The 57,671-nt window shown below is 52.7% G+C and carries 46 protein-coding genes, 1 tRNA gene and 1 riboswitch (2 of these 48 only partly in view); of the genes, 34 read left to right on the top strand and 13 right to left on the bottom strand.

Annotated features, from left to right (window positions below; all coding sequences use genetic code 11):
* The 5 genes from nadC to FJM65_RS05545 form a co-directional block, all read left to right on the top strand.
* Positions 1-471: the 3' portion of a carboxylating nicotinate-nucleotide diphosphorylase gene (gene nadC / locus FJM65_RS05565; protein ID WP_140620262.1), read on the top strand. 387 nt of this gene lie to the left of the window's left edge; 471 of the gene's 858 nt are visible here — the last part of the coding sequence; its start codon lies beyond the left edge, outside the window; it ends in the stop codon at positions 469-471.
* Positions 472-579: 108 nt separating this feature from the next.
* Positions 580-1,167: a hypothetical protein gene (locus FJM65_RS05560; RefSeq protein WP_239022844.1), complete on the top strand. Its 588-nt coding sequence runs from the start codon at positions 580-582 to the stop codon at positions 1,165-1,167.
* 107 nt (positions 1,168-1,274) lie between these two features.
* The gene (locus FJM65_RS05555; RefSeq protein WP_140620260.1) at positions 1,275-1,583 is read left to right on the top strand and encodes a hypothetical protein; all 309 of its coding nucleotides are present in this window, start codon (positions 1,275-1,277) and stop codon (positions 1,581-1,583) included.
* Positions 1,584-1,720: 137 nt separating this feature from the next.
* Positions 1,721-2,464, top strand: a complete 744-nt coding sequence (locus FJM65_RS05550) for a class I SAM-dependent methyltransferase (RefSeq protein ID WP_140620258.1) — start codon at positions 1,721-1,723, stop codon at positions 2,462-2,464.
* Positions 2,465-2,473: 9 nt separating this feature from the next.
* Positions 2,474-3,220 carry a ZIP family metal transporter gene (locus FJM65_RS05545; RefSeq protein WP_140620256.1) on the top strand — a complete coding sequence of 249 codons (747 nt, stop codon included), beginning with the start codon at positions 2,474-2,476 and terminating at the stop codon, positions 3,218-3,220.
* A gap of 293 nt (positions 3,221-3,513) precedes the next feature.
* On the opposite strand, the gene FJM65_RS05540 is transcribed toward FJM65_RS05545, so the two are convergent.
* From FJM65_RS05540 to FJM65_RS05525, 4 genes are all read right to left on the bottom strand, one after another.
* Positions 3,514-3,861 (bottom strand): hypothetical protein, encoded by a 348-nt coding sequence (locus FJM65_RS05540; protein ID WP_140620254.1) that lies wholly within the window; start codon positions 3,859-3,861, stop codon positions 3,514-3,516.
* 161 nt (positions 3,862-4,022) lie between these two features.
* The gene (locus tag FJM65_RS05535; RefSeq protein ID WP_140620252.1) at positions 4,023-4,460 is read right to left on the bottom strand and encodes a septal ring lytic transglycosylase RlpA family protein; all 438 of its coding nucleotides are present in this window, start codon (positions 4,458-4,460) and stop codon (positions 4,023-4,025) included.
* Between the two features lie 325 nt (positions 4,461-4,785).
* Positions 4,786-5,538, bottom strand: coding sequence for a hypothetical protein (locus tag FJM65_RS05530; protein ID WP_140620250.1), 753 nt, complete (start codon positions 5,536-5,538; stop codon positions 4,786-4,788).
* A 28-nt stretch (positions 5,539-5,566) separates the two neighbouring features.
* Positions 5,567-5,872, bottom strand: coding sequence for a hypothetical protein (locus tag FJM65_RS05525; RefSeq protein ID WP_140620248.1), 306 nt, complete (start codon positions 5,870-5,872; stop codon positions 5,567-5,569).
* A 367-nt stretch (positions 5,873-6,239) separates the two neighbouring features.
* Between FJM65_RS05525 and FJM65_RS05520 the strand changes: the two genes are divergently transcribed.
* The 3 genes from FJM65_RS05520 (at position 6,240) to FJM65_RS05510 (ending at position 7,116) form a co-directional block, all read left to right on the top strand.
* Positions 6,240-6,443: a hypothetical protein gene (locus tag FJM65_RS05520; RefSeq protein ID WP_239022843.1), complete on the top strand. Its 204-nt coding sequence runs from the start codon at positions 6,240-6,242 to the stop codon at positions 6,441-6,443.
* An 85-nt stretch (positions 6,444-6,528) separates the two neighbouring features.
* Complete coding sequence (locus FJM65_RS05515; RefSeq protein ID WP_140620244.1) at positions 6,529-6,708, top strand: hypothetical protein; 180 nt, start codon at positions 6,529-6,531, stop codon at positions 6,706-6,708.
* Between the two features lie 141 nt (positions 6,709-6,849).
* Positions 6,850-7,116 (top strand): hypothetical protein, encoded by a 267-nt coding sequence (locus tag FJM65_RS05510; protein ID WP_140620242.1) that lies wholly within the window; start codon positions 6,850-6,852, stop codon positions 7,114-7,116.
* Positions 7,117-7,171: 55 nt separating this feature from the next.
* On the opposite strand, the gene FJM65_RS05505 is transcribed toward FJM65_RS05510, so the two are convergent.
* The gene (locus FJM65_RS05505) at positions 7,172-7,504 is read right to left on the bottom strand and encodes an Hsp20/alpha crystallin family protein (RefSeq protein ID WP_239022842.1); all 333 of its coding nucleotides are present in this window, start codon (positions 7,502-7,504) and stop codon (positions 7,172-7,174) included.
* Between the two features lie 588 nt (positions 7,505-8,092).
* Between FJM65_RS05505 and FJM65_RS05500 the strand changes: the two genes are divergently transcribed.
* The 4 genes from FJM65_RS05500 to FJM65_RS05485 all read left to right on the top strand — a co-directional run bounded on the left by FJM65_RS05500 (position 8,093) and on the right by FJM65_RS05485 (position 11,965).
* A complete protein-coding gene (locus tag FJM65_RS05500) occupies positions 8,093-9,730 on the top strand; it encodes a T9SS type A sorting domain-containing protein (RefSeq protein ID WP_181163650.1) in 1,638 nt (545 codons plus the stop codon).
* A gap of 264 nt (positions 9,731-9,994) precedes the next feature.
* Positions 9,995-10,417 carry a SpoIIAA family protein gene (locus tag FJM65_RS05495; RefSeq protein WP_140620234.1) on the top strand — a complete coding sequence of 141 codons (423 nt, stop codon included), beginning with the start codon at positions 9,995-9,997 and terminating at the stop codon, positions 10,415-10,417.
* A 243-nt stretch (positions 10,418-10,660) separates the two neighbouring features.
* Positions 10,661-10,936 (top strand): hypothetical protein, encoded by a 276-nt coding sequence (locus FJM65_RS05490; RefSeq protein WP_239022841.1) that lies wholly within the window; start codon positions 10,661-10,663, stop codon positions 10,934-10,936.
* 399 nt (positions 10,937-11,335) lie between these two features.
* A complete protein-coding gene (locus tag FJM65_RS05485) occupies positions 11,336-11,965 on the top strand; it encodes an OmpA family protein (protein WP_181163649.1) in 630 nt (209 codons plus the stop codon).
* A gap of 167 nt (positions 11,966-12,132) precedes the next feature.
* Here the strand turns inward: FJM65_RS05485 and FJM65_RS05480 are convergent, their stop codons facing one another.
* The 4 genes from FJM65_RS05480 to FJM65_RS05465 all read right to left on the bottom strand — a co-directional run bounded on the left by FJM65_RS05480 (position 12,133) and on the right by FJM65_RS05465 (position 17,541).
* The gene (locus tag FJM65_RS05480) at positions 12,133-12,747 is read right to left on the bottom strand and encodes a transposase (protein ID WP_140620228.1); all 615 of its coding nucleotides are present in this window, start codon (positions 12,745-12,747) and stop codon (positions 12,133-12,135) included.
* A gap of 237 nt (positions 12,748-12,984) precedes the next feature.
* Positions 12,985-13,497, bottom strand: a complete 513-nt coding sequence (locus tag FJM65_RS05475) for a hypothetical protein (RefSeq protein WP_181163648.1) — start codon at positions 13,495-13,497, stop codon at positions 12,985-12,987.
* 345 nt (positions 13,498-13,842) lie between these two features.
* Entirely contained in the window at positions 13,843-16,227 is a 2,385-nt protein-coding gene (locus FJM65_RS05470; protein ID WP_140620224.1) for a ribonucleoside-diphosphate reductase subunit alpha, read from the bottom strand.
* A 354-nt stretch (positions 16,228-16,581) separates the two neighbouring features.
* A complete protein-coding gene (locus tag FJM65_RS05465; RefSeq protein WP_140620222.1) occupies positions 16,582-17,541 on the bottom strand; it encodes a ribonucleoside-diphosphate reductase small subunit in 960 nt (319 codons plus the stop codon).
* A gap of 645 nt (positions 17,542-18,186) precedes the next feature.
* On the opposite strand from FJM65_RS05465, the gene rplU reads away from it, so the two are divergent.
* The 5 genes from rplU (at position 18,187) to lhgO (ending at position 25,624) form a co-directional block, all read left to right on the top strand.
* Positions 18,187-18,495 (top strand): 50S ribosomal protein L21, encoded by a 309-nt coding sequence (rplU, locus tag FJM65_RS05460; protein ID WP_140620221.1) that lies wholly within the window; start codon positions 18,187-18,189, stop codon positions 18,493-18,495.
* Between the two features lie 70 nt (positions 18,496-18,565).
* Positions 18,566-18,835 (top strand): 50S ribosomal protein L27, encoded by a 270-nt coding sequence (gene rpmA / locus FJM65_RS05455; RefSeq protein WP_140620218.1) that lies wholly within the window; start codon positions 18,566-18,568, stop codon positions 18,833-18,835.
* Positions 18,836-19,083: 248 nt separating this feature from the next.
* A riboswitch (SAM riboswitch) is annotated at positions 19,084-19,188 on the top strand.
* A 51-nt stretch (positions 19,189-19,239) separates the two neighbouring features.
* Entirely contained in the window at positions 19,240-22,965 is a 3,726-nt protein-coding gene (gene metH / locus FJM65_RS05450; RefSeq protein WP_239022840.1) for a methionine synthase, read from the top strand.
* A gap of 297 nt (positions 22,966-23,262) precedes the next feature.
* Positions 23,263-24,219, top strand: coding sequence for a methylenetetrahydrofolate reductase [NAD(P)H] (gene metF / locus FJM65_RS05445; RefSeq protein ID WP_140620213.1), 957 nt, complete (start codon positions 23,263-23,265; stop codon positions 24,217-24,219).
* Positions 24,220-24,397: 178 nt separating this feature from the next.
* Positions 24,398-25,624, top strand: a complete 1,227-nt coding sequence (gene lhgO, locus FJM65_RS05440) for an L-2-hydroxyglutarate oxidase (protein ID WP_140620561.1) — start codon at positions 24,398-24,400, stop codon at positions 25,622-25,624.
* Between the two features lie 4 nt (positions 25,625-25,628).
* Here the strand turns inward: lhgO and FJM65_RS05435 are convergent, their stop codons facing one another.
* From FJM65_RS05435 to hemW, 3 genes are all read right to left on the bottom strand, one after another.
* Positions 25,629-26,429, bottom strand: a complete 801-nt coding sequence (locus FJM65_RS05435) for a cyclase family protein (RefSeq protein ID WP_317131334.1) — start codon at positions 26,427-26,429, stop codon at positions 25,629-25,631.
* Between the two features lie 74 nt (positions 26,430-26,503).
* Positions 26,504-26,911, bottom strand: coding sequence for a hypothetical protein (locus tag FJM65_RS05430; protein ID WP_239022839.1), 408 nt, complete (start codon positions 26,909-26,911; stop codon positions 26,504-26,506).
* A gap of 86 nt (positions 26,912-26,997) precedes the next feature.
* Positions 26,998-28,167 (bottom strand): radical SAM family heme chaperone HemW, encoded by a 1,170-nt coding sequence (hemW, locus tag FJM65_RS05425; protein WP_140620208.1) that lies wholly within the window; start codon positions 28,165-28,167, stop codon positions 26,998-27,000.
* Between the two features lie 170 nt (positions 28,168-28,337).
* On the opposite strand from hemW, the gene FJM65_RS05420 reads away from it, so the two are divergent.
* The 12 genes from FJM65_RS05420 (at position 28,338) to FJM65_RS05365 (ending at position 51,663) form a co-directional block, all read left to right on the top strand.
* Positions 28,338-30,164, top strand: coding sequence for a BamA/TamA family outer membrane protein (locus FJM65_RS05420; protein ID WP_239022838.1), 1,827 nt, complete (start codon positions 28,338-28,340; stop codon positions 30,162-30,164).
* Between the two features lie 84 nt (positions 30,165-30,248).
* Positions 30,249-30,321 (top strand) — tRNA-Met (locus tag FJM65_RS05415).
* Positions 30,322-30,879: 558 nt separating this feature from the next.
* The gene (locus FJM65_RS05410) at positions 30,880-31,707 is read left to right on the top strand and encodes a hypothetical protein (RefSeq protein WP_140620206.1); all 828 of its coding nucleotides are present in this window, start codon (positions 30,880-30,882) and stop codon (positions 31,705-31,707) included.
* A gap of 384 nt (positions 31,708-32,091) precedes the next feature.
* Positions 32,092-32,994, top strand: coding sequence for a DUF2167 domain-containing protein (locus FJM65_RS05405; protein WP_219855953.1), 903 nt, complete (start codon positions 32,092-32,094; stop codon positions 32,992-32,994).
* Between the two features lie 363 nt (positions 32,995-33,357).
* Complete coding sequence (locus FJM65_RS05400; RefSeq protein WP_140620204.1) at positions 33,358-37,038, top strand: Ig-like domain-containing protein; 3,681 nt, start codon at positions 33,358-33,360, stop codon at positions 37,036-37,038.
* A 3-nt stretch (positions 37,039-37,041) separates the two neighbouring features.
* Complete coding sequence (locus FJM65_RS05395; RefSeq protein ID WP_140620202.1) at positions 37,042-38,001, top strand: PorP/SprF family type IX secretion system membrane protein; 960 nt, start codon at positions 37,042-37,044, stop codon at positions 37,999-38,001.
* Positions 38,002-38,526: 525 nt separating this feature from the next.
* A complete protein-coding gene (locus FJM65_RS05390; protein ID WP_140620200.1) occupies positions 38,527-43,527 on the top strand; it encodes an ice-binding family protein in 5,001 nt (1,666 codons plus the stop codon).
* A 4-nt stretch (positions 43,528-43,531) separates the two neighbouring features.
* Positions 43,532-44,500: a PorP/SprF family type IX secretion system membrane protein gene (locus FJM65_RS05385; protein ID WP_239022837.1), complete on the top strand. Its 969-nt coding sequence runs from the start codon at positions 43,532-43,534 to the stop codon at positions 44,498-44,500.
* A 17-nt stretch (positions 44,501-44,517) separates the two neighbouring features.
* A complete protein-coding gene (locus tag FJM65_RS05380) occupies positions 44,518-46,512 on the top strand; it encodes an OmpA family protein (RefSeq protein WP_239022836.1) in 1,995 nt (664 codons plus the stop codon).
* 438 nt (positions 46,513-46,950) lie between these two features.
* Positions 46,951-47,343 carry a BlaI/MecI/CopY family transcriptional regulator gene (locus FJM65_RS05375; RefSeq protein ID WP_140620197.1) on the top strand — a complete coding sequence of 131 codons (393 nt, stop codon included), beginning with the start codon at positions 46,951-46,953 and terminating at the stop codon, positions 47,341-47,343.
* A complete protein-coding gene (locus tag FJM65_RS05370; protein ID WP_140620195.1) occupies positions 47,340-49,316 on the top strand; it encodes a M56 family metallopeptidase in 1,977 nt (658 codons plus the stop codon). The genes FJM65_RS05375 and FJM65_RS05370 overlap by 4 nt, the downstream gene beginning before the upstream one ends.
* A 199-nt stretch (positions 49,317-49,515) precedes the next feature.
* Entirely contained in the window at positions 49,516-51,663 is a 2,148-nt protein-coding gene (locus FJM65_RS05365) for an IPT/TIG domain-containing protein (RefSeq protein ID WP_140620193.1), read from the top strand.
* Positions 51,664-51,737: 74 nt separating this feature from the next.
* Here the strand turns inward: FJM65_RS05365 and FJM65_RS05360 are convergent, their stop codons facing one another.
* Positions 51,738-52,199, bottom strand: a complete 462-nt coding sequence (locus FJM65_RS05360) for an Hsp20/alpha crystallin family protein (RefSeq protein WP_140620191.1) — start codon at positions 52,197-52,199, stop codon at positions 51,738-51,740.
* A gap of 598 nt (positions 52,200-52,797) precedes the next feature.
* Here FJM65_RS05360 and FJM65_RS05355 point away from each other — a divergent pair.
* The 5 genes from FJM65_RS05355 to FJM65_RS05335 all read left to right on the top strand — a co-directional run.
* Positions 52,798-53,727, top strand: a complete 930-nt coding sequence (locus FJM65_RS05355) for a DUF3667 domain-containing protein (protein WP_140620189.1) — start codon at positions 52,798-52,800, stop codon at positions 53,725-53,727.
* 21 nt (positions 53,728-53,748) lie between these two features.
* Positions 53,749-55,119 (top strand): dGTP triphosphohydrolase, encoded by a 1,371-nt coding sequence (gene dgt / locus FJM65_RS05350; protein ID WP_140620187.1) that lies wholly within the window; start codon positions 53,749-53,751, stop codon positions 55,117-55,119.
* Between the two features lie 52 nt (positions 55,120-55,171).
* Positions 55,172-55,756 carry a CDP-alcohol phosphatidyltransferase family protein gene (locus tag FJM65_RS05345; RefSeq protein WP_140620185.1) on the top strand — a complete coding sequence of 195 codons (585 nt, stop codon included), beginning with the start codon at positions 55,172-55,174 and terminating at the stop codon, positions 55,754-55,756.
* A gap of 189 nt (positions 55,757-55,945) precedes the next feature.
* Entirely contained in the window at positions 55,946-57,280 is a 1,335-nt protein-coding gene (locus FJM65_RS05340) for a M16 family metallopeptidase (protein WP_140620183.1), read from the top strand.
* Positions 57,281-57,382: 102 nt separating this feature from the next.
* On the top strand, positions 57,383-57,671 hold the beginning of the coding sequence (locus tag FJM65_RS05335; RefSeq protein ID WP_140620181.1) for a M16 family metallopeptidase. The gene runs 1,799 nt beyond the window's last position; the window shows 289 of its 2,088 coding nt (coding positions 1-289); the start codon lies at positions 57,383-57,385; its stop codon lies off the right edge, out of view.

The following is a 57,671-nucleotide window of genomic DNA, read 5'->3' as shown; positions in this document are numbered from 1 at the left end:
GCCAAGCTGCTGGACACTCGCAAAACCACTCCTAACTTTCGCATCATGGAGAAGTGGGCCGTGCTGATTGGCGGCGGACAGAACCACCGCTTCGGCCTGTACGACATGATCATGCTGAAGGACAACCACGTGGACTATGCCGGCGGCGTGCGAGAGGCCATCACTGCTACGCAAAAGTACCTGCAGGAGAAAGGCAAGGACCTGAGGATTGAGGTGGAGACACGAAACCTGCAGGAAGTGCAGGAGGCGCTGGAAACAGGCGGCATCCACCGCATTATGCTGGATAACATGAGCACCGACACCATGCGCGAGGCCGTGGCCATGATCGGAGGCAAGTATGAAGTGGAGGCTTCTGGCGGCATAACCGAGGAAACCATACGTGCCGTGGCCGAGTGCGGCGTAGACTTTATTTCGGTGGGGGCGCTAACGCACTCCAACAGAAGTATAGATTTGAGCCTGAAGGCTTTTTAACGATACCGCGCCCGCTGTTTTGCGGGGCCTTATACTTGATTTTTGCTCTGCAGGCTTGGCCGGAGGGGCTGGAAAAGAAGAAGACAGAGATTTTATACTATAACATTTATGCACCAACCAAACCAAAGAGGTCGCCGGATGGCGCAGGGCACAAACCCGCTGGCAATCCGTACTAAGAAGTACCAGTTAGACAAAAACGATTATACCCGCATGGCCCTGGGCCAAGTGTGGAGCAAAAGCTGGTGGCAGGCGCTTATTCCGCTGGTGCTCTTCCTGCTGCCGGCGGTGTTCAGCTTCTCGTGGTGGTGGGTGGCCGGCGCCATCATCGTTACTTTGCTGTTTGTGCTGCTGCGCTCGGCGCAGGTGATGAGCGTGACGCAGGTGGAGCAGGGAAGCCCGCTGTTTGAGAAACTGACCTACGAAATTGACCCGCGCCAGATCCTGCTGAAGCGCAACGAGCGCGAGGGCATGACCCTGACCTGGGATATGATCGAACGTGCCCAGAAGAAAGACAGCGGCTATATGCTGTGGCTGCAGCCGCCAAACGACGCGCAGCTGCCAAGCGGCTGGAAAGGCTGGGTGGCCCGTACCTTTCAGGTACCGGTGTTTATCCACATGCCGTTCCGCATCTTTAACAGCCCCAACGACCTGAAGCTGATGGAGAGCTACCTGCGCCGCAAAAACCTGTTGGCATAGCTTAGCCTAAACCTATTGCGGCACTCAGCCCGTAAATTTTATTTATACAACGCCCTGCTGCTTTGAATGGCGAGGCAGATAATAGAGAAGTATAAAAACGTATAATAATGAATAAGAACGTAATAGCAGTATTTGCCGCAACCTGCGGAATGTTTATGGTGTCCTGCGGTACCCCATCAGACCTGAGACCAGGTGAGAAAGTGTCTACAGAGACTGTAGAGCCAGGCCAGCGCAAAACTTTTAATGTATCAGATGCCGGCACCTTAGAGGAAACTGCCTCAGGCAATGTGCAGGAGCATGTGGAGCACGGAGAGGTTCTGCCTAACCATGATCCGGGCGCTCACTCGCTGCAGAAGGGAGACAGCACAAACGAGGAAGCCGAGACAAACACAGAAGCCGGCGCCGTTAACCGATAGCCGACGCTTATTGCCGATGCCTGCCGCTGCTGGTGCAACAGCTGCGGCAGGCTTTTTTTTTGCCCTGTGGCGATCTGGCTCAATTTCGCTTATCAGGCTTTTGTATATTTGCAACTTAATTGCTTTTAGCAATGCGCATGGCAGACCAACAGGATGCAGCAGCGTGGTTTAGTACCTGGTTTAATTCGCCATACTACCACATCCTTTACCAGAACCGCGACGTGCAGGAGGCACAGCGCTTTATGGATCGGCTTTTAGTGTACCTGCACCCCAAGCCAGACGCCAAGATCCTGGATTTGGCCTGCGGCAAGGGGCGCCATGCCTTGTACCTGAACCAGCAAGGCTACGATGTTACCGGCATAGACCTTTCGGAGAAAAGCATACAGCATGCCCGCCAGTTTGAGAACGAGCGCCTGCATTTTGTGCGCCATGACATGCGGGAGGAGTTCCAGCCTGAAGCCTTCGATTTCATCCTGAACCTGTTCACCAGCTTTGGCTATTTCGAGAGCGAAACTGAGAATGCCGTTGCCCTGTGTGCCACCGCCCAAAGCCTGAGGCACGGCGGCAAGCTGGTAATTGATTTTATGAACACAGATAAGGTGATAAGCAACCTGGTGGCGAAGGAGGAGAAAGAGGTGCAGGGGATAAACTTTAAGATTACCCGCGGCGTAGAGAAAGGCTTTATCATAAAGCGCATCGGGTTCCGCGACAAAGGCCGCGACTACTGCTTTGAGGAGCGGGTGCGTGCGTTGCGGCGGGATGATTTTATGGATTACTTCGGAATGGCAAAACTGCGCCTGATAGACATATTCGGCGACTATAAACTCAACCCATACGAACCGGCCTCCAGCGATAGAATGGTTTTTGTGCTAAAAAAATAACAGCCCGGAATGATCGTAGCTATACTTGTACTTTTCCTGACGGTAGTGCTCTCCGGCTTTTTGGTAAAGGTGTTTCCGCCAAATAAAACTAAGTGGCTGAAAATTGCGCTTGCCTTCAGTGGCGCATACCTGTTCTCCATCACGATCGTGCACCTGCTGCCCGATGCGCTGCTAAACAGTAGCGTTAACGCTTATAGGGTTGGCTATTGGGTGCTGGCAGGCTTTTTTCTGCAACTGGTGCTGGAGCTGTTCTCGCATGGCGTGGAGCACGGGCACATGCACCATCACCACGGCCGCACCGACTCCATTCCTTTTCTGCTGCTGGGCTCGCTGTTTGTGCATGCCTTTTTGGAGGGCAGTATACTGGTGGAGCGCGGGCACAGCCACGGGCATGAGCATGCCGCCGGCAATTTTTACGTGGTGCTGCTGGGCATCGCCTTACACCACGTGCCGGCAGCGTTTGCGCTTATGTCGGTGCTGCTGTCGCGGCTGGAGAATTTCCGGAAAGCTTTTCTGTGGTTGCTTGTATTTGCGCTAGGCTCGCCGCTGGGTATATTGGTAAGCAATACGCTGCTGCATGAAGAAGCCGCGGGCGGGATGGTTTTCACGGCGCTGACGGGCCTGGTAGCGGGTAACTTCCTGCATATCTCTACAACCATCCTTTTCGAAACCAGCCCCGACCACCACTTTAATCGCACAAAGCTGGTGGCTACCTTGCTTGGCCTTGTGCTGGCGCTGGTAAGCGACTTCATCTAAACCACAGCCCCGGAAAAAGAAAAGGCCGAAGTATACACTCCGGCCAAACTCACCTTTATAAGACAGCTCTTTACTGCTGTAGTAATCAACTCGATTGTTAGACTGTAACTTTAAGCCGGGGTTTAAAGAGATAAAATAAATTTCTGGCTTCACCTGCTGCGGGAGGAGGATAGAAGGCTCTCGTCTTCACAGTGCCTTTGCATAGGCAACAAAGAAGTAAGAACGTGGCAAGTCAGGTATAAACCAGGCGAAGAAGGCCAAGCCTTTAGAGAAAAAGCAGGAAAAGAAAGGAATTACATTACTGTGGACAGCAGCGTTGCCACAAGCGCTTTTAAAGTATGCATTACCATGCCGGAGCCTGAGGAAGTGTCTGTCTCCTCTTCTTCTGAGGTAAAAGCGTTGCGGAGATATTCAAGCGGGCTTTCCAGCACTTCGGCATCCAACACAGACTTTTGATCTGGTTTGGTAGCGGTAGCCTGAGGCTTTGCTTGATCGCCTTTCTGCGCGGGCTGCGCTTGCGCTACCTGTTGGGTAGTGGCAGCAGTGCTTGACTTGGCAAGAGTGCCATTGCTGTTCTCGGCATAAGCCTGAGGCAGAGGCGCGGCAAAAACGCTAAGCAGCAGCACAGCTGCTACAGGCACAAAAGCATTATTTTTTAACCAAGCCTTAACCATGCACAAATCTAAGTATAAATCAGGCAAATATCAAGAATATGCTAGGATGTTTTAGTTAAAAGTCTATAACAGGTGGCGTATGTATCTTGTTGGTTGTGTGAGCATTTGGTTTATGCAGCCACAGGCGCCTATTTGCCTTGTCCAGGTTTTACTACCTTCAGGCGCACAGGGGCAACTCCTGACTTTATCATGCCCACACGGCGGGCTGCCGCCTCCGACAAATCCACGATCCTGCCGCGTACAAAAGGGCCACGGTCCGTAATCTCGACCTTCACTGTTTTGTTGGTGTTCAGGTTAGTTACTTTTACATGCGTGCCGAACGGGAGGGTTTTATGGGCAGCCGTTAGCTTGCCACGGCGGTAGCGCTCCCCGTTGGCCATTTTGCGCCCCTGAAACTTTCGGGCATAGTAGGAAGCCTTGCCTTCTTCGGTATATCCCTTTTGCCCAAAACGGGGAGCAGAAGCAACGCATGAGCTGAGGCAAACAGCCAAGGTGGCAACAACCAGTAAGGCCTTGGCGGTGCGTACAAGTATAGAAACGGAAGAAGCGCGGAGTGGTGTAAGCATGAAATGTAAGGTAATCGGTGTTTTAACGGCTGCCTGCCGCACAAATTGCCTTGCTCAAAGCTTATGTCTCAGCAGGGAGCAGTTGGTGACGGCGGCGGTAGGAAATTTTTACAGGCTCAGCTGGCGGATAAACCAGGGCACCTGCTCAAATCTACAAAAAACACGGCAGGAAATCACGCTAAAGGATAAAGCAGTACGCGTTGGGGCGGGGAATTAAGCCTATACGGTGGTGTAAAGTATAAATGGCTACAGCCTGCGCAGCGGCATAGGAACCCTGTGCAGAGGCTGAAAAAAAGGCCGGAGCAATACTGCCCCGGCCTTTGCTTTATTGCTTCAGTTGGTAATTGTATACTTCCATGGCTTGGGTAAGCTTATCCTTCTGGAAGAGGTTGACCACCAACTGGGCGCCCAAAATGCCAGCCCCCGCATAGATAAGCGGCGACACGTTTAGCTGGGTGGTGCCGTTCACCTCCTGAGAATCACTGAAAGACTTAACGGCCCCGGCTACCAGTAAACCTGCCCCCACCACCGAAACGCCGGTGTTAATGAGCTTGTCTTTTTTGTAGCGGCGCAGCAGGGCCATACTGGAGGCATTGTCAGCCAGGGCTGTTTCCAAGTTGTCGTAGTTCATCACATAAAGCGGCCCCTGGTCTTTAGAGAAAAAGTAAATGCGCTTGCGGCTGGTGCGGGGCATGCCATAGCCGTAGCCATACGGGGAGTAGCCATAGCCACCACCGTCGTAATAGGTGCGGGTGGTGTAGAACTTGTCGATGCGGGGGCCGTCTGTCACGCGCTTTGCAAAGGAGTCGTAGCGGTTGCCGGCTTCCACGCGGGCAAAAAAGCCGTCCTCATTCTGGAACACGTTCACCATGCTCGGGTTTATCTTCAGGGAGTCGTTCACCAGGAAGTGGCTGGACTTGAAGAGCGGCGACTTATACTGCAGCCGGTTGGCATAGATGACGCGGCCATCCTGCATTTGTAAAAAGAAGCGGCCCTGGCCAATGCCGGTCTGCCCGAAGGTTGCGTAGCCCATCAGCAGGCAAACCGCCAGCGATAATAGGTTCTTTATCTTTGTCATTCCTAAATGTATAAAATATCGGGTTCTGCTAAAACAGGAAAAAGAGCATTATAACCATGCCCGTCAGCGCCAGGTATACCCAGCGCATCAGGTACGGGCGGTGCTTGCCCGGCACCGTGTTGCTGATTACCATTACCGCAACGAGCACGCAAAGCAGGTACAGAAGTATAAACGTAACTGCCTTTACCCAGTTGGGCACAATGGTATTTTCTGGCTGCATCTGGTTGCTCAAGCCCATGCCCGACAGGAGCCACTGCAGCCCGAAGAACACCACAAGCTCAAATGCGATAAAGTATGGGAGCCAACTTAGCCAATGGCGCTTGCCGTCGCTCATGGTTTCTCAGGTTTTAAATTGCTAAAGTATAAAGTGCCGCTGTAAAGATAGCAGAAGCTGCTGTTGCTCGTATATGCGTGGGCGCAGGTATTTTAGTTTTATGGTACTATATTGGTATATATTCTTTAATCTATGTTGGCCTGATCTTTGCACTGGAATTAGGCAGAACCCGTAGCTGTTTTTTTTCTATGTTAAAACGCTGTAGCAGTCAAATTCTTGCCTCAGTGGTTTAAATGGCTGTTTATCAGGTATGTTGTTTTAGAAAGAATCTAATTGCACCTTCAAGGATTTTGAAACAAAAAATAGGGGTTCTGCCGTTAAAGTACCAGGAGATTGTAGGGATATGAAGCTATTACGAAATATAACGTTGGATAATTATAAATTTTATGCGGGTGGTAAAACCAGAAAGATCTTTAGTGTAGCCTACGAAGACCTTACCACGCTGATTTATTATCGCGATAACGATAGTAAGTTTAAGCTGGTTGTGGCCAAAAAAGACGACCCGCCTATTATCATAGAAAAAGGCATAACGAGGGCTGAGGCCTTCCGATTGATGAACACCCGTCCGTAACCCGGACGGGTTTTTTTATCTCCTTGTAACTACTTTCTGGCACAACACTACCCTTGCACTTCCCCTTTCTCCGTATGCTTTGGGTATGGGTTCCTTTAACAAATACTACCGCATTGCGCTGTTTGGCGCCGCAGTAAGTCTTGCGCTGCAGCTGGTGCTGTTCTTTTCTGTTGATCCTTTCCTGGCCTCTGTTATCTCGCCGCTTTATCCTGTGTGGCTCATCCTGTTTGTGGTGGGCTGGCGAAAAGAGCTCCCCAGGCGCTAACCCATGCGCTGTGCAGGTTGCACTGAGCCATGCCAAAGTATAGGTAAAGTAAAGAATCTGCGCTTTGGAAACGGTAGTTTGCGTGCGGCGGGCACTTTTTGAGGCGTTTCATACTTATGTAGGTATAGCCAAAGTATAAGTATGGATAGAACTCAGGAAAACATAATGGCCGATGAGAACTATGTACAGCACATGTTCTTGCAAGTAGAGAACAGCGACATGAACTGTGTGCTCAATATTGCCGGCCATCCCTACCGCCTGCGCGAGTTGATTTTTTTGATGGTTGAGAGAGGGTGCCGCGTAAAGCAGACCGATTCAGATGGCTTTAATGCGTTTGAGTACGACCAGGAGACCGTAGAAGTGCACGATTACCTTACTTCTATCATCAAAGCAAAATTTGTGAAGTAGCCGCTAGGTGTGCGTGAAAATAAAAAAGGCTACCGTTTCGGTAGCCTTTCGTGCTTTATAGCTTTTTGATCTCTATTTCCCGGGGTTGCTGCGTGCCCTCAAAGTATGGGAGCTTCACCTGTAACTGGCCGTCCTCATGCACCGCCTCAATGCGGCTCAGGTCTACCTGCGGTGGAAGTATAAAAGTTCTGTTGAACATCGGGGCAGCCATCTCAGGGTTATCCGGGTGGTGCAGCACCGAGAACAAGGTAAGCTGGTTATTGTGCAGTACTACTTTAAAAAGCTCCGAGCTTACGCCGGCAGCCCATACGTTAATTACAGCGCCTTTTTTATACTTCTTGATATCTACGTAAGTCTCACTGATACCACCACCTAAGGTGTTCAGCAAATCAATTTGGTGTGCTATATTCTTTAAAAACTCTTTATCCTTTATCAATTTCATCTCTTTCTCCTTCTTAGTTTTTACACAAGGTGTATTGCAAAAGCGGTGCCATGTGTGTTTGGGGGTTTTGTGGAATGTTTAGGGGTGGTTTGTAAGACAAAATGGCTTAAATAGCTATTGTTTTAGTAATTTTAAATGCCACGATGTCATTGTTTCGGGGCACTCTGTTCTATGAACACAGCTGGCTATAAATGTTGGCCTGGCCCCGCCACATGCGCTCCCGACCTTTGTGTTAATATCATCTCTGCTTCATAGTTATTCCCAAATATGGAAATATAGTTAGCCTATTTTATTTGTATTCCTTATTTGGGAACAGGCGTAATTAAAACTAAAAATCGTTAAAATAATTTATCCTTTGCTTTGTATAATAATGCTAATGCCGTATCGTTATAACAGCTTGTGTAGTAATAATTTGCTTGTGCGCCCGTGAAGATCCTATGGCCTTTGTTATATTCTTTTAGAAGGCCATTTACGCGTTTGTAAGGCTGGCATACTTTTTCATTAACAATGCATGAACGACACAATGCACTTGTAATGAAACAACTTTACACCCTTATTCTTACCCTTATACTTTTCACACTTTCGGCGCAGGCACAAGAGGTGCTTCTAAAGGAAGATTTTACAAACGCTAGCCAGACAAACCTCACGCCCGCAGTGAGTGGCAACTGGACCGTAACGGGTGGGGCAATTTATACCCGCTCGCTTTCAGGCAACGAAGCTCAGGTTACAACTAAATTAAATGTTAACGGCAACTTTAGTAAGCTGGACGCAGATATTCGAATAAAATGGGCTGGCACGCGCAGTGCCAATGGCGGTGGAAGTCAGAGTTTTAATAGCCCAATATATCTGTGCTACCAGATCGGGTCTAACCCTGTGCAAAAGGTACCGGTAGATGCCGCAATCACGGTAGGAACAGCCGTGCAAAACAGGGTAGTTATCCCTCTATCGAACAATTATGATAACGTAAAGATCTATTTCGAAACTACTCTGAATAAGAATTACAGCTACTCTATAGATGACCTGGAGATAGTGGCCTTGCCAAACATGTTTAAGTGGAGCTCCAGGCCCGATGGTGAGCAGCCTTTTGTTGTCGCAGCCCCAGGCACCACAAGCCCATACCTGCTGAACGATGTGCCTATGTATTGGTCTATGACCAAAGGCGCGGGCGTGACTGTAGAGGCAGCCACTGTGAACAACACCCAGTTTCCCCGTTCGGGCAACAGCTTCTCTATTGTGCAGACGGGAGCCTCCGCTACAGAGGGTACCAACGTTAAAATCAAATTTGGAGAACTGCTGACAGACGTGTCGTTTATGCTCCTGGATATAGACAAAACAACCGCTACGAGTCAGTTTACAGATAAACTGGTGGTGACAGGGATAAACAGTGCCGGCAATGTGGTACTTGCCAGCCAGAGCTTTGTGAAAAATGCCGCTTATGCTCAGTTTGATGCTAAAAGTAGCACCTTCACCGGGGTGGCCGATGTAGACAATAGCCTGGAGTTAGGTAACGTGACGGTGGTTTTTACAGAAGCAGTAAAAGAAATCAACATCAGCTACTATAACCTGGGTGCTGACAGAGGAAGGCAAGGAATCGGGTTTGGCAACTTCAATGGCTATCGCACCATTGGCGCGCTGCCTGTGGAGCTGATGTTCTTTAGAGGTGCCATGCAAAGCGGCAATGCCAAATTAAGCTGGGCTACGGCACAGGAAGTGAACAACGATAAATTTGTTGTGGAGCGCAGCCAGGATGGCAAGAATTACAGCGCGATTGGCGAGGTGAAGGGCAATGGCAACAGCATCACACGCATTAACTACAGCTTTACCGACACGAACCCCGCCGAAGGTATAAACTACTACCGCCTGCGCCAGATAGATTTTGACGGCGCTGAAGAGATGTCTAACATCGTGGCGGTTCAGTACAAAGGGCAGCAGGTGTTTCAGGGCAACCTGGCAAAAGTATACCCCACCCTTGCAACTGATGAAGTGAACGTAAAACTGGCGCTTGATGCTGCCCAGATAACCGTGCTAGATGTGTCGGGCCGGCAGGTGGCGCAGTACAGCAGCACAGGCAGAGAGCTTACAATACCAGTGTCGCAGCTGCAGCGCGGCGTTTACCTGGTAAAGGTTTCCGGAAACAGCCAACAGCAGACCCTGCGCTTCGTGAAGCAGTAAATATCAGTTAAAGTATAGTTTCGTTCTTTACGAAGCCCCGCGCCAACTTCTGGTGCCGGGGCTTCGCTTTTTTGTACTATAATGGTGCCGTAGCAAGGTTTCAGGTCATGGGCGGGAGTAAACAAGGTGAGTCTTCGGGCTGATTTAGCACAAAAATAAAGGTGGCGGCGGAGGAGTTTTCCGAGCCTGCAGAAGCCATATCCAGAACTATTCGGTTGATGTACGTATAGTAGCTTATTACCTTAGTGCAAATTTTCTATTAGTATGATTTTTACTTATTTCCAGAGCCACGCCGTTACACTTACCTACGATGATGAGCTGCAATTGGGGACAGCCACCTGGAACGGTTTCTTAAGCAGTGATGATTTCAGAGCGGCTGTAGAAGTTTGCCTTCGCCTGGTAGAGGAGCACAAGCCACTGCGCTGGCTAGGAGACAACCGGAAGTTGCGGGCGATTCGGCAGGCGGACCAAGAGTGGTTCTCTGAGCACGTACTGCCCCATTTGGCCGCCAGTAGCATTTGCCGACACGCCACGGTTGTTTCGGAAGATATGTTTAACAGGATGGCTGTGGAGCAGCTTATCAAGCGCGCCAATAGCCTTGGCGACATGGTGATCAAAGAGTTTGATAACGCCGACGATGCCTTGGCTTGGCTAAAAGATCCTGTTGTGGCGAAGGGTCAACTGTAGTATCGGCTTAAAATAACGAGAGTAGAATGAGATGCATAAAGCTTCGGCTTTCTTGCACAGCACAGCGCTTATCTTTACTTTTAAAATCCCGTTTGATGATGGGCGTTTTAACTAATGAAGCTGTACTTTAAGAATAACTTTCTGGTTTTATCCTACAACAGAGAGACCAGACTTGGAAAAGCCCAGTGGCGAGGACAGCTACAAGGTGCCGAGCTGCGAGAAGCTTATTTACTGTGCCTGGAAATGGCAAATAGGTTTTCACTGGTGCGCTGGCTGGCCGATGACCGTAAAATGGGAGCAATTTGCCCGGCTGACCTGGAGTGGAGCTTACAAGAGTACATCCCGCGCGTAGCCCAAGGTTCACTGTTGCGTATGGCACGTCTCCCCTCTATTTTCGAAGAAAACCTTCAAGCAGTAGGTGTCATGGTTAGAAAAGGCCACACCTATGACCTAAACTTGGCCTTCCGCGACTTTAAAACGGAGGAAGAGGCCATGGCCTGGCTGATGGAGCCGCTGTAGAACTTTTGCTTCCGGATAGATTTCCCCTAAGCTAACCTGAACTGGTTTCCGCGCTGTACGGTGTAGCTCTAAAGCCGCTGCAGAAGTATACTTGCTTAGAAATATACTTTCTATACTTCCGTCGGCATGCACTCTTGCTATGGCAGTAGCGGCAATCCCTATTTTTTTACCACCACCAATTCAGTTGGTTGCTCATACTTTCCTTGCCGCAGCTATTAAGCCGTTGAGGGAGTATGGGCTTCGTGCTTTGATTAACTATACTTCCAGGTATAATTCCTGTCTGTACACGAGGCTTTTGAGAGCATCCTGGCAGAGAACACTTTGCCTCCCTCTGCTGCTGACTCTAAACTGTTAATGTCATGCTCCGTAGCAGTTAGTATGAAACTAAGTATACAAGCTATGAAAAAACACATGATATTGATGATCCTGGGCGTTGGCGCGATGAGTGCCTGCAACGACCCAAAGGGGACAGTGGAGAATGACTCACTTTCTGACGCTACAGCTGACACAGCTGTGATGTATGAGGATGAACGTGGACGAGTAGAGGCAGAAGGCGCCGAGATAAAAGATGTTGGAGAAGACTTTTGGGCCGGTATTGATTGGGACGCTCCGGTGGTAGATGACCCGGAGCTGAGAGGTTCTGAAGTAGAAATGCGCTCAGGTAACGATTACAACATTTACGCGATGGACGACCGTTTGCTGTTTGATACGGATAAGGCTCAAATCAGGGCAGAGGGTGAAGAGAAGCTACAGGAAATTGCTAATAAAATAAAAGACCTGCCTCAAAACGGCCAGATACGCGTGTTCGGCCATGCGGATGCCCGTGCAAGTAACGAGTATAACGAAGAACTTTCGGCAGAACGCGCAAACGCTGTAAAGGACTGGTTGCAGAACAAAGGTGACATTGATGCCCGCCGTTTATCAGTTGAGGCAATGGGTGAGACAGCACCTAGAGCAACAAACGAAACAGCCAAAGGACGCCAGCTTAACCGCCGGGTTGCGGTTGTGGTGGTAACGCGTGAGCAGTAAGTAAGATTAAACTTAAGCAAAGCAGCTGATGAGAAATCAGCTGCTTTTTTTTTCCTCCCTCTGCAGTGCCCGTGCGCGCTAAGGGTGGGAGTTGGTGGAGTTAGACGCTCGCGGGACCAGAAGCCTGTCCCGAAGCCTTTCGGGGCCCCCGCGAGGTCTGGTAGTCACTATAGTTCGTCTTCTTCTACAAGAGAGGCTATACTTGCGAAGTCGGCGGCGTTTTCATGGTGGAAACTTATGTACTCGTCTCTTCCGCCAAACCATTCCAGTACTTCGTCCCGCTGCAGGGCTGTTTTGCCCTTGGCAAGTATACTGTGGTAGGACGAAAAGTCCCAGTCACTGAAGTTGTCTATCAGGCCGTGGTGCTGCGGGTTGAAGTGGATATAAAAGGCAAGCCTGGTAAAGTAAGCTTCTGAGGTAATTTCTTTTCTGCCGAAGCGGTGCTGGAACAGGCGGCCCACCCGGTTATACTTCAGGTTGATGGCCTTGGCGTATGCGTTGAGCAGGTGGCCGAGTTGCCGGTTTATACTTACCAGCGACTTGTTATCTTCTATTTTATACTTCAGCTTCAAAGCATTCTCCTCTTTTACCCGCACCAGGAAGTGCACGTGGTTAGGCAGCAGGCAATAGGCAAAAGTATCGGCATAAGGTGCTACATACTTCCGGTAGAGCTGCAGGAAGTAGTGATAATTGTCGGGATGCCGGAAGAGCGTTTCCTTGTTGTTGCCGCGGGTATACAGATGGTAGAACTTCCCCGGCTCCAGCTGTATCATCTTTTGCATCTATACTTTTACGAAACAGCAGCAACGTCGGCCCAAAACGACCTCGCGGCTCAGAAAGACCTCGCGGTGTCCGGAGGTCCCGCGAGCGTCTGGTAGGAAGGCGGTTGCTTTGCTTCGTGGCTGCGGGAGTTGGTGGAGTTAGACGCTCGCGGGTCGTAAAGACACCGCGAGGTCTGGGGGTTTTTATAGTTAGTAAAACAAATAAGGGAGAACATTCAAGTCCTCCCTTATTTGTTTTTAAAAGCCTAATACACTTAGGATGAACGGTCCTACTGCGAAATAGTCAGATAAGTATTTTATCAAACTACTCATGAATTCTTTTCCGATTATGCCTAATATTAGCAGAAAAAGCGACCATGGGTAAGTTTTCTTTAGTAGCCCCCAACTCATTCCATGAGTGCTTATAAATGTAGGAGCTACTTTCAGTTTATCTTCCGACGTTAGTAAAAGCAAATCAGTAATAACTTTTACTTTTTGCTGAGTTGACATCCATAGTAGCTGGTGGCTTCCATCTTCATATGCCTTGGCTTCCAAATACCCAGGAATTGCATTGGCAGTTGCTATACCGTTGCGTTTAGCTAAAGATAATAATTTACCTTCTTCTGAGTTCTTCTCATACTTAGAAGTATACAGTTGCTCTATAAGAGCTGGCAAATCATATTTATTATTGTCAGCTATACTTGCTGGCTTACCTCCCAAGATTCTGTACCGAGCATTAATTGCTTCGAAACCATAAACTTGATTTCGCATTTTCCAGTGGACCCATTTATAGCCTTTATGCTTTCTAACAAACTTGTAGAATTCATTCAATGTATCCTTCTCAAGTCGATTTCTGGCAGCCTCGCTTAATCTATTTACATCTACTCCTTTGATTTGAGCAGATAAGTATATCGAAAAAGATTTAGTTTGTCCGGACTCTAAGTTATGTACAGCAATAGACGTAATTCTTGGGACTCTGTTCCGAAGGTTCAAAAAGGACTCACAGGAGTAATGCACTATAAGTACTTTACTCCTGATTCTTAAGATATATTTAAGTTGTTCTAGTCCTTTTGTTCTTTCTGCAGTTCGAGTTAGGGTCGACACTAAATTCCTTATTTACGATCCGCAAGCCTCGCAAGCGTCTGGGTTATCTAGCGAGCAACTCATGTCGCTGCGGTTCTGGTCTTGCTGGCTGTACACCGGCGAAAGGGTCTCGGCGGCTTGTTTCTCCACGGTAAACTTGATGGCGTCTACGGCAGACTTGGTGCGCAGGTAGTACATACCCGTCTTCAGGCCTTTCTTCCAGGCGTGGAAGTGCATCGAGGTCAGCTTACCGAAGTTCACGTTCTGCACGTGCAGGTTCAGCGATTGGCTCTGGCAGATGTAAGCACCACGGTCGGCACTCATATCGATCACGGCACGCTGGCTGATCTCCCATACTGTTTTGTACAGGTCTTTGATGTGCTGCGGAATAGCCGGGATGTCCTGAACAGAACCGTTGGCCGCGATGATGTCGTTCTTCATCTTGTCGTTCCAGATGCCCAGCGCGATCAGGTCCTTCAGCAGGTGCTTGTTCACCACCATAAATTCGCCACTCAGTACGCGGCGCAGGTAGATGTTAGAAGTATAAGGCTCAAACGACTCGTTGTTGCCCAGGATCTGCGCCGTAGAAGCCGTAGGCATTGGCGCTACCAGCAGCGAGTTACGCACGCCGTGCTTTACTACATCCTGGCGCAGGCTCTCCCAATCCCAACGGCCGCTCTCCGGCGTAACACCCCACATATCAAACTGGAACTTGCCTTCTGATAGCGGAGAACCTTTAAACGTTTCGTAAGGGCCTTGTTTCTTGGCAAGGTCTTTAGAAGCCGTCATAGCCGCAAAGTAGATCGTCTCGAAGATATCCTTGTTCAGCCCTTTTGCCTCTTCGCTCTCGAACGGCATGCGCAGGTGAATAAAAGTATCCGCCAGGCCCTGCACTCCTAAACCGATCGGGCGGTGGCGCATGTTAGAGTTCTGCGCCTCTGGCACAGGGTAATAGTTTATGTCGATCACCTTGTTCAGGTTAACCGTGGCATGGTAGGTTACATCAAACAGCTTCTGATGGTCGAAGGTCTTGTTGCCGTTGTCGTCTTCCTTCACAAAGCGCGGCAGCGCCAGCGAGGCCAGGTTACAAACAGCTACTTCATCTTCGCTAGTGTACTCCATGATCTCGGTACACAGGTTAGAGCTCTTTATGGTACCAAGGTTCTGCTGGTTAGACTTGCGGTTGGCGTGGTCCTTGTACAGCATGTACGGCGTGCCTGTCTCGATCTGCGACTCCAGCACATGGAACCACAGGTCCTGCGCCTTCACGGTTTTGCGGGCGCGGCCCTCACGCTCATACTTCTCGTACAGGCGCTCAAAGTCCTTGCCCCAGCAATCGCCCAGGCCAGGTGCTTCGTTCGGGCAGAAAAGGCTCCAGTCGCCGTTCTCCTCCACGCGCTTCATAAACAGGTCTGGCGTCCAGAGTGCGTAGAACAGGTCACGGGCGCGGTTTTCTTCCTTGCCGTGGTTTTTCTTCAGCTCCAGGAAGTCGAAGATATCAGCATGCCAAGGCTCCAGGTAAATCGCGAACGCGCCTTTGCGCTTGCCGCCGCCCTGGTCCACATAGCGGGCCGTGTCGTTAAACACCTTCAGCATCGGGATGATACCGTTGGAGGTGCCGTTGGTGCCTTTGATGTAAGAACCTGTGGCGCGTACGTTGTGGATGCTCAGGCCGATACCGCCGGCGCTCTGCGAGATCTGCGCGCACTGCTTCAGCGTGTCGTAGATGCCCGGTATGCTGTCGTCCCTCATGGTTAGCAGGAAGCACGAGGAGAGCTGCGGCTTAGGCGTGCCGGCGTTGAATAATGTTGGGGTGGCGTGCGTAAACCACTTCTCGGACATGAGATTATAAGTCTCAATGGCAGATTCGATGTCCTCCTTATGGATACCCACGGCCACACGCATCAACATATGCTGCGGGCGCTCCACAATCTTGCCATCCAGGCGAAGCAGGTAAGAGCGCTCCAGTGTCTTATAACCGAAGTAATCGTAGTTGTAGTCGCGGTCGTAGATGATGGTGGAATCCAGCAGGGCCGCGTTTTTACGGATGATCTCATACACATCCTTCGCGATCAGTGAGGCGTTCTCCCCTGTCTTCGGGTCTGTATAAGTATACAGGCGCTTCATGGTGTTGGAGAACGATTTGCTCGTTACCTTGTGCAGGTTCGAGATCGCCACACGGGCCGCCAGCACGGCGTAGTCCGGGTGCTTGGTGGTAAGCGATGCCGCTGTCTCGGCAGCCAGGTTGTCCAGCTCCACGGTGGTCACGCCGTCGTAAATGCCGTCAATCACCTTCTTGGCCACCTCAATCGGCGACACATAATCCATGTGCAAACCATAGCACAGTTTCTCGATGCGTGCGGTAATCTTGTCGAATTTGACGGACTCGCGTCTGCCGTCTCGTTTAACTACTAACATAGCGTATACAATTAGCGAGGTGGAAGGCCTCGGGTGGTTTAGTTAATAATACAGGTATATAAAGAGCCGCTGCCGCTGCAGCAGAGGTTATACTTACAGATACACAATCAGCCCATACGCAAGTGCAAGTATAAGCCGTTGTAGTACAATAGATTATGCGTAAAGCAAAATGCTTTTACTATATAGCAGGGTAGAGGTACCCTGGTAAGTGGCGGTGATGCCAGCTATAGTTCCGGTCGCGGTCCTGCGGTCGCCTCTGATGCTTCTACTGCCGCCCGGTAATCGGTATTAAGAGTAAGTTTAGGAAGGGGAGCTTTTCTTTCCCCTCCTAAACTTACAAAGGTTTCTCTAATCTTAAAAGTCTTCGTCCAGGCTGAACATCTTTTTATCTTTATCCCCTAGTACACCAGCCTTCTGGTACTCGCCTACGCGCTTCTCAAAGAAGTTGGTCTTGCCCTGCAGCGAGATCATCTCCATAAAGTCGAATGGATTGGCAGAGCCGTAGATCTTTTTGTAGCCCAGCTCGCCCAGCAGGCGGTCGGCCACAAACTCAATGTACTGGCTCATCAGTTTGGAGTTCATACCGATCAGGTCCACCGGCAGGGCATCGGTTACGAACTCCTGCTCTATACTTACCGCATCGCGGATAATGGCATGCACGCGCTCTTCCGGCAGCTTGTTCTGCAGCATAGAGTACAACAGGCAGGCAAAGTCGCAGTGCAGGCCTTCGTCGCGGCTGATCAGCTCATTAGAGAAGGTCAGGCCCGGCATCAGGCCGCGCTTCTTCAGCCAGAAAATAGAGCAGAAAGAGCCGGAGAAGAAAATACCCTCCACGGCCGCGAAAGCGATTAGGCGCTCGGTAAAGTTCTCGCTCTCGATCCACTTCAGCGCCCACTCGCCTTTGCGCTTCACGGCAGGCACGTTCTCCAGGGCGTTAAACAGGAAGTCTTTCTCCGACTGCTTCTTTACATAAGTATCTATAAGCAGCGAGTAGGTTTCGGCATGGATATTCTCCATCATGATCTGGAAGCCATAGAAGCAGCGCGCCTCCGGTATCTGTACCTCGTTCATGAAGTTGACGGCCAGGTTTTCGTTCACAATGCCGTCAGAGGCAGCGAAGAAAGCCAATACGTGGCTGATGAAGTGGCGTTCGCCGTCGTTCAGGTTCTCCCAGTCTTTCAGGTCCTGGCCCAGGTCAATTTCCTCGGCTGTCCAGAAGCTGGCTTCTGCCTTTTTATACATCTGCCACACCTCGTCATGCTGTATCGGGAACAGTACAAAGCGGTTAGGGTTCTCTTGCAGTATTGGCTCCATAATCTTGTAAATAAGCGTTTTATTGGTTGAAGGGGTAAGCCACACGGCTTAGAAAACACCCCGTTTTAATGTATTGCTTAGATGGATATGCGAACCGGCTTCCGGTTACATCCTGACTTCAAATATATAGAAATGAACTTGATTTCGGGGGCGAAAGTTGTTCAATTTATGCACATGCCGCTCTTGCCTCGTTTAGGCCGATTTTAAGTGTAACTAACATTGTTATCCACATTTATATTAACATATATAGTATGTATTAAATATTAGAATTTGTATATGATTAGAGTGTTAGATGCAATTTGGCTGCAAATTCAGGCATGTGCTGTATAAATAAGGTGTATAAAATGTAGAGAGGCCGCCCCGAGGTATACAGTTATAGGTGTAGCGGTGAGATCCGGGTAGATAAGTATTTGAATTGCTGTGGAAAAGTATTTAAAGCTAGGCTTCATGTAAGCCACTGGCATAAAACCGTTTATGCGGTTTGTAAGCAGCTTGTAAAAATGTCTATGTGGATATGCACATACTTTTCCACAGGTGTGTATAGGCAAAGTATAGATGGGGAACAATTTGTTATACAAGCCGTTGCAAATATGAAATAGATGCCGTACTTTTGCGGACTAAATCTTTAAACATACATTGAAGCTGATGTACGCAATTGTAGAAATCGCAGGTCAACAGACCAAAGTAGAGAGCGGTAAGTTCATCTACGCTAACAAGCTTTCCGGCAATGAAGGTGACGCCGTTGAGTTCGCCAATGTTCTTCTAACTGATGACAACGGTACAATCACTGTTGGCGCTCCTTTCGTGGATGGTATCAAAGTTACCGGTAAAATCCTGGGCGAGGCGAAGGCCGACAAGATACATGTTTTCAAGAAGAAGAGAAGAAAAGGGTATAGAAAGTCTCGCGGACACCGCCAGCAGTATACCAAAGTTCTGATCGAAAGCATTGGTTAAGCAGTAAGAAGAAATTAATCGTAGAACCTTTTGGGATTAGGCAACTAACCCAACTAAATAGTAAAACAACATGGCACACAAAAAAGGCGTTGGTAGTTCCAATAACGGCCGCGAATCGCATTCTAAACGACTGGGTGTTAAGATTTACGGTGGCCAGGACATTATTGCAGGTAACATCATTGTAAGACAAAGAGGTACTGCGCACCACCCAAGCGTAAACGTAGGTATGGGCAAAGACCACACCCTGTTTGCACTGGTTGATGGTACCGTACAGTTCAAGAAAGGTAAGAAAAACCGTTCTTACGTTTCTGTAGTTCCTAAAGTAGAGGCAGAAGCTTAATCCAAGCTTTACCTATGCAGTAAAGAGGGGTGCCAAACAGGCTCCCCTCTTTTTTTGCCCGCATTAACAAAGGCTACAACATCCCGCATTGGCTTGCGTATATACAAGCAAGGATCGGATTCGTGATTAAACGAAAAAGACCCTGAAGGAAAAGGACACATTTGTGTCCTTTTCTGTTTTTGAGCCCACAGTAACGATTTAGAGCCTACTAATTTCTTTTTTCCGCGTATAAATCTTTACTTTGCAAACTCTTATCAAGAAAGACTGAGGGATAGGGCCCGAAGACGTCTTAGCAACCATGTATAAAGCTTGGTGCTAACTCCCTCCTGGTGCATTGCCAGGGAAGATAAGATTGCTCCTGCCTTACCTCAGGTGTCCTTCTTGATAAGCTGCGTAGATGACTTATGAGAAGAAAGACACCAGCCATGACCAAAACACATCCGATCTATACATTGCTGCAAGAGCGCGTGCTCGTGCTGGACGGCGCGATGGGCACCATGATCCAGCGTTACCAGCTTACGGAAGCCGATTTCCGCGGCGAACGCTTCAAAGACCACCCCTCCGACCTGAAAGGCAACAACGACCTTCTGTCTATCACGCGCCCCGATATCATCAAAGCCATCCATAAAGAGTATTTAGAAGCCGGCGCCGACATCGTCGAGACCAACACCTTCAGCGGGACCAGCATCGCTATGACCGATTATAAGTTGGAGCACCTGGTGTACGAACTGAACTATGAGTCGGCCAGGATAGCGCGGGAGGCTGCGGATGAAGTGGAGGCAAAGAAACCATCACATAAACGCTTTGTGGCCGGCGCCATCGGCCCGACCAACCGCACGGCCTCCCTGTCTCCGGATGTGAACAACCCCGGCTACCGCGCCATTACCTTTGACCAGCTGGTGGAGGCATACTATGAGCAGGTGCGCGGGCTGGTGGACGGCGGTGCCGATCTGTTGCTGGTAGAAACAGTGTTCGATACCCTGAACTGTAAGGCTGCCCTTTTCGCTATTCAGGAATTTGTGAACAACGGCGGCAAAGAACTGCCGATCATGGTATCGGGTACCATTACCGACGCCAGCGGCCGTACTTTGTCTGGTCAGACAGTAGAGGCTTTCTGGAATTCCATCTCGCATGCGCCCATACTTAGCGTAGGCTTTAACTGTGCCCTGGGTGCGCGTCAGCTAAAAACACACATTCAGGAGCTGGCTCGTATCTCCGGCAGTTACATCAGCGCCTACCCCAATGCCGGCTTACCCAACGCTTTTGGCGGCTACGACGAAACAGCCGAGCAGATGGGTGCCATTGTGGAGGAATACCTGAAGGAGGGACTGGTGAATATACTAGGTGGTTGTTGTGGCACCACGCCCGTGCACACCAAAGTCATAGCAGACTTAGTGCAGAAGTATAAACCGCACATCCCCACTCCAGTCGCTCCCCTCCCACGCTACAGCGGCCTTGAGCCCCTCACCATCACCTCCGATACCCTTTTCGTGAATGTGGGCGAACGCACCAACGTAACCGGCTCCAAAAAATTTGCCCGACTTATAGTGGATAACAAGTATGAGGAGGCGCTTTCGGTGGCGCAGCAGCAGGTAGAGGGCGGTGCCCAAATCATCGACGTGAACATGGACGAAGGCATGCTGGACTCAGAGCAGGCCATGACAACTTTCCTCAACCTGATCGCCTCCGAGCCGGACATTGCCAAACTGCCGCTCATGATCGACTCCTCGAAGTGGAGCGTGATCGAGGCCGGTCTGAAATGCGTGCAAGGAAAGTCTATCGTTAACTCCATCTCGCTTAAAGAAGGCGAAGAAGCTTTTAAGAAACTGGCCCGCAAAGTACGCCAGTACGGTGCTGCCGTTGTAGTGATGGCGTTTGATGAAACCGGTCAAGCCGATACATTAGAGCGCAGAAAAGAGATCTGTGAGCGTTCTTACCGCATCCTAGCAGAAGAAGTCGGCTTCCCGCCGCAGGATATTATTTTCGACCCGAACATCCTGGCTATTGCCACCGGCATCGAAGAGCATAACAACTATGCGGTAGAATACATTGAGGCCGTAAAGTGGATTAAGGCCAACCTACCGCACGCACAGGTAAGCGGCGGGGTGAGCAACCTTTCCTTCTCGTTCCGAGGTAACGATGTGGTGCGCGAGGCTATGCACACCGTCTTCCTTTACCACGCCGTGAAAGCCGGTATGGACATGGGCATTGTGAACGCCGGTATGCTGGGCATTTACGAGGAAGTGCCGCAGGAACTGCGCGACCTGATCGAGGACGTGATCTTCAACCGCCACCCGGACGCGACCGAGAAGCTGGTGACCTATGCCGAAACCATCAAAGGCAAAGGTAAAACCGCTACCGCTGCCGATAACGCCTGGCGTGAGGCCCCGGTAGAAGAACGCCTGAAACACTCGCTGGTGAAAGGCATTGTTGAGTTTATAGAAGAGGATACCGAAGAAGCGCGCCAGAAGGCCGATAAAACGCTGGACGTGATCGAGGGACCGCTGATGGCCGGTATGTCGGTGGTGGGTGATTTGTTTGGTGCCGGTAAAATGTTCCTGCCGCAGGTGGTAAAAAGTGCCCGCGTGATGAAGAAGTCGGTAGCTTACCTGTTGCCGTTCATGGAAGCCGAAAAAGCAGGCTCATCGGCCTCTACACAAGGCAAGATATTGATGGCTACCGTGAAAGGCGACGTGCACGACATCGGCAAAAACATTGTGGGCGTAGTGCTGGCCTGCAACAACTACGAGGTGATCGACCTGGGCGTGATGGTGCCGCTGGACAAGATCCTGGCCGAGGCCGAAGCGCAAAAGGTGGACATCATTGGCCTGAGCGGTTTGATCACGCCGTCGCTGGACGAGATGGTGTACGTGGCGCAGGAAATGGAGCGCAGAGGTATGAAGATTCCGTTGCTGATCGGTGGCGCTACTACCTCACGCGTGCACACAGCTGTGAAGATCGCGCCGCAATATAGTGGTCCGGTAGTGCACGTGCACGATGCCTCCAGGAGTGTAACGGTGGTGAGTAGTCTATTGGGCAGCAACCGCTACAGCTATATTGCCGAGATTAAGGCAGAGTATGAAAAGCTGCGCGAAGACCATTTGGGCCGCACCAAAGAGCGTTCCTTTGCAAGTATAGAAGAGGCGCGCGCCAACAAGTATAAAGTAGATTGGGCAGCCACCGAAGTAACCAAGCCAAGCTCCCTGGGCAACAAAGTATATACCAACTATCCGCTGCAGGAGATCGTGCCATACATCGACTGGACGCCGTTCTTCCATGCCTGGGAACTCAAGCGGCAGTACCCGAAAATCCTGAACGACCCGGAGTTGGGCACGGAGGCCACCAAGCTATTTGCTGACGCGCAGGCCATGCTGCAGGAGATCGTGGACAAGCAGTTGCTGGAGGCGCGTGCGGTGGTAGGCTTCTACCCTGCCAATGTGCAGGCCGATGATACCATAGAAGTATACGCCGATGATGCACGTGAAAACGTGCTGACGGAATTCCATACCTTACGGCAGCAGGGCAAAAAAGGCGCGAACGTGCCGAACCTGGCTTTCTCTGACTTTTTGGCGCCAAAAGAAACCGGCGTCCAGGACTACATCGGCGGCTTTGTGGTTTCGGCTGGTTTTGGCATCGAGAAGTTGCTGGAGAAGTATGCAGCCGAGCACGACGACTATAAATCCATCATGGTGAAAGCGCTGGCCGATAGGTTAGCTGAAGCCTTTGCCGAACTGATGCACGCGAAAGTGCGCAAGGAGTTGTGGGGCTACGCACCGGAGGAGCAGCTTGATAACGAGGGGTTGATCAAAGAGCAGTATAAAGGCATACGTCCGGCGCCAGGCTATCCCGGCTGCCCGGACCATACTGAGAAGATCACGCTCTTTAACCTGTTGAACGCAGAAGAATCGGGTGTGATACTTACGGAGAACCTGGCCATGCACCCGGCAGCATCAGTAAGCGGTTTATACTTCTCGCATCCGGACTCACGCTACTTTGGCCTGGGCAAGATCGGCGAAGACCAGGTAGCCGACATCGCACAGCGCAAAGGTATGGGTAAAGAGGAGCTGGAACGCTGGCTGTCGCCGAACCTGAACTATGAGCCAAAGCCGGTAGCGCAGCAGGCGGTGTAGTTATCAAACCACCCCTCCTTAGCCAAGGAGGGGAACCTGCTATTACTGCTCCTGCTGTCATCTCAGTAGCTTTTGCTTCTTCTTTTTGTCATCCTGCCAAGGATCTTGGTAGAAGGCAGGCTAAGCAGAAGCTACGGGGACATCTTGTAAGCTGTAGCGGCGTAATTCCCCGCCTTAGACTACCGATAACGCGAGTTCGAAGGTAGCGAGCGTAGCTCTGAGGGGTTAGGGGTGGTTGGATCCGGCAGAGCAAACAACCATTTAACAATTTAGCCATCTAACAATTTACCATATAAATTGAAAGTAACAGACCACTTCCAAAACGCTAACGGCAAAACGCTGTTCACTTTTGAGATACTGCCCCCGCTGAAGGGCGAGAACATGAAAACCCTGTTCAGCCACATCGACCCGCTGATGGAGTTCAACCCGCCGTTTATTGACGTAACCTACCATCGCGAGGAGTATGTGTACAAGCAGCGGGAAAACGGCCTGTTGGAGAAGCGCACCACCCGCAAGCGTCCGGGCACAGTGGGCATTTGTGCGGCCATCCAAAACCATTATAAGGTTGATACGGTGCCTCACCTGATCTGCGGCGGCTTTAACAAAGAGGAGACTGAGAACGCTCTGATCGACCTGCACTTTCTGGGAATAGACAATGTGCTGGTGCTGCGGGGCGACTGCGTGAAGAGCGAGCAGCGCTTTGTGGCAGAGCCGGGCGGGCATAATTATGCCACAGAACTGATCGGGCAGGTAGTGGATATGAACAATGGCTGTTACCTGGATGACGAGCAGACCTTTCATAACCCTACAGACTTCTGCATTGGCGTGGCTGGCTATCCGGAAAAGCACTTCGAAGCACCTAACTTAAAATCGGACCTGCGCTGGCTGAAGAAAAAAGTAGAGTTGGGAGCGGAGTACATCGTGACGCAGATGTTCTTCGACAACCAGAAGTACTTCGATTTTGTGCACCGCTGCCGCGAAGAAGGTATCAACGTGCCTATTATTCCGGGCCTGAAACCGATGACAACCAAAACGCAGCTCACCCTGCTGCCAAGCCTGTTCCACATCGAGATTCCGTGTGAGCTGGCCGATGCGATTGAAGCCTGCCCGGATAACAAAGCTGCCGCACAGGTAGGTGTGGAGTGGGCCATACAGCAGTCCAGGGAGCTGATGGAGTTTGGCGTGCCTTGCCTGCACTACTACTCTATGGGCAAATCAGAGTCTGTGCGCAAAGTGGCCGAGGCCTTATTTTAGAAACTCACCTTTTACAAACTATACTTTACCTAACCGAGGCTGGGGCTATGGCTCCAGCCTTTTTTTGTAAAGTTTCTGCAAAATCCATAGTCCTAAATATCTAAATAATCGTATGCTTTCCTGTACAACTTAGGCGCTGGTAGTGTGCCTAAAACTTCTTCATTTGAACAAAAAGAAAATGTCAGGGCAAAAATACGATACAATTGTAGTGGGGGCCGGCTTAGTGGGCCTCTCCACAGTATACCACCTCAAAAAGAACAATCCGGACAGCCGCATACTGCTCATCGAAAAGGAAAAAACGGTGGCGCAGCACCAGTCGGGCCATAATAGCGGCGTTATCCACAGCGGGATTTACTACAAGCCGGGCAGCCTTAAAGCCAAAAACTGCATCGCGGGTTACCACTCCATTATTGAGTTTGCAGAGGAGCATAACATTGCCTACGACATCTGCGGAAAGGTCATTGTGGCGACCTCCGCCGCCGAGATTCCGAAGCTGAACGACATCTACGAGCGCGGCGTACAGAACGGGCTGCAAGACCTGAAAAGACTCAAAAGCCTGGAGGAGATTCGGGAGTATGAGCCGCATGTGGCCGGTGTAGAAGCCATACATGTGCCCCAGACCGGTATCATCGATTATCCCGGCGTGGCTATGGCCCTGTTGCGCCTGTTTCAGCAGAAGTATGGCGGCGAGGCTGTGTTTGGTGAGCAGGTGGTAAAGATCACCCCGGAGAAGAACAGCGTGCATGTGGAGACTACGAAGCATACTTATACTGCCGATAACCTGGTGAGCTGCGGCGGCCTGTTCTCTGACCGGGTGGCCAACCTGACGGAAAAGGAGAATGACCTGCGGATTATTCCGTTCCGGGGAGAGTACTACAAGCTGCGGGAGGAGAAGGAGTACCTGGTGCGGAACCTTATTTATCCGGTGCCGGACCCGAGCTTCCCGTTCCTGGGGGTGCATTTTACGCGCATGATCCAGGGCGGCATAGAGGCGGGGCCCAATGCGGTGCTGGCCTTTAAGCGCGAAGGCTACCGCTTCAGCGACTTCAACCTCAAAGACACGCAAGATACCTTTAGCTGGCCTGGCTTCTGGAAGATTGCCGCCAAGTATGGGCGCACAGGTTTAGGGGAGATGTACCGCTCGCTGTCGAAGGCGGCCTTTACCAAGGCGCTGCAAAAGCTGATGCCCGAGGTGCAGGAGCAAGACCTGGTGCCGGGCGGGGCGGGCGTACGGGCACAGGCCTGCGACAGAAACGGCAACTTGATCGACGACTTCGACATCCTGAACCGCCGCAACATCATCCATGTGCGCAACGCGCCTTCGCCGGCGGCAACGTCTTCGCTGGCTATTGGGCAGTACATCTGCAACCAACTGGTGGGTAGCAAGGATGCCGTTATCGGCTAAAACCTTACCGGCTCGGGGCTGCAGGCGCTAACGTATAAAGTATGGGTTTGCTGGGGCTGGCGTCTAGCTGTAGGCTAGCTATCTGCAGGTTCAGCAAGTATAAACCGTCCGGAATATGGGCAGGGGCATAGATGAGCTCGGTGATGGTGGCGCCGCAGCGGGTGTTGTGTGGATATTGCCAGAACGCGTGGTGGCACAGCAGCTTTCCCTCGTCAGACTCTTTGTCCACAGAAGGCAGGTCCAGCAGCAAGTGCTGTATGCCTTGCTCGGCTAAATACTGCCCAATTGTATGCTCTAAGTATGGCGGGTTGGTGCCGGAGTAGTGGCGGGTAAGCTTTTCATCAGAGTTAGGCAGCGTACGAAGTATAACGGCTTCGGGTGTTATACTTTGCAGCTGCGCTTGCACGTCCTCCAGCATCACCACTTTATCCCCGTTCTCCCGCCGCTGCGGCTGCACGGTTATCAGCTGGGCTACAAACAGGAAGCGTTTCAGGCAGTTGTGGATGGTAGCGTTCTTATCGGCGGAGATGTGGCCGTAGCACTCGGTGTGGGTGCCGTTGCCGTGCGGCGTTACGTGCACGCGCTTGTAGTTGGTGCTGCCTCCCTCGGCCACAGAGCCCACAAAATCCCCTACCCTGATCACGTCAAACTGAACCGGCTCGGCCCAAAAGCACTCCGGCTGCGGCTGCCTGTCGTGCAGCGGCATCGAGATATCCAGCGGCTGGAGCGGGTTAAACGTATAGGTTTGGTCTTGGTAGGTGATGGTGGCTTCCATGTGCTGCGGGTTTTTAACAAGTATAAGCACTTTTTACGGCAATAAGAACAGGGCTATTGCCGTAAAGCCATCATTGAGAAAGTATGAAAAGGCTGAGAGAGGGGTCAGGACAGGAGCCACAGCAGGGCGTCTCTGTCGCTGGAAAAGTTCTTTACCTCAAAGTTCACGGAGCCCAGCGCCTCTGCCCTGGTCAGCACGGCCTCAAAGGAAAGTTTATTGAATACATTGTCCGGCAGCACCCGTGCCACCCGCTTTACGGCTGTATCAGAAAGGGATTTATAGTAGCTGGAGACAAGCCACTCCTTGGTTTCTGGATTAAGCTTGCAGCATTTCTGCGCATTCAGCAGCAATACCTCAGCTCTCGATGACTTGATGATGTCGTTGAGTTTGGCGGCAGTATTTACTACTTCCTCGTGGGATACAGTCCGCAGCCATTCGTTCCTGACCAATGCCTTATCGGGGTCTACCTCAACCTTAACGAAGTCGTTCTCTAAAACTGTATTAAATTTCACGGTTGAAGCAGGCATCTACTATAAAGTATAAATGAGTAAAATTATACTGTACCGCTGTAAACATACGTATTTAAATGATCATTACATCATATAGTGTTACTTTTATTATAAAGGGCATCCGCCGGCAGCTCCTCTGCCAGCAGGTCCAGCGTAATCTGGTCGGCGAGCAGTTTGCCTTTGTCTGTTAAGTATAAAACCTCGTTTTGCACAGTGGCCAGTTCCTTTTGCTGCAGCTCCTGCAGGTAAGCGGCGTGGGTTGCCGGCACATCATACTTATACTTATTGCGCAGCAAACCCATATCGCAGCCCCAGATGGTGCGCAGCGTGGTTAGCAGATAGTCGTTGGCCTGGTCGGCCAGGGTAAGCTCTTCTATTTCGGCAGGAATTATACTTTCTTCGATGGCAGCGGTATACTTGCGGTTGTTGGCCACGCTGTACTGCCGGCTGCTGCCGTTAAATGAGTGCGCGCTCGGCCCCACGCCCAGGTAATGCACGCCTCGCCAGTAGTTGCTGTTGTGCCTGGATTCGTGGCCGGGCTGGCAGAAGTTGGAAATCTCGTACTGCACATAGCCGTGTTGCTGCATCTGCTCCAGCAAGATCTCGAACTGCTGCGCCGTAAAGTCATCCTCAGAGGGCTTAAACTTACCTTTTTTGCTCCAGCGGCCCAAGGCCGTGTCGGGCTCTATGGTTAAGGCATAACACGAAACGTGCTGCACATTCAGCGAGAAAAGCGTTTGCAGGTCCTGTAGCCAGATCGTATGGTCCGGGGCTGGAATGCCGTAGATCAGGTCCACGGTGATGTTGTCGAAGCCGGCGGCCTGGGCATCCTTTACGCTCTGCAAGCTTTCGGTGGCGTTGTGGGCGCGGTTCATCAGCTGCAGGTGCGGCTCATGGAACGACTGCAGGCCTATACTCAGCCGGTTGATGCCTGCCGCCTTCAGCTCCCGCAGCTTCTCCGGCTTCAGGTCATCGGGGTTGGCCTCCAGCGTTATTTCTGCATCCTCCGAAACTATAAACAGCCTTTTGATGGTTTGAAGCAACAGTTCCAGCTCTGCTTGGCTCAGCAGCGAGGGCGTGCCGCCACCAAAGTAGATCGTTTGCACGGTTTGCCCCTGCAGGTAGCCTTGGCGCAGCTCCAGCTCGCGGGCAATGGCCGCTACGGTGGCCGCTTTATGCCCCATCGAGGTGCTGAAGTGGAAATCGCAGTAGTGGCAGGCCTGTTTGCAGAAAGGGATATGGAGGTAGATGCCGGACAAGATATTAATTGTTAAATTGTTGGAAGGTTAAATTGCTGATGTGTATGCTTGCTTGTGCCCCGTTGTAATTCAGCAACACCCAGTTACCTTTGCTAAACATAGTATGCGGGGCCATTGGTTTAAACTTTTAACAATTAAGCCATTTAACAATTCAACAATTCATACTACAAATGTACAAAATAGCTGCCTTCTTGTGTTGCCTGATGCTGTGCCTGGCACAGGTGCGTGCGCAAGTGGTGCAGCCGCAGGATACTGTAAAGCAGCAACAGGCCAAGCAGTCGGCGGCAAAACAAGCGACGAAACCAGAAAAACCGCCTACCAACAAAGTGCAGCTGTCGGTAAAGGCATTGGATGCCGGCGGGGCGCAGGTGCTGCGGCAGTATAACTTCCGGCAAGCCCTGCCCGACTCTGCCGAGGCAGTGGCGGAGGTGCGCGAACTGGTGTACCGGCTGCAGCAGGACGCTTTTCTGCTGGCTTCTGCCGATAGCGTATACTTTGGGCATGACACGCTCCACGTGAAACTTCATGTGGGGCAGCCTTTTGTGTGGGCAGCGCTGCGAAACGGCAACCTGGGTGAGGCGCTGCTGGTGGAGTCGGGCTTCCGCGAGAAGTTTTACCGGGACGTGCCCTTTAAGCCGGCGGAGTTTGTGCGGCTGCAGCAGCGCATCCTGAACTATGCCGAGCGGAACGGCTATCCCTTCGCCACCGTCTGGCTCGACTCAGTAAGTATAGATGATAGCAAAGTGGCTGCCACCCTGATGCTGGACAAAGCCTTTGCCGTGACCTATGATACGCTGGAAGTTGTGGGCAAGACCAAAACGCAGCCAAAGTTCCTGATGCGCTACCTGCAGCTGCAGCCCGGCCAGCTCTACAACCAGGACCAGATAAACGCTTTGCAGCGCATGCTTACGCAGCTGCCTTACATTAAAGCCACGCAGCCGCCGCAGGTGCGCTTTATACGGGATAAGGCCAAAGTATACGTTTACCTGGAGGATAGGCAGGCAAACCAGATAGACGGGGTGGCGGGCTTTCTGCCGGACCCTAACCGGCAAAACAAGCTGCTGATAACCGGCGAGGCTAACCTGAACATCCGCAACATCCGGGGTTCGGGCAAACAGCTAGGGCTGCAGTGGCGACGGGTAAGCGCGGGCTCGGTGGTGCTCAACGGCGAGTACCTGCACCCTAACCTGTTCGGCAGCCCTTTTGAGCTGGGCGCAAAGTTTAACCTCCTGAAGCAGGACTCCACCTTTATTACCGTGCAGCCGCGGCTGCAGCTGGGGTATTATACGTTAAAGTATGGCAAGTTCAGCGTGTTTACCGAGTGGCGCAACGCGCGCACCCTGTCGGAGGTAAGCCCACGCCGCCTGCAGGAGCTGGACCTGGCCGATGCCCGCACCACTACCTATGGCTTAAACTACCTCTGGAACAACCTGGATGACTTTTACTTTCCGCGCCGCGGGCGGCTGGTGGAGCTTCAGTTTTCTGCCGGAGCCAAGAAGCTGTTGCGCAGCACGGGCCTCGAAAAAAGCTTTTACGACACCCTGGACATGAGCACTTCGCAGCTAGGCCTTGGTGTGCGGGTGGAGAACTTCCTGCGGCTGGGCAAAAGCAGCGCCCTGCTTGCAAGGCTGCGCGGCGAGGCCCTGTTCAGCAATCGCATCTTCCTCAACGACATGTACCGGCTCGGCGGCCTCTCCTCGCTACGCGGCTTCGACGACTACTTCTTCTACGCCTCCAGCTACGCCGTAAGTACCCTGGAGTACCGCCTCTTCACCGCCGCCGACTCCTATGCCCTGCTCTTCTACGACCAAGGCTACTATCGCCGCGACCTCGACCGGCTTGCCAAGTATGATTTCCCTTTTGGAGTGGGGGCCGGTATCAGCTTCAGTACCGGCGCAGGTATCTTTCAGTTGATTTATTCGCTAGGCAAATCAGATGAGCAGCCGCTGTCGTTTAAGTATTCCAAGATACATTTTGGGATAAAGAGTAAATTTTAGGAAAAGCTTAACTTTTTTAGCCTTTTTGGGTATATACACTTGCATGGTAAACTTCTTAAGTATACTTTTGCATCATCATAACAGTGCGGGGTGGAGCAGTTGGTAGCTCGTTGGGCTCATAACCCAAAGGTCGCAAGTTCGAGTCTTGTCCCCGCTACCTCAGATTAAGGTCCTTTGCAGTCATCTGCAAAGGACCTTTTCGCTTATATACATTTCTTCTTACCTAGTAGCGCCCCTGCTACAAGGGAGGCAGCAAGTGAAACAACGGCTCCCCACCCCTGCCTTGCCTTCTCCTTTTGGTAATCCTAAAATTTGTGCCTGGGCTGTATAGCTTCGGGTAATACTGGTATCGAAGCTTATTTACAGTACGAAAGCATTCCCTCTTTCCCTAAAGAACTGCTGCCGAATGCAGTGCCCGCTGTGCTGCAAAACATTATTTAGGTGTCATTCATTGGCCTCTGATGCTGAGTGTTCTTTTTTGCTGAATGTTACTGCCTCCTGAAAAGAGAAAGTTCTGGTTTGCATTTTTTATAAAGCTGCTGTGTTGTATTTAATTAATAATGCAAGAAAAAGTTATAACATTCTTTGAGTCAGAATGGTATAAATAGAAAGCAGATTCGGAGTTAATTTTTAGTGTATGTGTTTGTTATATAGTCTCTTATAAGGTTATATAGTTGTAATTGTATGTTTTAGTTTGTAACTATTTTTCTGAGCTATGAAAAACTTAAACCTGTCTCTTTTCGCTCTGCTAATGCCCTTTTTTGTAATGGCACAGAGCGAAGCAACCGTTAACCAAACGGGAATAACCCATGTCGCACAAGTTGACCAGGTTGGTAGTAACATGGCCACCATTGAGCAGCGTGATAGAGGGCAAGTTGCCCAAGTGGTGCAGGCTGGAAGTGGCAACGCCGCTGAGTTGGACCAGGGAGGCGCCTTGAATGATGTGATGGTAATGCAGTCGGGTACCAACAACTTTACAATGCTGTTCCAGGGGACAGAGTCCAACAGCGCAAGCTTTATGCAGGCCGGGTCCGGTGGCTATGCTTACGTCGAGCAATTCGTTGGCAACGGTAACGTTGCAGAAGCAAGCCAGACGGCTACTTCTGTGGAAAGCGCCACAGAACTGTATCAGTACGGAAGTGCTAACACTGCTATAGTTGAACAGGCTGGCGCTATGGATTGGGCTTACATTGAACAGTATGGGGATGGGAATATGGCTGAGGCCTATCAAAATGCCGGAACGGAGAGTGGTTCCAGTGAGCAGTACCAGTGGGGGGATGGTAACTATGCGCTTGTAGACCAGCTTAATGGCGCAAACCAGGTAGCTTGGCAAGGCCAGTACGGTGATAATAACATTGCTTTATCACAGCAGCTTGGCGATAACCAGTGGGCTGTTCAGTACCAGGAAGGTTCTTTAAACTCCACTGAGATCAGCCAATTGGGCTCAGGCAACTGGGCGGAAATAGCGCAGTATGGCAACGGTAACAACAGCGTTGTTACCCAGACAGGCGACTACAACGTAATCAGCGTCGTGCAGAGATAACGGAGCGAACAGCTTTTCTGGAAGAGGCTATCTCGAAAGGGTAGCCCCTTTTTTGTTTTGGCCTGGTCGTTTTAGTAAAACACTGATAAAAATGCTCCCTGGGGCAGAATAATAAAGTTGGGTGCAGGCTACTTGAGGGGGATTGCCCAGGTACTGCTTCTCTTAAACCCTGTAAAACCAGCTCCGGCAAAAAAACATACTTCCCGGCAATTGTTCTGCTCGGATGTTTTCTGATATATCGGAATTATAGTATATTGTACGTTAGTTTTCAATTAAATCTGCAGAATCCTTTGCTTCTGAACGCTTCTGTTGCTGTTCGTGCAGCAATGCTTGTACTTTAGGCGTAGGCTCGGCAATTATCAACCACCCTTTTACAATCTTTTTATGAAACAACTTTACACTTTGTTCGCGCTCTTTATGTGCGCATTCTCTTCTTTTGCCCAAACAGACTCCCTGCAGCTGGAGATACAGGAAATCGAAAACTCCCTGAAGTACCAGTATGGCGAGATTTCGCTGGGCGATGGACTGGCAAAAGTTACGGTGCCCAAAGGCTTTAAGTACCTGGACCCGGAGCAGTCGGAGTATGTGCTGACGCAGCTTTGGGGGAACCCTGCCTCGGGCACGACCATGGGCATGCTTGTGCCCAAAGACAAAGGCGTGCTGGACGACGATGCCTGGGTGTTCGACATTGAGTTTGATGAGATCGGCTATGTGGAGGACAAAGACGCTGAAGACATTGACTATAACGAGCTGCTGGCGACGATGCAGGCAGATATGCAGGAGGCAAACCAAGAACGCGTAGCGAACGGCTACGAAGAGATTCAGCTGGTTGGCTGGGCATCTAAGCCATACTATGACGCAGACCACAAGATCCTGCACTGGGCCAAAGAGGCTAAGTTCGGGGAGGCAGAAACTAATACCCTGAACTATAACGTGCGCATACTGGGGCGTAAAGGCGTGCTGATGCTGAACGCCATTGCCAACATGGAAAGCCTGCCGGAGGTGAAGCAGAGCATCCCTGTAATTACCAGTAGCGTAGCTTTTGAGCAGGGGCACAGTTACTTCGACTTTGACCCGGACGTGGATGAGGTGGCCAGTTGGACCATTGGCGGTCTGGTGGCTGGAAAGGTGCTAACCAAAGTAGGCTTCTTTGCGCTGCTGCTCAAGTTCTGGAAAGTGTTGGCCGTGGGCGCAGCCAGCTTGGGCGGTGCCTTGTGGAAGCGCCTGAGAGGCAAGAAAGAAGAAGTAGCCGTAGTGGAAGACGCGCAGGAGGAAGCAGTGAGCTAACCATTTATTTTGCGGATACGCCGGAGCGCCTGATTCAGAAATGAGTCAGGCGCTCTTTTTATGTCGCCTTTGTGTAAGTATGGCACAGCTATAAAAGTATGCAATTTTCAGATACACAGTCCGTTATAATCTAAAGCATTGTAGAAATAAAAGAAGCCATGTAACCTTTTGCAGGCTTTGGCAATAGAGGTAAAGGGCGGCACGGCTGCAATTAGCTTCTATTCTGTACTCCTTTTTGCCCCTTGGGTATTACTCTTTTGTAGTTGGGGCGGATGCCGGGCTAACCGCTTGTGTATCTTTATATATATGATTTTCGTAATTCAACCTTGCTAAGCCTATAGACCACCCTTAACTCCTACCTTAATGCACCTTCTGTTACAAAGGCATTTGCTACTTGGTTTTTGTGTCCTGTTTCTGTTGCTGGCCAATGTGGCGTGGGCGCAGTGCCCCACAACGGTAACCGTGGAGGGGCGCACCGTGCTTTGCCAGGGCGAAACCACCACGCTGCGCGCACCTGCCGGATACGAGTACCAGTGGATTAAGGATGGGCAAGACTTGGCTGGCCAGACCGGTGAAACGCTTCAGGTGAGCGAGGCGGGTACCTACCAGGTGCGCGTATCGGGAGCTGCCTGTGCCACCAATACCTCCAGCGAGCGGGTGATTGCAGTAAACCCCAGCCCTACTACGCCGGGCTTTATCATCACCCCCACACCGCTGCCCAATAACCCCGTTTGCTCCGGCGACCAGCTCACTTTTTCGGTAAACGCCCCGCAGCCGGATGTAACCTATACCTGGCTTTTCGGGGATGGCGCCACCGCCCGTGGGGCAGAAGTTACCCATACCTACACTTCTTTGGGTGTGGGCGATGAAACGTTTGAGGTAAAAGCCTTTGCCACCAGTGCGCTGGGCTGTAACTCCGATACCGTAACGCAGGACGTGGTCATAAACAAGCTGCCCGAGGTAGCTTTCTCGGAAAAGGCGGAGTTTCAGGTGTGCCTGCCCGACACAGTGGAAGACGATGAGATAGAGGTTTTTGCAGAGATCACCAACGAGACGGTGGAGCCCTATCTTTCCGACATCCGCACCTATTTCGTGGATTGGGGCAACGGCGAAGCTGAGCAGCAGTATAGCCCCGGTGATTTCCCGATCTCCAACCCCACGGCCTACGACTCGGTTAAAACCTACCCTATTACCATTCGGGCCATAGCAGGCAACGGCTGCGAGGTGACGTTTGAGCAGGATTTTAATGTGAACAAAGAGCCCAAAGCCAACTTTAGCGTGGAGAAGAAAGAGCGGGTGGAAGAAGACCAGGTGCCACCCTGCGTGCCTGTCATCGTGACGCTGGCCGATAGTGCCACCGGTGGCGGCCTGAGCTATAAATGGTCGGTGCAGCCGGCCCAAGGCTGGTCCTTCGAAACGGGAGACTCTACCTCCGCGGAGCCAAGTATACGGTTTACGGAGTCTGGGGTGTATACGATAGAGCAGATCGTGACCAATGGCTGTGCCTCCGACACCACCTCGCAGGGCATTGTGGTGGGCTGGCCGCAGGTGCAGGTGCCACCGAGCATTACAACTTGCGGCCCCACTGAGATCGACTACAGCAGCAGTGGCCCCGGCGGCATGGGCAGTGGCTTGTTTGTGGATAAGAACCTGGGCGAGAACATCACCGTGACGATCTCCATCACCGGCCCGACCAGCGTTACCCGTACCTTCAATTCCGATACCTTTCAGTTTAAGTATAATTTTACCACGCCTGGCAAGTATACCGTGGCCGTGGAGGCCGTGAACGAGTGCGGTAGCTCCAACGCTATTTACCAGGGGCAGCCGGCGCCGGTGCAGGAGGTGGTGGTGCTGCAGCAGCCTGCTGCGCCTATCGTGCAGGCGCCCGGCGCAGCCTGCGTCGGCGACACTGTGCGCCTCACACCGTCAGGGCCCGGCCCGATCTACGCCTGGTTCGACACAAATGACCCAAATGCCACGCCTTTGCAAACCGGCGCGTCCTTCACCACTCCAACGCTAACCGGCGACGTGACCTACTATGTAGCCGCCATCGATACCGCCAACAGTGTGGTTTGTATCAGCCCGCTCACGCCCATTCCGATAAGTGTGGTCCCTGCTATTGATAACAACACCATCGAGGTGGAGGCGGAGCAGGTGCTAACGCTTTGCAAAGGCGATACGCCGCCAGTGCTCACGGGCAGCACACCAACCGGCGGAGACCCTGACGCCGCTCCCCGATACCGTTGGGAAATCAGCACGACCAGCCCAACGGCCGGCTTCGCGGCGGCACCGGGCACAAACAATACGCAAAACTATACACCGACGCAGCCTGTGTCCGGCAATACTTGGTTCAGGCGCATCGTGTACTCTGGCAGCTGCGCCGAGAACACCAGCAATGTGGTAGCGGTCGTGGCGGTGGACCCTGTGCCTGCCAGTGCCAACACCGTTACAGCCGAGGCAACCGAGATCTGCGAAGGCGACACGCCGCCAACCCTGATCGGCTCGGAGCCCTCAGGCGGTGGCGGCAGGCCCTATACTTTTTTGTGGGAGGTGAGCACACAGGGAGCAACCACAGGCTTTGCCAGCGCCCCCGGCACCAATAACGATGTAAACTATACCCTGGCGCCGGGGCAGCTAAGCTCTGGCGAAAACTGGTTCAGGAGAGCGGTTACTTCCGGCGGCTGTACCTCCTACTCCGAGCCTGTGAAGCTTACGCTTTACCCGGCGCTTGCCAACAACACCATCAGCACCGAAGATGCAAATGCCTGCATCGGCACAGCGCCTGCTATACTTACCGGCTCTGAGCCAACCGGAGGCAGCGGCAGTTATACTTATCTCTGGCAAAGCAGCACCACAGGTCCTGACGCGGGCTTCGGCGCGGCGACGGGCACAAACGCTGGGCAGAGCTATTCGCCTGGTAACTTAGGCCGCACCACCTGGTTCCGCCGTATTGTGCGCTCAGCCGCCTGTGGCGCCGATACTTCTGCCGTGCTGGAGATAAGCGTAAGTCCTGCGGTACGGAACAACAGCATCACGGCCAGGCAAAGCGAGGCATGTATGGGGCAGCAACCGGAAGAGATAACGGGCAGCACGCCAACTGCCGGTGCAGGTGGCTATGCCTACCTGTGGGAGAGCAGCACGATCGGGCCGGACGCAGGCTTTGTGCAGGCCGCGGGCACCAACACCGGACAGAGCTACACGCCTGCTGCCCTTAACCGCGATACCTGGTTCCGCCGCATTGTGTTTTCAGGTGGTTGTTCTGATACTTCTAACGTGGCAGCCGTTGCCGTGCTGCCAGTGCCGGAGCCGCCAACCATAGCCGCAAACAATGTTACAGCCTGCTTAAATGGCTCGGCCACGCTGGCGGTGGCAACTCCGGGAGGTATGGAGTACAGGTGGTATACAGCCTCTACGGGCGGCTCCCCTGTTTTTGTGGGGCCAGAGTTTGTGATCGATAACGTAACGGAAACGGTAACCTACTATGTGGAGACGGCAAACGACCAGGAGTGCGTCAGTGCTGCCCGAGCCCCGGCCACTGTCACAGTGGTAGTGCCGGAGGCCAATGCCGGCGAGGACGTGACCATTATACAGGGGCAGCCGGTGGAGTTACGCGGCTCCGGCGGCGCTACGTACCTGTGGGAGCCAGCGACGGGGCTAAACGACCCCACTTTGCAGAGCCCAATTGCCAGGCCCGACGAGACGATAACCTATACTTTAACCATCACGACGGCAGAGGGCTGCGTGGATACCGCCAGCGTAACAGTGGAGGTGATTCCGGCGATAGAGGTGCCCAATGCCTTCTCTCCGAACGGCGATAACGTGAACGAAGTATGGGAGATAAAGAACTACGAGGACTACCCAGACATGCGGGTGGAGGTGTTTAACAGGTGGGGAAACAAGATTTTCAGCTCGAAAGGGTACGGCGTGCCATGGGACGGCACCTATAACGGCAAAGAGCTGCCGGTTGCCACCTACTATTACCTGATCTACCTGCGCAGCACTAACGAGGAGCCGATTTCTGGCAACGTGACCATTATCCGATAGAACATGACCAAGCCGCTTATACTTATACTTTCGCTTTTAACGGTAGCCATGCAGGCAGTGGGGCAGCAACGGCCGCAGTACAGCCAATACATGCTCAACAACTTCCTGCTAAACCCGGCTATCGCAGGCATCGAAGACTATGCCGACATACGGTTAAGCCACAGGCGGCAGTGGGTAGGCCTCGACGGGGCGCCTAGCACCTACTACCTCTCGGCCCACACGCCGCTGAACAAAGGTGCGGCCAGCAACAAGTATCACAAGGCGCTGGCGCACCACGGCGTGGGCGCTACCATCCATACCGATAAAACAGGGCCTTTGCGCCGCACCGGCCTTAGCGTGTCCTATGCGTACCACCTGCCCCTTACCAACTGGCTAAACGTGTCGGCGGGCGTGGCCACGGGGCTTATCCGGAACTCTGTAAACGCCAGCGAGCTGGATTTTTCTAACGACAACGACCCGCTGGTGGGTGGCGGCAACATCAACAACACCGTGCTGGACCTGAACCTGGGGTTGTGGCTATACTCGCGCAACTTTTCGGTTGGGGTGGCAGGGGCGCAGCTCCTGGAGGATGCCGGTAGTCTGTCGGCCAATACGCGTGGCGAGGCTGGCTTGTCGCTGCAGCGGCACTACTTTATCACGGGTAGCTATCGCCTGGAGCCAACCGAAAGTATAGACGTGATTCCTTCGGTTATGGTAAAGCTGGCTGGTCCCAGCCCCGCCTCTATTGATGCCAGCCTGCGGGTAATGTATGCGGAGCGCTTCTGGGTGGGCGGGGCCTACCGCCACGAAGATGCCCTCTCGGCCATGGTGGGCGTTTACATCAGCCCGCTATTGGACCTCTCCTATTCTTACGACTTTACAACCTCTGAGCTGAACCAGGTGAGTGCCGGCACACACGAGATCGTGCTCGGCTTCAAGCTGCTTAACGATAGGCGCATTGTTTGCCCGCAGTGGGTGTGGTAGCCCCGGCCTAATCAGGATCTTTCCAAGAAAACGCCTTGCCCTTTGCTTTTGCAGAAGGCAAGGCGTTTTGTTTTTTTCCAATACGCCCGGCTCAAAAAAAAATAATATCGCCTGTATGTGATGTTACCTTGTTTGGGCTTGGTGGGCTGTATAGTATAAGTGCAAAATATTTAAACGGCTGCAATAGTATGTTCAGGGCTGATAATATTGAAGTTCAGTCTCTAATATAGAATTATTTCTATGTGTCTATGTTAATTGAGGGTGAAAATATTTAAATTTAATGGCAAAACTTGGATTGCACTAAAAATTGTGAAATTTTAGGTGTAATATAGAGAAGAAATGTAGGGTGCTGTTTTTAATAATTTTTCTATGTAACTTTTATCGTCTAATATTGCACCTGGAAAATTGACTCAATGGGTTAAGCCTGCTGGAAGTGGCTGGTTTAGTACAATGCGTTTGCATGGCTCGGCTCAATGTTTCACATAAAACCGAAGAAGTATATAAAGAATCTTTACCGTTGACTGAATGAGAAGCTGGTTAGAAAAAGTCATACTCTTGCTGGTATGCTTTTGCATGATGTCCGTTGGTGCCATGGCCCAACAGGCACCAACGCTTGGCGCTATGTACGAGTTTGGGGCTATTGCATCGCAAGCAGTTACCAACACCGGCAAAACCGTTGTGCAGGGCAAGGTAGGCGTAAGCAACGGCAACTTAACCGGTTTTACGCCGAATGGCGAAGGTGTGGCTGTGCGGGGTGTGCATAGAAACGAGGAGCCCGCCATTCAGGCTGCAAAAGATGCCTTGGCGGCGATGAACTACATGACCAGCCTGCCTGTAACCAGCACGCTCCCCAGCGGAGTTCTGGATGGCGCCACCATTACCCCCGGTGTTCATGTCATTAACGGCGACGCCACTTTGGGCAACGATGCCATACTTAAGTTTGACGGCGGCACCCAAAAAGGCGCGGTCTTCATCATCCACATAACAGGCAACCTTACCATTGGCAAAGTAAAAGAGTATGAGATGCTAGGCACTGCTGCCGGTATAAATGTGTACTGGGTGGTGGATGGCAACGTGCTGGTGGAGAGCTCCGGCGTGGCCAGGGGCAATATTTTTTCAAAAGGCAATATCGTGATGAACGATGCCGCTCAGCTACAAGGGCGGCTGGCAGCACCCACCACAACCGGCACTATACAGTTTAACAGAAACACCCTCACCCACCCGGCCGACCTCAGCATAACCATCACTACCGATAAGGATACCTACGCCTTCGGGGGGATCGTTACCTATACCATTACGGTGCAGAACCTGGGGCCCGTTAACGCCGAGCGCGTAACAGTGCCGCTGGGGCAGTTAGTTGGTGAGATTCAGTCGCAGAGCTCTTCGCTTCCCGACAGAACCACCCTGGAGTCCGGTAACCTCATTATCTCTAGGCTGGAGTACGGGGAAGAGGTCGTGCTGACGATACAGGCCAAGACAAACCAGGCAGGCCTGCTCTCCAGCTCGGCCCAGGTGTCTTGGCGCGGCGTAGATGAGATCCGTTCAAACAACACGGCGGTCGTAGGCTTTTGCGTGCTTCTCTCCGAGACAGGGGAGATCTTTGGAAACACGGAAGTCTGTAAAAACGGCACGTACCGCTACTATATTGAGGCTGTGGACGGCGCTACCAAGTACTACTGGAGCGTAACCGACGGCCTTGACTACATCCAGAACGGCGTTCCCGGAGAATCGCTTTCTATTGACGTGGTGGTGGGCACCGATGACATCAGCAACTTCAGCGTAACCGTAACCGCCGAGAACAGCTGTGGCAAAGGCCCAGCCAGAACACTTGATGTGGCGATACAAGCCGATGTGCCGGAAATGCCGGAGTCTGTTACAGGCCCGGATGCTATCTGCCGGGGCACTGCAGGTGTCACCTACAGCATCGCACCCGTGGCAAACGCCTCCTCCTATACCTGGGTGATTCCAAACGGATGGACCTTTGCCTCAGGCGAGGGAACCTCCATGACGGGCGAAAATCTGACAGAAGTGGTGGTGAACCCGGGCGACAACAGCGGCACGGTTACCGTTATCGCCTCCAACGCCTGCGGCGACAGCGACCCGCAGACAAAGTATACCCAAGTAGATGACGCGACGCCAGACGCCCCTACCAGCATTACCGGCACCCAGCAGGGCTGCGTGGATGCCGTGGTGCCTTACGAGGTAGATGAGGTGCCAACAGCGGTAGAGTATATATGGGAAGTTCCAACGGGTGGAGGCTGGAGCGTTGTGTCGGGCAACGGCACGCGAAACGTAATGATAAAAGTCGGCACGACGGCCGGAGAAATCACGGTGCGGGCAAAGAACGGCTGCGGCGTCAGTGAGCCCTTCTCTAAGCTTGTAGAGCCGGTTACCTCTCCCAGCCCTGCCCCCGGGCCAATCCAGGGCGATATTTATACTTGTATAGACCAAACCGGCCTGGAGTACGCTGTAGAGGAAGTGCCTACTGCGTTGTGGTACGAGTGGAGCCTGCCGGAAGGCTGGGTGATCGTGAGCGGCGAAAACACGAACAAGATCGTGGTGAACGCCAAAGCCAACGGCGGCGAGATATCAGTAGTAGCATGGAACGACTGCGGCAAGAGCGACGCGAGTACCCTGACCGTTATACCTACCGAGGATGTGCCGCAGCAGCTCGGCCCTATAGCGGGCGGAAAGTATGGCTGCGTGGGAAATACGGCTAACTATAGTATAGAGGAAGTTGCCGGGGCGAATTCATACTTCTGGGAGGTGCCGAAAGACGGCGGCTGGGAAATTTTATCAGGCCAGGGATCTTCTGCCATTGAGGTATTGGTAGGCTCTACTAGCGGCAACATAACCGTTGTCGCAGTGAACGGCTGTGGCAACGGCGCGATCAGCACGCTGGATGTTGTGCCGCAAACGGCCCCTCCGGCTGCCCCAGCGCCTATAACCGGCCCAACCGAGGTCTGCGAAGGCAGTGCGGGCTATGTATACAAGGTCGATCCTATTGTTGGCGTAAACTATTATGACTGGAATGTGCCGGAGGGATGGGCAATTACCGATGGCCTTGGAACGGCAAGCATAACCGTAACGGCCGGCTCAGTGGCTGGCGTCGTAACCGTAACAGGCCAAAACGACTGCGGTACCGGTACCGATGCCACACTGGACGTAACCGTGGTGCCGTCGCCGCCAGACCAACCGGGGCAAATAACAGGGCCGCCGTCTGTCTGCGTAGGGGAGCAAGGCCTGGAGTTTTCTATTGAGCCTGTAGCCTTTGCCTCTTCTTATGAGTGGTCTGTAGGCAAGGACAATGATTGGGAAATAGTGTCTGGCCAGGGCACTACCAAAATTGTGGTAAATGCCGGCTCAGAGCCTACCGTGATCAGTGTGAAAGCCATTAACGCCTGCGGCGTGACCGGCGAAACCCAGCTTACAACCATCATGACAAGTGAGGCGCCTGCCATGCCAGGGCCCATTACAGGCGAGACAGTGCCTTGTGCCGGCGACATTTACACTTTCAGCATTGACGCCGTGGAAACGGCCTACAAGTATAACTGGTACTTCCCGGAGAACTGGAGCGTAGTGGAGGACAACGGCACCTCCGTTACCGTTAGTACCAACGGGACTGGTGGCAAGGTAAGAGTATCGGCAGAAAATGGTTGCGGCCCGGGTGGCGAGCAGGTGCTGGATGTAAGCCCAAGCACTGCACCGCCGGCAGCACCGCTAGCCATACTTGGCGACCTGGATGTCTGCGCCGGCAACCAGGCCACCTTCTATGTAGAAGAGGTAAACGGGGCATCGTCCTATATTTGGAATCTCCCGCAAGGTTGGTCTTTCATATCCGGAGAGGGTACCGCACGCATTGTGGTGCAGGTAGGTACCACTGCCGGCGCCATTTCCGTAACCAGCAAAAACGGGTGCGGCGACGGTGGCCAGGTTTCGCGTGAGGTACAGCTAAACACGGGGCCGCCGGTTACGCCTGGCCCTATCGAAGGAGAGCCTTTGGTGTGTACTAGCAGTGTGTTTACCTATAGCATAGAGCCGGTAGACAATGCCTCCTCTTACTTCTGGCAGGTGCCAACAGGTTGGGAAATCCTCAACGGGCAGGGTACTACAAGTATAGAAGTGCAGGTTGGCACAAGTACAGGTAACGTAGGGCAGGTGTCAGTAGTAGCCCGTAACAGCTGCGACAGCAGCGGCGAGACCGTACTGCCTGTAACTGCCTCTGACGATACCCCCGTTACACCAGGAGCCATTACAGGTCCGTCCACAACTTTCTGCGAGAAGACAGAGGGACTGGTTTACAGCATCAGCCCGGTAGCAGGTGCCGTGTCTTATAATTGGGCCGTGCCGGAAGGCTGGAAGATTGAAGACGGTGACGGTACCTCCAGCATTACTGTAACAGCCGGAACAGGGACAGGGCAAGTAACCGTGACGGTTAAAAATGCCTGCGGAAGCGAAGGAAGCACTAGCCTGAGCGTAATGGCGCAAACCACACCGCTTACGCCTGAAATCTCACTTGGCTCCCTGAGCCCGTGTCAGGGCGAAACCACCACCTACAGCGTTACAGCCAGTGCCGATGGCAATGTGGATACTTACATCTGGCAACTGCCAGAAGGCTGGACTATCGTTTCCGGAGACGGAACAGCTACCATAGAGGTGCTTACCAATGGCAACGGGGGCAAAATCATGGTAACCGCTAAAAATAGCTGCCAAACCAGCGGCACAGCCGAGCTTAAGGTTACGCCGTCGCCGGCCATACCTGTGGCTCCCGGTGCCATTGTGGGGGGCGCGGGCATTTGTGCCGGCTCCACAACTACTTATACTATTGAGAACCCAAGCAGCGGCACAACCTATGACTGGAGCGTTCCGGAAGGCTGGGAGATTTTAGATGGCGACGGGACCCCAACAATTACTGTGTTGGCCGGCGAGGGCATAGGCACGATCACAGTGACAGGTGTCAACGGCTGCGGGGCTACGGAGCCGTCTGCGCTGGATGTGGCGGCCATGCCATCAGAAGGAGCCACCGAAATCAAAGATACCAGCACACCATGCGTTGGCCTGAGCTATGAGGTGGACCCGGTGCCGGGAGCTTCCGAGTATAACTGGCAAGTGCCGGGAGGCTGGACCATTACAACCGGGCAGGGTACGCCGAAGATCACGGTGACCCCAGGCATAGGCAACGGCGATATCTCCTTAACGGTAGGCAACGGCGGATGTACAGACGAGCCGCTTTATATCACGCCTGTGCCAACCAGAGCCAACAGCGATTTGAAATTCCCGAACGTGTTCTCGCCGAACGGCGACGGTACGCACGACCTGTGGGAGATCAGCAACATTGAGAACTATGCTGATAATGAAGTAACGATCATCAACCGGTGGGGCAATGAGGTATACCACAGCAAGTCCTACAAGAACAACTGGAGCGGCGACAACCTGAGTGAGGGAACATACTTCTACGTGGTGCGCGTGAAGCTCTGCGACGGTCAGGACAAGCTGTATAAAGGCTATGTAATGCTAGTAAGATAAGGAGATGAAAACGAACGTGAAGGCAATACAGAAACTACTTGTGTTGGTAGGCATAGTGCTTGCCCCGGCAGCTTTTGCCCAGCAGGCTCCGCAGTATAGCCAGTATATCTTTAATGAGCTGGTGGTAAACCCTGCTTATGCAGGCAGCAAAGAGATATTGACGATTAACGGTACCTACCGCACCCAATGGACCGGCCTGGAAGGTGCGCCTACCTCGCAGACGTTTAGCGTGGACGGGCCGACGGGCAACAGAAGCCTTGGATGGGGCCTGCACCTGGTCAACGACGAGATCGGGGCGCAGAGCCAGACCGCTGTTTACGGTGCCCTCTCTACCCGTATCCGGCTCAACCGCTACGCCGACCTAGCCCTGGGCGTTGCCGCAGGCGCATCGCAGTATGTGCTGGACGGCACCAAGCTAAACCCAGGTACCGAAATGCCTGACCAGGCCATACCTGAAGGGCGCGTGTCGCAGGTGCTGCCAGACTTAAAGATAGGAGCCTTCTTTAACACCGAGCGCTACTATGCAGGTCTTTCCATTGCCAACCTCATTCCCTTTAAAGACAGCAAGACTGATATTGCCACGCCACGCCGCCACTATTTCCTTTCCAGCGGCTACGTGTTCGACATTAACCGGAATGTGCGCCTGAAACCCAGCATCCTGATAAAAGAGGACTTCAGAAGCCCTACCGCTGTAGACGTGAACGCCTTTGTGCTGCTGTACAACCGCTTATGGTTAGGAGCCTCCTACCGCACGGCGGTGCCTATGTTCACGAACCAGCAGATGAAGCAGCTGGACAAGCGAAACGCGATTGCCTTAATCGCACAAGTTTATGCCACAAAAAAGCTGCGAATCGGATATTCTTACGATATTAGCCTCAACAAACTGAGAGATTACTCAAGCCACGAAGTATCGGTGGGGTACTACTTCCTGAAGAAGAAGTATGGCCGCATCCTGACACCAAGAAACCTATAGATTACACCGCCCTTATTATGAAGCGTACATTTACCCTTGCCCTGGTGCTGCTCTGTATGGCTGCCAGTGGTATCTTTCCTGTGCTGGCACAGGACATGAAACAAGCTGACAAGTACTTTAACAACTTTGAGTTCAGCCTGGCGCTGGATGCTTACAAGAAGGTACTGGAGAAAGAGGAGCCTAGCCTGCAGGTAGTGCAGCGTATTGCCGACAGCTACCGTATCCTGAATAACAGCAAAGAGGCTGAGTTCTGGTACGCCCAGGCCATCGCCTTCCCCAACGCAGACCCTGCCAACATTTACCTCTACGCCGAGTCGGCAAAGCGAAATGCCAACTACGCAAAGGCCAAGCAGCTTTTCCAGGAGTATAGCGAGAAGGTGCCGGCGCAGCGTGAGCTGGCAATGCGCATGGCTGCCTCCTGCGACACGGCTTTGAAATGGATGACATACCCAAAGCCGTATGAGATTGAGCAGCTGGAGGCGGTAAACTCGGAGGGGGCGGATTTTAGCCCGGTGCGGACAAAGGACGGTCTGTTCTTCTCGTCGGATAGGCTGGAGGCAAACAACAAGCGCCAGACGGACCGCAACAACTGGACCGGCAATGGCTATATCCAGATGTACTTTGCCATGAAGCAGACGGACAGCACCTGGACCAACCCGGAGCCGCTGCCGTCTTCCATCAACACCTCTTACCACAATGGCCCCGCCGATTACCTGGAAAAAGAGCAGACGCTATACTTTACCCGCACGCGCGTGGTGAAGAAAAGAGCCGCTTCCGGCAACAACTCCGACCCTACCAGCTGGTTTAAGGGCAGCGATAACGGTACCCATACCAACCGCCACGGCATTTACATGGCTACGTATAACGGCAAGAAGTGGGAGAAGAAAGTAGAGGAGTTCAAGTATAACAATACCGACGAGTTCTCTATCGGCCACCCGGCCATCACGCAGGATGGCAAAGTGCTATACTTTGTGTCGGATATGCCGGGAGGGTTCGGGGAAACAGACGTGTACTACAGTGAGCGCCAGCCTGACGGCTCCTGGGGCCAACCCATAAATGCCGGGCCAGTTATAAACACCAGCGGCCGCGAGAGCTTTGCAAGCCTGGGCGATGACGGCAACCTGTACTTTTCATCGGACGGGCACATGGGCATGGGCGGCCTGGATATCTTTAAAGCAATCGGGAAGCACCGGTCCTGGACAGCAGTGGAAAACATGAAGCACCCGATCAACACGTCGCAGGACGACTTCGGTATCCAGGTGGATAGCTCCGGCACCAAGGGCATGCTTTCCTCCAGCCGTTTCTCAGAGAATGGCTTTGATGATATCCTGACGTTTGAAGAGTATACCGTGCCGTGCGTGTTAGTAGGCATAGGCAAAACCGTGGAGAGAACCTCTAAGGAGGGCGCTGTGCAAACCGTTAAAGAGCCTATAGTGGGTGCTACCCTGCAGCTATACACCGACGGCAGCGAAGAGTACGAAGAGCAGACCTCGGATGAGAATGGCAACTTCAGCTTCCCGATTGTGGCGGGCACAAAGTATATCATAAAAGGCAGCAAGGACGGTTATCTCACGCAATCGGTAACCTTTACGCCGGAGTGCCTCTACAAAACCGACACGGTGCAGGTAGAGCTGGTGTTTGTGCGCGACACGCCAAACGTGCCGGTGCTGGTCGAGAACATTTACTACGACCTGGATAAGTTCGACATTAAGCCTGCCGCCGCCAAAGAGCTGAATAAGCTGGTGCGCATGCTGCAGGACAACCCGAGCATCAGAATAGAGCTTAGCTCCCACACCGACAGCCGTCAGACTGACGAGTATAACCAGGTGTTGTCGCAGCTGCGGGCGCAGTCGGCAGTAGATTACCTCGTATCCAAAGGAATAGACCGCAACAGGCTGGTGGCCAAAGGATATGGTGAGTCGAGGCTGATCAACAAGTGTGATGACGGCGTGTCCTGCACAGAGGAGCAGCACCAGCAAAACCGCCGCACCGAATTTAAGATCCTGCAATAGGCACAAACCAGTTAAAGCTTACAGCCAGGCGGGCGACAGGGAATACCCTGTCGCCCGCTTTTTTTGTATGGAGGCTGCAGGCAGTACAGCCTTACCTTCAAACTACTCTTTTATACCGATATCAGTTAGTTTGTGCGCAGTGCCTTTTACAGATTTACAGGCTGCTTCCCCTCCTCTGGACTAGCCAAAACGAGAGTTTTAAGCTAGCGAGCGCAGCTCTTAGGGGTAGGTTTTAGACTGTTAATAAACTGTGGGACCAATCCATGCGCATTCATCAATCAAGATTAGTATAAAGCTTCCTTTGCAAACACATCTAACAAGGGTCAGAGAAGCTATTTATAAATAAGTACGAAAAAATTCGTAAAAAGAATTTGTAATACGAAACTATTCGTATATAATTGTAGTAGAACAAACCGTAAGTATAACCTGCAGTAACGTATGACACTACACCTCAATACACCCAAACCAACCGAAGCCGAGCTGGAGATACTGCAAGTGCTGTGGCAGTATGGCCCCAGCACCGTGCGCTTTGTGCACGACGAGCTAACCAAGAGCAAAGAAGCAGGCTACACCACTACCTTAAAGATTATGCAGCTGATGACAGAGAAAGGCATGCTGCAGGCAGACAAGTCCAGCCGCTCGCACATCTTTAGCCCGGTGCTGCAGGAGGAAGACACGCAGCAGCAGCTGCTCTCCCGCTTTCTGGACACCGCCTTTCGGGGCTCGGCCAGCAAGCTGGTGATGCAGGCCCTCGGCAACAGCCGCACCTCAAAAGAGGAACTCGACGAGATAAGAAACTTACTAGATAAACTGGAAGGAGGAACAAAATGAACCTGATAGAAAAGCTGATGCCGGAAGGGCTGGTGAATGCCCTTGGCTGGACCCTGCTGCACGCCTTGTGGCAAGGTGCCCTGGTGGCCCTGCTCCTAAGTGTGGTATTGGTGCTGCTGCACAAGCAAAGCGCCAAATTGCGCTATACAGTAGGCACTGCAGCCATGCTGATACAACTGGCGCTCTCAGGTTTTACGTTTGCCTACTTTAGCTTACAGGAGCGTGGTGCGGCAGCGGCCGGCATTTCTGATGCAGGTGCCGTGGACGCGCCAGCTGTGGTAGCTGCCTCTCCTTTTTGGGCTGATCCTATGGGTGCCTTGCAAGTATACTTTGAGCAGCACCTGCCGCTGTTGGTAACTTTATGGTTGCTGGGCCTGTCGCTGATGGTGGTTAGGTTTATAGGCGGATTGGCCTATACGCAGCGCCTGCGGCATTACAAAGCAACAGCCGTAGCAGAGCAGTGGCAGCAGAAACTGGACGTGTTGCGCAGAAGGCTGGGAGTGCAGCGCGGGGTACAATTGGTGGAGTCGGCGCTGGTGCGGGTGCCAATGGCCATAGGCGTGGCAAAACCGATTATCCTGCTGCCGATCGGGGCGGTTACGGGCTTAACAGCGGCGCAGGTAGAGGCCATACTTGCCCACGAACTGGCGCACATCCTCCGCAAAGACTACCTGGTAAACCTGCTGCAGTCGGTGGTGGACATCTTATACTTTTACCATCCGGCCATGTGGTGGGTGTCGGGGGTGGTGCGTGCAGAGCGCGAGCACTGCTGCGATGACATAGCCGTGGCCCTGTGCGGCGACACCCTAACCTACGCCCATGCCCTGACCGAGTTAGAGGCCATGCGGATGCCGGCAGCGACAGGAATGGCCATGGCACTTTCTGGTAAGCGCGGCTCGCTGATAAAGCGTGTAAAACGGCTGGTGGGCCACCCGCTCAAACCAAACTTTGCAGAAAGCTTTTTTGCCGGGCTAGTATTGGTAGCAGGATTGTTGGCTGTGTCGTATGGGGCGGTGGCCGAACGACAGCCGCTGGAGGAAACAAAGTATGAAAAGCTTGCAGAAAGCCCTGAGGTGGCGACTCTGGAGGAGGCAAGTATGGAGGAGGACGCATCCGAAGCCAAAAGCTATACTGCCCAGGACTCGACAGGCAGAAGCCATGATGTGGTGGTAATCACAAACAAGAAAGGAAAAGTAAAAGAGCTTTATGTAGACGGAAAACGAATCCCGAAGCGTGACCAGGATCAGTATAAAAACCTGATAGACCAGCGCCTGCAGGCAACAGAAAACGCCCCGAAAGCCAGCAGGCAGGAGGTGGCGGTACGCCTGCGGGAAGAAAAAGCGGCCGTGGCCAGGGCTCAGCGCGAAGGAGACAGACACAGCCCACCGCCACCTGTGCCGCCTGTGCCTCCCCTGCCGCCGATGGCTCCAATGCCCGCCGCGCACCCAATGCCACCTGCACCCCCAGCCCCACCTGCCCCACCAGCAGGAGCCAGCAAAAAAGAGCAGAAGGCTTATGAGCGCGAGATGAAAAAGTATGAGCAAGAGATGGAGCGCTATGAGCAGGAGGTGGAGCAGGCCATGGATAAGTTTGAACAGAAAATCGTGGTAAGACGTATAGTGCAGGACAGCCTCCGACAGAACGATGCCATGATCAGAAACACAGAAAGAGCCGCAGAAATGAGGGCGCGCATGGAAGCCAAACGAGCAGAAATGGAGCTTCACAGGCAAAAGATGGACTCGCAGCGAGCCGAGATGGACGCCCGCAGGGCCGAAATGGACGCACGCCGCCAGGAGCAGGCCGAGAACCTGCGGCAGCTAAAGGAGGCGCTGGTGAAAGACGGCCTGATAGAGAGCGAGAGCAGCAACCTGAGCATCCAGATTAACAACGGCGAGCTGTTCATCAACGGCAAAAAGCAGCCGCAGCAGGTGTACGACAAGTATAAAAAGTGGCTGCAGCCCCGCACAGAGTAGCCGCCGGCAATATGCAAATTTCATAATAAAGCCTACCTTTGATGCAGAAAAGGTAGGCTTTGTCTTTTTTAAAATGCTGAGAAGCTATACTTTAAGGTAGCGGAACATATCCCTGAATGCAGTAAATTGCGTAAGTATGCAAAGCCCGCCCTGTGGCTAAGCAAACTTTTGTTGTATCACCTACACCCATACATTTTCCATGGTTAACCTGTATGCCTTTGTGCCGGCAAGTATGCGTGCCGTGCTCCTGCTGCTTCTCACCCTTGTTTCTTCACACGTGCTTGCTTCAGGCAATCCCCACATGATACCGATTCCGCTGCAGGAGCGGGTGCAGCAGGCAGCATACGTGGTAGAGGGGGAGGTAGTGCGGCAGGAGTCGTTTTGGGATGCGCGGCATGAGAACATCTATACTTCCAACATCATTAAAGTATACAAGTCGTTTAAAGGCGAGGTGCAGGCGGAGGAGATAGAGGTGATAACCGAGGGCGGCACAGTTGGCCTGCAAAAACACGTTTTCTCCACAGCCCTGAAGCTGCGCCCGGGCCAGCAAGGCATGTTTTTCCTGGCCCAGCAGCAGCTGGTGCAGCGCTCTCCGGGTAACATGCCCCTAAGTGCCCGCGCCTATGGCAGCGAGCAGGGTTTTGTGCAGTACGATACGCAGCGAAAAACCGCGCACGGCGTGTTTGATACCTATCCCAGCGTGCAGGAGCTGTATAACCGCGTGACGGAGCGGACCGGCCGCAAGTTTAGGGTAGTGGCCGCTAACCAGAAACTGCAGGCTACGGCAGTGCAGGAAGGGCAAAAGCGGGAGCAGGGTGTTGCCGCGGTGCCGTTGATCACGTCTTTTACGCCAACTACGGGCAGCGCTGGCACAGGCGCCATACTTACCATTAATGGCACGGGCTTTGGCAGCAGCCGTGGCAACGGCTCTGTAGAGTTCCTGAACGCCGACGACGGCGGGCAAACCTACATAAAGCCGCTGGCCTCCGAGTACATCTCCTGGTCCGACAGGCGCATCACCATGTACATCCCTTCGGTGTCGGAAGACGAGGGTACGCCGGGCGCAGGCCCCATCCGTGTCACCAACGATAGCGGCGAATCTACAATTTCTGCCACATCGCTGCAGATAACGTATGCTTACTCCAACATTGGGTTTGAGGGAGAGGCTTTTAAGCCCATCCTGACGGGCCCGAACGGAGAGGGCGGCTATTCCATACTTTTTGCCGAGAGTATGGATGATCGCCTGGCGGCGAAAGAAGGCTTCCGGCGCGCGGTTAACAGCTGGGTATGCGTATCGGGTATAAACTGGGTGCTGGGCGGGCCAACAAGTATAGATGCTTCCAAAGAAGACAAAGCCTCCGTTATCCGCTTTGCCTCTCAGTCGGTGGTAGGCGAGTCGGTGCTGGCGCGTACCATTAGCCGCTACCAGGGCTGCGGCAACGAAACCGACACCATTTTCTGGGTAACGGAGTTCGACATGGAGATCAACAATGCTATACAATGGCAGTATGGCCCCGGCGGCCCTAATCCGGAGCAGTTCGACTTTGAAACGGTGATGCTGCACGAGCTGGGCCACGCGCACCAGTTGGGACACGTTAACATCTCCCGGGCGGTTATGTTTTATGCCATAGAGTATGCCCAGTTGGAGCGCGACCTGAGCCCGCTGGACATAGAGGGAGCCAACCTGGTGATGGCCAACAGCGTGGCACAAGGCGCCACGCTGGATGATTACCGCTGCCGCATGCCAGAGCCCATGGTGCCGAGCAGCTCCTCTGAGTGCGACCTGGCGCCGGAGATCCTGACGCTGGAGGCGCGGTTCTCGAACACCAGCACGGTGCAGGTAAACTGGGTTACGCGCGGCGAAGAAAACATAGCGGATTTTGTGGTGCAACGCAGCCACGATGGGATTGAGTGGGAGGATGTGGCAACCGTGCCAGCCGAAGGGCCTGGAAACGGCCAGGACCTGGAGTATGCTTATGCCGATAACAACCCGCTGCGGGGCCAGTCATACTATCGTTTGGAAGTAGTTTACCGGGGCGGCGATTTGAGTTACTCGCCGCGGGTGGTTGTGGTAAACCCATCCGATTTGCAGGTGTTTCGCTATTACCCGAACCCGGTAGGCGGGGATGATACACAGCTGACGGTCAGTTACCTGGTTAGCCGCAGAACCACCATGCAGGCAAAGCTCTACAACACCAAAGGGCAGCTGGTGCGCAACTATGAACTGGAGTTTAGCAGCGGCAGCAGCGACTATGTACTTGACCTCGGCGACTTGCCTTCCGGCATGTACCTGCTAAAGTGGGAGGAAAGCAACAAAAGCGGAACAGAGCGCATCCTGAGGCTGTAAAAGTATAAAGAGCGAAAGAGGCCGCAGCGGATATAACGTTACCGCTGCGGCCTCTTTCGCTTTTCCTGTTTTAGTTACTCAATGTTGATGCGACGGTTTGCCCGCTCCTTCTCTTTGCTCTTGGGCACTGACACGTGCAGCACCCCATCCTGGTAGCGGGCTTTGATGTTCTCTTGCTTTACAGACTCTGGCAGGCGGAAAGACCTACTGAAGGAGCTGTAGTTATACTCGCGCCGCGTAAAGTTCTCCTGCTCATCCTTTTTCTCCTCTTCCCGCTGCGAGCTGATGGTGAGCATACCTTCGTTTACCTCAATGTTGAAGTCATCCTTCTTCATGCCTGGTGCGGCCACCTCTATACTATATTCCTTCTCGTTCTCGCGGATGTTGGTGGCCGGCACGTTGGCCATCATCTGGCGCCCCATGCGGGAAGGCATACCCCAGAAGTCGTTTTCGAAAAAGCGGTCCACATCGCTGAAGAAATCAGAAAAAACAGAGCGCACCGGGGCTCCTCCGTTTGTTCTCATTAAGTTTGCCATAGGTTGTTCCTCCTTTTTATAAGTTATACATCTTTAGTGCAGATAGATTAATCCTATCCATACTTGTTTGGTCACTATAATTTACGATAGCGGAAACAGGCTGTTGTGGGTTTAGCCGAATATTTGATGCCTTGGCGGCTTGGCTCAGAAGTATAAACTGGGAAAGTAAAAGGCAGGCCTTATACAGTTGGGGAGCCGTACAGGGCCTGCCTTTAAGTGGCAGTTGGCTAACATTTTGGCTTCACAAGGAAGGTAAAACGGCACACAGCCAGATAGGGTTTGTAGAGTAATTAAGGTTGTTCTAGCTTGGAAGGCGTTACTCTATATGCAAAATTGGCAAGCCGGGCGCTATAACACAAGGTATTTGAACAGCCTTTTGTAACATCAGAAAACAGCCCAACCGACACCTTTGCAGATGCGCAACCTTCGAATGCGATTTAGCTAGGCCGTTTTTACCTTTCTTTTGAGTCTCGGTTTGTAACATCGGTGTCTGGTGTTATGCCATTATTTTTTCCGGAGAAGGCACAGTTTGCCATGATGCTGGCATTGTTGTAGACAGAAAGCTATATTTGGAAAGGCAAACCTGCCCACAACTGCTATGGAAAAGAAAAGACGCAAGTTTACGCAGTGCCCCAACTGCGGCTATACGTTTGAGGAGGTAAACAACTTCTGCCCCAACTGCGGCCAGGAGAACCACGACCTGAACGTGCCGGTAAAGCACCTGATCGCCGAGTTCTTTGAGGGCACCATACACTTCGACACCAAGGCCTGGCACACGCTAAAGTACCTGATCACGAGGCCCGGGCTGCTCACCGAGAAGTTCAACATGGGGCAGCGCGCCTCTTACGTGCCGCCGTTCCGGCTGTACGTCTTTGTCAGCTTGATCTTCTTCACAGTGCTTGCCCTACGGTCTCATAGCAGCGTAACCGTCGCTACGGAGGAGGAGGCGCAAAAGAAGCTGGAGGAAGTGGACCCCACCATCGCTGCCGGTATCCGCACGGCAGACTCTTTGAGGTCAGTATCCGAAATCCGGTCAGCGGACTCCCTGGCGACTGCAGCGGCCACGCAGCTCTTGCCGGGTAATGAACAGGAGGGGTTTCGGAAAGAGCTCATGGCTAAATTCGCGAAGTTCACCAAAGACGAGGAGCACTCGAAGCAGAAGCTCCTGAAGAACGTCTCATTTATGATGTTTGTGCTGATGCCCTTCTTTGGGCTTATCCTGTACCTTTTTTACCGCAAACAGCGCCGCAACTATGTGGAGCACCTCATGTTCTCCATCCATTTCCATACTTTCTTTTTTATCGCGGTGATCCTGGGGCTGGCCGTGGAGTATTTCTACAGAAAATTTGATGTAGATGAATGGACATTCTGGGTCGCGCTTATCTACCTGTTCTTTGCCCTGCACCGCGTGTACAAACAGTCGTACCTGCGTACTTTTTTCATGCTAATCCCCATTAGCTTTGTGTACCTGATATCTGTGGCAGTGCTGATGCTTGCTACCGTCGGTATCAGTATCATGATGAGCTAAGCTTTTCACCCTTACGTTTCTATGACCTACGCTACCACCTGGGACAAACTAATCTCGAAAAAACGTTTCGAAAGCGCTGACAAAAAGTATACTTCGGATGAGTCGGTGCGCGGCGAATTTCAGCGCGACTACGACCGCATCGTGTTCTCCTCGGCCTTTAGGAGGCTGCAGAACAAGACGCAGGTGATGCCCATGCCGGAGAGCGATTTCGTGCACACCCGCCTCACCCACAGCCTGGAGGCCTCGGTGGTGGGGCGCTCGCTGGGGCGCATCGTGGGCAAAAGCATACTGGAGCGGTACCCGCGGCTGGCGCAGGAGAAGAACATACAGGAGGCTGATTTCGGGGATGTGGTGGCCGCCGCCTGCCTGGCCCACGACATCGGCAACCCACCTTTCGGCCACTCCGGCGAAGACGCTATCTCGGCCTATTTCCAGAGCGACGAGGCGCAGCCATACTTGCAAAACCTGACAGCGGCCGAAAAGGCTGACCTGTACAGCTACGAGGGCAACGCCGCCGGCTTTCGGGTGCTGACCTATACATACCCGGCGCACTGCAACCTGCCCGGCGGCCTCAGCCTGACCTATACCACGCTGGCCACCTTCACCAAATACCCCAAGGAGTCGCTGCCCAAGATAGCCGGCACCAAAAACACCAGCGAAAAGAAGTATGGCTTTTTCCAGACGGAGAAGGCCTGGTTCAACACCATTGCGCAGGAGCTGGGGCTGCTGCAGAAGGGGCAGCACGGGGAGGTGTTTTACCACCGTCACCCGCTGGCGTTCCTGGTAGAGGCCGCCGACGACATCTGCTACCGCATCATCGATTTTGAGGACGGCCTGAAACTGGGGCTGGTGCCGCAGGAGCAAGGGATGGATTTGCTCCGCCAGATCCTCAACGACGACCCGAACCGCAAATCCAGCCTCACTTTTTATGACTGGAAAGAGGAGATTGGCTACCTGCGCGCCCGCATCATCGGCAAGCTAATAGAGGAAACCACCGCTATTTTCCTGCAGCATGAGGAGGAGATCCTGGCCGGCACTTACGACAAGCCGCTGATAAACGAGGTAAGCTGCAAGCCGGTGCTGGATAAGATCAAAGACCTGTCGATAAAGCTGATCTACCAAAACCGCCCGGTGCTGGAGATTGAGGCTGCCGGTTTTGAGGTGCTGAGCGGCCTGCTGGACGCCGGGATAAAAGCCGTGTTCAGGCCGGAGTCCAGGCACCACCGCAAGCTGGGGGCGCTCATTCCGCCGCACTACCTGGATTTGCCGGACACGGCCACCGATTACGAGCGCATCCTCCACATCTGCGACTTCGTGACCAGCCTCACCGACCAGGCCGCGCTGGGGCTGTACCGTAAAATAAAGGGAATCGAGTTGCCAAGGATGTACTGATTTATACTTTTAAAGCGCAGCAGCGTATGAGAGAAAGTCTAACATCTGATGTATGTCTCAGTCGCTGTTCAACTTCAAGGCTTACAGGCCCCAGGATTGGCTCTCTGCGTACCGGCTGTTGGCTGTGCCGCTGCTGCTGTACACGCTGTTAAACCGGCAGCAAGCACAGTTTCTGGCGCTGCTTGCCCTCAGCCTGGCCACCGACGCTGCGGACGGCATGCTGGCCCGCTGGCAGCGCCAGGAAAGTATACGCGGGGCCAAGCTCGATACCTACGGCGACCTGCTCACGGTGCCGTTCATGCTGGCCAGTCTCTTTATTTTTAAAGCTGATTTCTTAGAGTCGCAGGTTGTGCTGCTGAGTGTGCTGGTGGGTTTGTACTTGCTGGAGTTGGGTGCCTCTTTGCTGCGCTACGGCAAGCCCAGCAGCTTCCATACTTACCTTGATAAAGCCTCCTTCATACTCCTGGGCATCTTTTACTTCAGCCTGTTCCTGTTCGGGTTTATAGACTGGCTTTTTTACCTGGCCATGGCGGTGGCCATACTAGGAGAGCTGGAGGAACTGGTGCTGGTAATGCGCCTGCCGCGTTGGCAAAATAACGTAAAAAGTATTTTCTGGCTTGTACAGGATAAGCAGTAAGCCCTGCTCCTATTCGTCTATAAAAACGCTGAGTTCATCTTTGTCCCTCTCTTATCTGTATAATGCGGCCCTTCGCCGCGTTGGCAAATTCGTTTCTTAGCGGCTTTTGAATTAATTTTAGACATTGTAGCACAGCTACAGCAGCGGGGCCGCGGCCCTACAAACCCTTTTTCTAACAAACAAAAACACATGAAAAGCAAGTTTATCGTATGCCTTCTGTGGTGCGTCACCTGCCTGTCGGCAATGGCGCAAACCAAGGGCAACAAGATTGAGTTTACGGAGTACACCCTCCCGAACGGCCTGCACGTGATCCTGCACCAGGATAATTCCACGCCAAACGTGGCGGTATCGGTGCTGTACCATGTAGGCTCTAAAAACGAGGTGGAAGGCCGCTCTGGCTTTGCCCACTTCTTTGAGCACCTGATGTTTGAGGGCACCGAGAACATCGGCCGCGGCGAGTACAGCTCGCTGGTGCAGAAAGCCGGTGGCGCCCTGAACGCCAACACTTCTTTCGACCGCACTTACTATTACGAGCTGCTGCCCTCTAACCAGGTGGAGCTGGGGCTGTGGTTGGAGGCCGAGCGCATGAAGCACGCCAAAGTTGACGAGGTAGGCGTGGAGACGCAGCGCAAAGTGGTGCAGGAGGAGAAGCGCGAGCGCATCGATAACCAGCCGTATGGCTCTATGGGCGAGAACGTGTTCTCTACAGCTTATACCACGCATCCGTACAAAACAATGCCGATCGGCTCTTTCGAGGATTTGAACGCAGCCAGCATCGAAGAGTTCCGCGACTTCTACAAGACCTTCTACGTGCCAAACAACGCCACCCTTTCCGTGGCCGGTGACATCAACATAGAAGACACCAAAAAAATGATCGAGGAGTACTTCGCCCCGATCCCGAAAGGCACCAAAGCGATTCCGCGCCCCGACGTGGAGGAGCCGAAGCAGACCGAGGAGCGCCGCAAAACAGTGTACGACAACATTCAGCTGCCAGCCGTGATCGAGGCCTACCACATTCCGGCCCAGGGCACCGACGACTATTATGCCCTGTCGATGCTGACGACGCTGCTGAGCGGCGGCGAGAGTGCGCGCCTACCAAAAGCGCTGGTAGACAAGCAGCAGAAAGCCGTGGCCGCCGCCTCCATCCCCTTCCCTACCGAAGACCCGGGCCTGTTCCTGACCTTTGCCATTGCCAACATGGGCGTGGAGGTGGATGACCTGGAGCAAGCCATGGACGCCGAGATTGAGCGCGTGAAAACAGAGCCGCTGTCGGACCGTGAGTTCCAGAAGCTGCGCAACCAGGTAGAGAGCAACTTTGTGCAGCAGAACCGCACCGTGGCGGGCCGTGCCGAGAGCCTGGCAAATTACTATGTATACTTTGGCGATGCTAATTTGATCAACACAGAGCTGCAGCGCTACCTGAACGTGACGAAGGAAGATATTCAGCGCGTGGCAAAGGAGTACCTGACGAAAGACAACCGCGTGGTGCTGCACTACCTGCCAAAGTCAGCTCAACCTAAATAGATATTAGATTTTAGACATTAGATGTTTGGCCCAAGATCGGACGCAGATCAAAAAAGCCTTGTGTCTGGCATCTTTATACTTGTGTCTTACAAAAAAGCAATCATGATAAAGAAACTATATAGTTCTGCACTGCTGGCACTGGCACTTATGTGCGTGATGCCGGCGCAGGCGCAGCAAACCACGCCTCCGCCACCGGGCCCCGCGCCTAAAATTGAGCTGGGCGAGTATCAGCACTTCACCCTGAAAAACGGCCTGAAAGTATACGTGGTGGAAAACCATAAGCTGCCGGTCGTGTCTATGTCGCTGGTGCTGGACCGCGACCCGATTCTGGAAGGCGACAAGGCTGGTTACGTACAGGCTGCCGGGCAAATGATGCGCACCGGCACCACCA

The sequence above is a fragment of the Pontibacter mangrovi genome (assembly GCF_006385705.1).
Taxonomy (GTDB): domain Bacteria; phylum Bacteroidota; class Bacteroidia; order Cytophagales; family Hymenobacteraceae; genus Pontibacter; species Pontibacter mangrovi.
The sequence above is the reverse complement of the archived record's forward strand: the minus strand, read 5'-3'. Positions and strand labels throughout refer to the sequence as shown.

Excerpts from the sequence above, each read along its gene's own strand:
- FJM65_RS05545 (WP_140620256.1), top strand. The coding sequence starts at position 2,474 with ATGATCGTAGCTATACTTGTACTTTTCCTGACGGTAGTGCTCTCCGGC.
- FJM65_RS05420 (WP_239022838.1), top strand. The coding sequence starts at position 28,338 with ATGTACAAAATAGCTGCCTTCTTGTGTTGCCTGATGCTGTGCCTGGCA.
- FJM65_RS05375 (WP_140620197.1), top strand. The coding sequence starts at position 46,951 with ATGACACTACACCTCAATACACCCAAACCAACCGAAGCCGAGCTGGAG.
- rplU (WP_140620221.1), top strand. The coding sequence starts at position 18,187 with ATGTACGCAATTGTAGAAATCGCAGGTCAACAGACCAAAGTAGAGAGC.
- dgt (WP_140620187.1), top strand. The coding sequence starts at position 53,749 with ATGACCTACGCTACCACCTGGGACAAACTAATCTCGAAAAAACGTTTC.
- FJM65_RS05380 (WP_239022836.1), top strand. The coding sequence starts at position 44,518 with ATGAAGCGTACATTTACCCTTGCCCTGGTGCTGCTCTGTATGGCTGCC.
- lhgO (WP_140620561.1), top strand. The coding sequence starts at position 24,398 with ATGTCAGGGCAAAAATACGATACAATTGTAGTGGGGGCCGGCTTAGTG.
- FJM65_RS05485 (WP_181163649.1), top strand. The coding sequence starts at position 11,336 with ATGAAAAAACACATGATATTGATGATCCTGGGCGTTGGCGCGATGAGT.
- FJM65_RS05475 (WP_181163648.1), bottom strand. The coding sequence starts at position 13,497 with ATGCGAAATCAAGTTTATGGTTTCGAAGCAATTAATGCTCGGTACAGA.
- FJM65_RS05495 (WP_140620234.1), top strand. The coding sequence starts at position 9,995 with ATGATTTTTACTTATTTCCAGAGCCACGCCGTTACACTTACCTACGAT.
- FJM65_RS05525 (WP_140620248.1), bottom strand. The coding sequence starts at position 5,872 with ATGAGCGACGGCAAGCGCCATTGGCTAAGTTGGCTCCCATACTTTATC.
- FJM65_RS05530 (WP_140620250.1), bottom strand. The coding sequence starts at position 5,538 with ATGACAAAGATAAAGAACCTATTATCGCTGGCGGTTTGCCTGCTGATG.
- FJM65_RS05400 (WP_140620204.1), top strand. The coding sequence starts at position 33,358 with ATGCACCTTCTGTTACAAAGGCATTTGCTACTTGGTTTTTGTGTCCTG.
- FJM65_RS05345 (WP_140620185.1), top strand. The coding sequence starts at position 55,172 with ATGTCTCAGTCGCTGTTCAACTTCAAGGCTTACAGGCCCCAGGATTGG.
- FJM65_RS05395 (WP_140620202.1), top strand. The coding sequence starts at position 37,042 with ATGACCAAGCCGCTTATACTTATACTTTCGCTTTTAACGGTAGCCATG.
- FJM65_RS05480 (WP_140620228.1), bottom strand. The coding sequence starts at position 12,747 with ATGCAAAAGATGATACAGCTGGAGCCGGGGAAGTTCTACCATCTGTAT.
- FJM65_RS05470 (WP_140620224.1), bottom strand. The coding sequence starts at position 16,227 with ATGTTAGTAGTTAAACGAGACGGCAGACGCGAGTCCGTCAAATTCGAC.
- FJM65_RS05560 (WP_239022844.1), top strand. The coding sequence starts at position 580 with ATGCACCAACCAAACCAAAGAGGTCGCCGGATGGCGCAGGGCACAAAC.
- FJM65_RS05340 (WP_140620183.1), top strand. The coding sequence starts at position 55,946 with ATGAAAAGCAAGTTTATCGTATGCCTTCTGTGGTGCGTCACCTGCCTG.
- FJM65_RS05370 (WP_140620195.1), top strand. The coding sequence starts at position 47,340 with ATGAACCTGATAGAAAAGCTGATGCCGGAAGGGCTGGTGAATGCCCTT.
- FJM65_RS05365 (WP_140620193.1), top strand. The coding sequence starts at position 49,516 with ATGGTTAACCTGTATGCCTTTGTGCCGGCAAGTATGCGTGCCGTGCTC.
- FJM65_RS05550 (WP_140620258.1), top strand. The coding sequence starts at position 1,721 with ATGGCAGACCAACAGGATGCAGCAGCGTGGTTTAGTACCTGGTTTAAT.
- FJM65_RS05490 (WP_239022841.1), top strand. The coding sequence starts at position 10,661 with ATGGCAAATAGGTTTTCACTGGTGCGCTGGCTGGCCGATGACCGTAAA.
- metH (WP_239022840.1), top strand. The coding sequence starts at position 19,240 with ATGAGAAGAAAGACACCAGCCATGACCAAAACACATCCGATCTATACA.
- FJM65_RS05410 (WP_140620206.1), top strand. The coding sequence starts at position 30,880 with ATGAAAAACTTAAACCTGTCTCTTTTCGCTCTGCTAATGCCCTTTTTT.
- FJM65_RS05390 (WP_140620200.1), top strand. The coding sequence starts at position 38,527 with ATGAGAAGCTGGTTAGAAAAAGTCATACTCTTGCTGGTATGCTTTTGC.
- FJM65_RS05535 (WP_140620252.1), bottom strand. The coding sequence starts at position 4,460 with ATGCTTACACCACTCCGCGCTTCTTCCGTTTCTATACTTGTACGCACC.
- rpmA (WP_140620218.1), top strand. The coding sequence starts at position 18,566 with ATGGCACACAAAAAAGGCGTTGGTAGTTCCAATAACGGCCGCGAATCG.
- FJM65_RS05465 (WP_140620222.1), bottom strand. The coding sequence starts at position 17,541 with ATGGAGCCAATACTGCAAGAGAACCCTAACCGCTTTGTACTGTTCCCG.
- FJM65_RS05355 (WP_140620189.1), top strand. The coding sequence starts at position 52,798 with ATGGAAAAGAAAAGACGCAAGTTTACGCAGTGCCCCAACTGCGGCTAT.
- FJM65_RS05385 (WP_239022837.1), top strand. The coding sequence starts at position 43,532 with ATGAAAACGAACGTGAAGGCAATACAGAAACTACTTGTGTTGGTAGGC.
- FJM65_RS05360 (WP_140620191.1), bottom strand. The coding sequence starts at position 52,199 with ATGGCAAACTTAATGAGAACAAACGGAGGAGCCCCGGTGCGCTCTGTT.
- FJM65_RS05510 (WP_140620242.1), top strand. The coding sequence starts at position 6,850 with ATGGATAGAACTCAGGAAAACATAATGGCCGATGAGAACTATGTACAG.
- FJM65_RS05500 (WP_181163650.1), top strand. The coding sequence starts at position 8,093 with ATGAAACAACTTTACACCCTTATTCTTACCCTTATACTTTTCACACTT.
- FJM65_RS05405 (WP_219855953.1), top strand. The coding sequence starts at position 32,092 with ATGAAACAACTTTACACTTTGTTCGCGCTCTTTATGTGCGCATTCTCT.
- FJM65_RS05515 (WP_140620244.1), top strand. The coding sequence starts at position 6,529 with ATGGGTTCCTTTAACAAATACTACCGCATTGCGCTGTTTGGCGCCGCA.
- FJM65_RS05555 (WP_140620260.1), top strand. The coding sequence starts at position 1,275 with ATGAATAAGAACGTAATAGCAGTATTTGCCGCAACCTGCGGAATGTTT.